Origin of the sequence: Gillisella vitis (genome assembly GCF_021559775.1) — a bacterium.
Lineage (GTDB): Bacteria > Pseudomonadota > Alphaproteobacteria > Rhizobiales > Rhizobiaceae > Allorhizobium > Allorhizobium ampelinum.
In genome coordinates this window covers 1-57,413 of record NZ_CP056047.1, presented here as the reverse complement: position 1 = coordinate 57,413, position 57,413 = coordinate 1, and the positions used below count along the sequence as shown (strand labels likewise).

Sequence of the window (57,413 nt, the reverse complement as noted above, 5' to 3'; positions counted from 1 at the left end):
CGCCGCGACAGGCCATAACGCCATGGGCTGGCTTGGCACCATCGCGCGTTACCATTGCATCGACCGCCTGCGCACGCGGACGCCAGTTTCTATAGAACTCGACGAGGCCTGGCATGTTGCCGACAGCGCACCAGACCCGGAACAGACCGCCAGCATACGCAGTGAAGGAAAGCGCATTGACAGCTGCATGGAAGCGTTGGAAGCTGATCGTGCCGCCGCCGTGCGGCAGGCCTATGTGGAGGGGCTTAGCTATCAGGAGTTGGCGGAGCAGTTCAATGTACCGTTGAACACGATGAGGACATGGCTGCGACGCAGCCTTTTGGCATTGAGAGAGTGCTTGGAAAGATGACGACACCGGATCAGAGCAAGGGGGACCGCTCCAGGGACGAGGTTCTGGCGGGGGAATATGTGCTCGGCGTGCTTTCGGCCCAAGGCCGCGTTGAGGTGGAGGCCCGGCTGAAGCGGGATAGACCCTTCGCCGCCATTGTCCAGCGCTGGGAGGAAAACCTTTCACAGTTCAATGACGACTATGGCGTGGAATTGCCGCGGCCGGAAAGTTTCCAGAAGCTGGAAGCGCGGTTGTTTATCGACCGGAGCAACGGCCCGGCTGGTCCCTGGGCGAAACTTTGGCATTCCGTGCCCTTCTGGCGCGGCCTGTCGTTGACCAGTCTGATCGCGGTCGCCAGTCTGGTCGGCGTTGAGCTTGGCATGTGGGAAAGCCGTTACGCGGTGCGTCCGCTGGTGGCAGATCTGCAAACTCAAAATGCAGATTTGTCGCTGGTTGCCAGCTATGACAGGCAAAGTGGACGGTTGCGCGTCACGCCGGTCGCGTCGCGTGCCGAAGGTCAGAAGTCGCTGGAATTATGGATGGTCGAGGCGAACAAGCCGCCGCGCTCGCTTGGCGTGCTCCCGCAAACGGGTGAGGGTGAATTCCTGGTTCCCGACAGCATGCGCACGCGTCTGAAGGATGGCGTCACGCTCGCCGTCAGCATAGAGCCTTTCGGCGGCTCGCCGACGGGGATTGCCACTGGACCGGTGATCGCTTCCGGCAAAACCCATATCCCTTAAGAGAAATAGTGCTTTAAAATCAAAATATTAAAAGTCATTTTCACTTTTCTGCTCAGACCCTGAAACTCTTTTTCCCAAACCTCCGTCTTTACCATTGTCCCCGCCTTTGCGCGGGGACGTTACAACGGCCTGCATCTGGCTACACCATCCAAGGCTGCTGTATCGGTTTTCAATCTGCTGCATGGTTTCTGGCCGATCCGGCCTGCGGCCATGCGAGCCAAAGACATAATCAACCGGGAAGAGGACCTAGACCCATGACCAAGACCACCCTTCGCCTGCTGGCCGCCGTTTCCATCATCGCGGCCGGAAGCGCCGTGGCCTTTGCCAAGAACCCGATGGTCGGTGGCGCCGCCATGTATGAAAACAAGAATATCGTTGAAAACGCCGTTAATTCCAAGGATCACACGACCCTTGTCGCCGCAGTCAAGGCGGCTGGCCTGGTCGAAACACTGGAAGGCAAAGGCCCGTTCACGGTCTTTGCACCCACCAACGAAGCCTTCGATAAATTGCCAAAAGGCACCGTGGAAACCCTGCTGAAGCCGGAAAACAAGGAAAAACTGACCAAGGTGCTGACCTGCCACGTGGTTGCCGCCGATGCCATGTCCACGGCCATCGAAAAGATGATCAAGGACGATGGTGGCGAGCATGACGTCAAGACGGTTGGCGGCTGCGTGCTGAAGGCCAAGGAATCCAAGGGCAAGATCACCCTGACGGATGAGACCGGCGGTGTTGCCCATGTGACCATCGCCGATGTGAAACAGTCGAATGGCGTTATCCACGTCATCGACAAGGTCTTGCTGCCGAAGATGTAACCCCCTCACAGTCTGATCTGGAAGAGCGGCTGGCGGGCCGCTAATCCGGTAAAGACTGGCAGTTTCGGCAGTGCCCGGCGGTAGAGTGCCACCTACCGCCGGGCTTTTTTTATAATCTCGTCAGGCACATCAAAATAAGTGCCTTAACCGACAGGCCCAGCGGTTACGCCAAGGCCGGGAGCCTCATGACATCAGCCGAAATGCCCGACGGTTTCGCAAATTGCCGCACGCAATTCTTTCAGTCCCTTGTCCTTTTCCGAGGACGTCGACAGGACAAAGGGATAGGCCGCCGGACGCTTGCGGATTTTCTCGAGGGTTTCCTCGATCAGACGCGGTACGCCCGCCTCCTTGATCTTGTCGGTCTTGGTCAGCACGATCTGGTAGGACATCGCCGCCTTGTCCAGCAGCGTCAGCACATCTTCATCATTGGCCTTGATACCATGGCGGCTGTCGATCAGCAGATAGACCCGCTTCAACGTCGCCCTTCCGCGCAGATAGTCGAAGACCAGCTTGGTCCACGCGTCCACATGGTCTTTGGGCGCCTTGGCATAACCATAGCCCGGCATATCGACCAGCGCCATCGGCGGCAGGTCATCGCCCTCGCCGCTATAGCCCTCGGGAACGAAATAATTCAGCTCCTGGGTCCGGCCCGGCGTGTTGGATGTGCGCGCCAGACCCTTCTGGCCGACGAGGGCGTTGATCAGCGATGATTTCCCCACATTGGAGCGCCCCGCGAAGGCAATCTCCAGAGGGCCTTCCGGCGGCAGAAATTTCATCGCTGGCACGCCGCGGATAAAAATCCATGGCCGGCCGAACAGCGGCTGGTCGCTCGTTGCCTTTGTTGCAGTCATCGTCTTCTCTCCTGCGGCAGATCCTGATCCACCGATCAAACAAAAACCCCGGCGCGAGGCCGGGGCTTTGCTGTCATCTGGCCTGATTATTTGGTCTTAGCGGATTTTCGCCGCAAAAGCCCCTTGAGATTGTCGAATAGCTCGATCTTTACCCCATGGCGCTTCATAATGATCGACTGCTGCAACACCGACAGCGTATTGTTCCAGGCCCAGTAAATCACCAGACCAGCCGGGAAAGACCCAAGCATGAAGGTGAAGACCAGTGGCATCCAGTTGAACAGCATGGCCTGGGTCGGGTCCGGCGGCGTCGGGTTCATACGCATCTGCACGAACATGGTGATGCCCATGATGATCGGCCAGATGCCGAGATGCAGCATGGCGGGCGACTCGAACGGCAGCAGGCCGAACAGGTTGACAAAGCTGGTTGGATCTGGAGCCGACAAGTCGTGAATCCAGCCAAAGAACGGCGCGTGACGCATTTCAATAGTGATATAAATCACTTTGTAGAGCGCAAAAAACACCGGGATCTGCAACAGCAACGGCCAGCAGCCAGCAACCGGATTGATCTTCTCGGTCTTGTAGAGCTCCATCATCGCCTGTTGCAGGGCCATGCGGTCATCGCCGTGCTTGGCCTTCAACTCTTCCATCTTCGGCTGCATGCGCTTCATATTGGCCATGGACGCATATTGCTTGCTGGCCAGCGGGAAGAACAACAGCTTGACGGCAATCGTCGTCAGCAGGATAGCCACGCCGAAATTGCCAACCTGACGGAAGAAGAAGTCCATCAGTTTGAACATCGGCTTGGTGAGGAAATAGAACCAGCCCCAATCGATCAGAAGATCGAAACGAGGAATGTCATATTGTTGTACCGTGTCTTTGGCACCGGCAAACAGATTGGTAAACGCCTGTCCGAACCAGGACTTGTCGAGCGCATAGCCATCAACAACAGGAACTTCCTTGGCGCCGGCAAACAGCAGCGTCTTCAGCGTGGTCGATTGGCCCGGTGCAATCGTCACAGGATCGTTCTTGTAATCCGCCTGGAAGCGAGCCTGACCATCGGTAAAATGCGAGAAGCGGGAATCATAAGCCAGCGATTGCGGTGGCACGAGGGTCGCTGCCCAATATTTATCGGTAATCCCGAGCCAGCCACCGGTTGCCTTGGCGTTGGTCTCGTTTTCTTTTTCGATAGCCGCATATTTTGCTTCGACCGAGGCAAACTTACCATCGCCCGAGCCCATCACGCCGATAAAGCCTTCATGCAGCACATAGGTGGAGGCAACGGCGGGCTTGTTGTAGCGGGTAACACGGCCATAGGGGGCAAGGCTGATGTCAGCACCCCCGGCATTGGCAACCGTGTCTTCGATCGTGAACATATAATGCTTGTCGACCGAGATCTTCCGGCTGAAGGTCAGGCCCGCGTCATTGGTATAGGTCAGCGTCACCGGTGTGCTTTCGGTCAGCGTCTGGCCATCCTTGACCGTCCAGACCGTCGATGGTCCTGGAACGCTGCCGGATTTCTCGCCGCCGATAAAGCCTATTTCGGCGAAATAACCGTCCTTGGTATCGGCCGGATTGAGCAGGGTAATGATCGGGCTCGTCTTGTCGACGGTCTCGTGATAGCCCTTCAGGCGAAGATCGTCGAGCCGTGCACCCGTGAGATTGATGGAGCCGGACAGCGCTTCGGTATTGATTTCAACCCGAGCCGACTTGGCGACAGCGTCTTCGCGGCTTGTCGTGGCGCTGGCCTGGGTCTGACCCGGCAGGGCGCCATTGACGGCAGCGCCCGGCGTTGCCTGAGTGGCCGGGGTCTTTGCCTGTTGGGCCTGCTCAGCCTGTCTTTGCGCCTCGATCCGCGGGTTCATGTAGAAGAACTGCCAGCCCAGGACGACCATCACCGACAGTGCAATCGCGATGAGATAATTGCGGTTGTTTTCCATCATACTTTCCTGGAACGGGCCGTATCTTGACGCCGAACATTGGATTTTTCTTGAATACGGCGCTGCAACACGTCCCGAAGCTCGCCAAAAGGAGCCGCAAGCACGTCGCGTCGCGCAACGATCACATAGTCATGTCCGGGCTGCATTGCAAAGCCCGCGCCAGTCCGCACAGCTTCTTTTAACCGGCGTCGCATACGATTGCGCTCAACAGCATTGCCATGCTTTTTCGTGACGGTGAAACCGACGCGAGGCGGCGTATCGGGTTCGGCCCGATCCAGCACTTCCAGGAGAATGTAGCGCCCCTTGCGCTTTTCGCCGACGCGAACAGCAAGAAACTGCGGGCGGCTTTTCAGCCGCCCGACAGTTATGGATGTCTTAAGTGACGTCATAAGCCCGGCGCTTTCATCGGGCCAACCCGGCCTTAAGCCGAAAGACGTGCGCGGCCGCGAGCGCGACGAGCACACAGAACCTTACGGCCACCCTTGGTTGCCATGCGAGCGCGAAAGCCGTGACGACGTGCGCGAACGAGCTTGGACGGTTGATAGGTACGCTTCATTTTTTTAAATACCGCGGTGTGCGGCCCTTCTTGGGTTTGCAACGAATTGCAAGAGCGTTAGGATTAAGGCAAGCATTACGGGCCCGCAGAACGGGAAACCTATGCAAGCCGCGCGGCTTATACGGAGGATAGAGGCGAGAGTCAATCTCGCCAGGGCTTTCCCGGGTTTAGAACCACGCCAAAATCCACCGGAACCGGGCGTTTTTTTCGCTTGTCGCCATTCAAGCATACGCCTGCCAGACCCATCAATTATCCCTCGCTTAAAATGCTAGACCGAGCCTGATTCACCATATTTGATGTATTGCGCCGGAACCGAAATCTTTGCTGCACCGCATTTTACCGGATGCATGAGGCATGGTATGCTGTGGTCGACATGATGCGGCACAGCTGGCAAACGGTACAGAAAACCAAAGTGCCACCCGGCAAAATGAGGCTAGTCGATGGGCAAGCGAAAGGCACAGGACGCAAAGCAGGCGCAGGCAGCGTCGATGCCCAGCCGGTTGCGCGGCCTTTCCGGCAAGCTGCTGGTGTTGACCGTCATTTTCGTCCTTGCGGCGCAGGTGCTGATTTTTGCGCCTTCGATTGCCACGATGCGCCTCAATTGGCTGAAAAACCACATCAACAAGGCCGCGGCCGCCGCAGTGGTGATTGATGGGCTACAGCCGCCTGAACTTCCCAAGGACGTCCAGGCCGACACCCTGCTTGCCACCGGAACCAAGGCGATTGCGCTCACCAAGGATGGCACGACGCGGCTGCTGGCCATGGCGGACATGCCACAAGAAGTGGATGGTCAATATGACATTTCCGATGTGGGGACATTGACCGCCATCAAGGACGCAGTCGACACCCTGCTATTCGGCGGCAACAGATTGATCAGCGTTTCCGGTCCGATCGGCGATACCTCGATGCGGGTGGAAGTGGTGATGTCCGATGCGCCTCTGCATCGCGGATTATTGGCTTATGCAACGCGCATTGCCGTCGTGTCGTTGATCATTTCGGTGATCACCGGCCTCCTGCTGTTCGTGACGCTGAACCGGATGCTCATCAATCCGATTCGGCGCCTGAGCCGCAATATACAGGCATTTGCCAGCGACCCGGAAAATCCTGATAGGGTCATGGAAGTGGTCAGTGGTCGCGACGAATTGACCTTTGTCGCCCGCCATCTGGCCACGATGCAGGAGGATCTGCAAAAGACCCTGAGGCAGCAGAAAAGCCTGGCCGATCTCGGCCTTGCCGTTTCCAAGATCAATCATGACATGCGCAATATCCTTGCCTCTGCCCAGTTGATGTCCGACCGGTTGGTGGATGTCGACGATCCCATGGTGAAGAGCTTTGCGCCTAAACTGGTCCGCACGATCGACCGGGCCGTGGGCTATACGAGTGAAGTGCTTGCCTATGGACAGGCTTCGGAAGCCGAGCCCCGCCGGCGCAGGTTTGTGCTCTCCACGCTCAGCCAGGAAGTGCAGGATATCCTTGCCCTGGACAAGGGCATCGACTTTGTCGATCAGATTTCACCCGAGATAGAAATCGACGCCGACAGCGAACAATTGTTCCGTGTCATTCATAATCTCTGCCGCAATGCTGCCCAGGCGCTTTCATCCGCCATGACGGAAATGACCACCGCAACACCCCGCATCTTGCTATCGGCCCACCGCATCGGCAGCGTTGTTGCAATCACCGTTGACGACAACGGCCCTGGCCTGCCGCGCAAGGCCCGCGAAAACCTGTTCACACCGTTTCGCGGCTCAGCCAGATCGGGCGGCACGGGCCTTGGCCTGGCCATCGCTCGCGAAATCGTGCTGGCGCATGGGGGAACGATCGCGCTTATGGAAAAACCCTCCTCCGGCACACAGTTCCGGATCGAAATTCCAGACAGGCCGGTGGCGCTCGATACCTTCCGGCTTCGAGCATAATGAAGCCGGCTTCAAGAATGACGGCGAAAAGACAAATTTCTTCAGGCCGTTAGAGACAAACTGGAAATCAAACCGGATTTTTTTACCGATTCTGCTTGCAATCAAACACGTCTCGCTTTAGAGGATCGGCACGCCAACGGAAACGACGGCGTCAGACGCACCCGTAGCTCAGCTGGATAGAGCACCAGACTACGAATCTGGGGGTCAGGAGTTCGAATCTCTTCGGGTGCGCCATTTTCCTCTTAAAATGATTAGTTGCTTTAACGCTCGTGTGTTTATGAGCCCTGTAAGCGCGTCTCTAGATGCTCGCTCATCTGGAGCAAAGGTGAACGGGCTCTCCGAAGCTTTTACTCAGTCTGGTAATGGGATCGATGAGGCTTTAAAATCAGCCCATCGAATTTTTGCTTTCAGTGACAATATGTCTCTCGCCGTGGCACAATCATAGGGCGTAAAATTTGCCTTCATATTCCTTATATTACCGATAACTTCATTTTTAATTTATCAATTTGGGTCAATCCTCAGGCAGCCAAATATTGGGATGCCAGCCTGGGGGGCATAGTGATGAGTTTGAGGATTTCAACGCGATTAATGGTCATGGCAGGGGCAGCACTGATGCTTGTCATCCTCCTCGGCCTGTTCAGCTACAAGCAGACGTCCGTGGTCTTTTCGGCAGCCTCCGATACACGGCAGGTGTGGATGCCACGGATGGCGAAACTGGATGGCATTCAGTTTACCATGTTGCGCTATCACACGACGACGATCCGCAAGACCATTGCCGTCGATCCCGCCGAGATCAAAGGGTTGGATGACGAATTCGTGGAAATGGATGCCTCCATTCCGAAATCCTATGCGGATTTCCGCGCAACCCTGCGCAACGATGCTGAGAAGAAATTGTGGGGCGATTTCGAAGCCAAGTGGACCCGCTATCTCGAATTTCAAAAGAAGATCATCAACGCCGTCGCCGCCAAGGATCAGGTTGCAGCAACCGCCGCAATCGCCCCAGCCCGTCAGCCGCTGGTCGACAGCTTCATTGCGCTTGGCGAAATCATCAAGCTCAACGATAGCGGTGCGGCAGCGTCAAGCACAGCTGCCGAGGCTGCCTATACGCAGTCCTCCTATGTCACCATTGGCGTCATTCTGTTCGGCGTGCTGTTGATGAGCGTCCTGACCGTCTGGATCATCCTGGGCGTGTCACGCCCTGTGACCCGCATGGCAAAGGTGATGCTGCATATTGCCGATGGCAAGCTGGATGTCACGGTACCCGACGCCGACCGCAAGGACGAAATCGGGGAAATGGCTGGCGCCGTCGAAGTCATGCGCCAGTCGGCCCTGGCCAAAGTCGCGCTGGAAGCACAGACCGAACAGAACCGGCTCAATGCGGAGCAGGAACGCAAGGATGTGCAGCGCCGCGCCGAGGAAGATGCGGAACGCCGCCTGAACGAAGCAACGGGGGCGCTGGCCGCTGGCCTGAAACGGCTGGCCTCCTGCGACCTTCTCTGCGAAATCGATCAGCAGTTTGCCGCCCAGTTCGAACCACTTCGCCACGACTTCAATGCCTCCGTCAACCAGTTGCGCTCCGCACTCGTGGCTGTGGGCCAGGTTGGCAAGGGTGTCACCAATGGCAGCGGTGAAATTTCGCAGGCTTCCGACACGCTGGCCAAGCGCACTGAACAGCAGGCCGCCTCGCTAGAGGAAACCGCCGCCGCGCTGGAGCAGATCACTTCCAACGTCCAAGCAACGTCCAAGCGGACTGGCGAAGCCCGCAATCTGGTGCGCAATGCCCGCCAGCATGCCGAACATTCGGCGACCGTGGTCAACAATGCCGTCTCCGCCATGGAGCGGATCGAGGATGCTTCGCGCAAGATCACCCAGATCATCAGCGTGATCGACGAGATCGCCTTCCAGACCAACCTTCTGGCCTTGAATGCGGGGGTCGAGGCCGCCCGCGCTGGTGAAGCAGGCAAGGGCTTTGCGGTCGTTGCCCAGGAAGTGCGCGAATTGGCGCAACGTTCCGCCAATGCCGCCAAGGAAATCAAGTCGCTGATCGGCAATTCGGAAGCGGCTGTCAGCGAAGGCGTCAAGCTGGTCAACGATACTGGCGAAGGCCTGACGACCATTTCCAAGGTGGTCGAGGACATGAACCAGCATATGGATGCCATTGCGACGGCCGCCCAGGAACAGGCCAGCGGTTTGGCGGAGGTCAATACCGCCGTCAACCATATGGATCAGGCGACTCAGCAGAATGCCGCCATGGTGGAAGAAATGAATGCCGCCGGGGCTGGTCTCAATCAGGAAAGCCGTCGCCTTTCGGATCTGCTCGCGCAATTTAGAACCGGAAACGATATCGCCCAGCCAGTGCGCTCGGCTCCGGCCTCGCCTGCGCCCAGAGCGCAGGCCCCGCGCAGAGCCCAGCAGTCTGTTCCGGTCAGCCATGGCAACGCCGCCGTCAGCCGCGACAATTGGGAGGAATTCTGATTTCCGGCAATGATGGCAGGCTGTCTTCTGCCTGGTCAATTAAACCAAAAAATCGCCGTGCGTCTCTGACGCACGGCGATTTTCATTGAGGCCTGGTTGCATACCCGCAATCGGTTACCCGATCGCAAGCAATCATGGCAGCAGCGACGGGCCCTTCGGGAAGTCATCGGCCGAAATGAACCCATCCTTATTGGTATCCAGACGGGTGAACAGCTTATCGAGCGCCGCATCGGCTTCGGCCTTACTGATCTGGCCGTTTTCATCGGTGTCGACCTTCTCCAGCAGGCGCATCGCACCCATTGGACCACCCATTGGCCCCATCGCCATCATCGGGCGATGGCCATGAGGACCACCCATTCGCTCGCCCTCAGGACCGCGTTCCTTCGCCCAACGTTCAGGCCCTGGACGATGCGGACCACAACCGGCCATGCCGTCATCAGGCGGCCCCATGGCGTCGTCTTCAGCACCCGGGCCACCTGGCGGCGGCGGTGGTGGCTGATCCGTCGCCTCGTCAGGCTTTGGCCCATTAGGATCGGCTGGCGCGGCACCCTCAGGCCCCGGAGGCTTCGGCATGTCGGCACGCATGGCCTCCATGCGTGCTTCATGGAACTTGCGCAGTTCACCTGGCGTCAGAACGCCGTCCTTGTCGGTATCGATGGCCGTAAACAGCTTGTCTTCAGCAGCCTTGGCCTCTTCCTTCGAAATCTTACCGTCCTTGTTGGTGTCGAATTGCTGGAGGGCAAAGATGAACATCGCTGCCGGTCCATGCATCATCATCGGACGGGGGCCGCAGGCGTCGCGCATTTCATCAGGCCGTGGTGGAGGTGGCGGTGGAGCCTTAACGTCTTTTGCAAATACGGCACCGGATGACGCGCTGACCAGCAGGGTAGCCGCCAGGGCAGCAATGGTCGTTTTCTTCGCACTCATGGAGTTTCCTTTCCTCGGTGCCACATCGTTTCAAGACCGGAAATCGGTTCTGTGATCGAACGATGCAGCCGTATAAACGTTGCAGAAGACCGTCGGCCTGAGGCAGGCTGTGTTCTGCAATATCGAGAGGATAGGCACTCGCCCCTGCGGCGGCCACTTAAGGTTCTGTAATGCTGGTTACTTTTTCGTAATGTTGTACTTAATAACGATCTAGCGCATCGGACCGATGCTCTAAGGCCTGTCTGGCTCACTCTGAACCTGAAACTCTCCAGCTGCCAAAATGGATGCGAGGAAGCCAGCCAGATCGTCGGTGGCATAATCGACATGCGCATGGCCTTCGTCACTATCCATCCGTTCCCAGCTTTCCAGCACCACGGCCTCCAGATTGCGCGGCACGAGCAGTACGGTTTTCATGCCCAGCGCCTTCGGCACGACGAGATTGCGCGGCAGATCCTCGAACATCGCTGCCTGCCCGGCATCGATCTGCTTCAGCCGGGTGAATATGTCATAGGTCTGGCTGGCCGGTTTCGGCAGATAGGCAGCAGCAACGATATCGAAAATGTCGTCGAAATGATCGAGAATGCCGAGCGCCCTCGCCGCTGCCTCGGCATGTTCCACCGTGCCATTGGTGAAAATAAACTTTCGCCCCGGCAGAGCCTTGATCGCCTCGCCCAGAGCCACATCCGGCAACAGGGCGGAATAATCGATGGCATGGGCCTTTTCCAGGAAATCGTTCGGATCGACGCCATGATGGGCCATCAGTCCTGCCAATGTCGTACCATGCTCATGATAGTAGCGCTTTTGCAGGATGCGCGCGTCATCCGGCTCCATCTGCAACAGATCCGCAACATAGGCGGTCATGTTGCGATCAATCTGGGCAAACAGATTGATGTGATGCGGATAAAGCGTGTTGTCGAGGTCGAAGACCCAATCACGGATATGGGTAAAATCGGCGGGCTCTGGTGACGTTTTCGGTGTGCTCATCTCTCAGATGTGCCACAGGCCCGGCCAAAAGAAAATGGCCGGGCCAAGACACCAAGAAGGATAAGGAGGATTTGCACCAGGTTTAAAGGCGCGCCAACCGTTCCGTCAGCAAGGCAAAGAAGCCGTCAGCATCGACATCGCGCATCACCTTGGCATTGGGCGTACGACCGGTCACGCGCCACCAGTCCACCACCGTCATGCCGACCGTCAGTTCAGATTCAGTTTCGATTTCCACGTTGCAATCACGCCCGGAAAACAGCTCCGGCTGGAGAAGATAGGCAATCACGCTGGGATCATGCAGCGGTCCACCATCCGAACCGTATTTCTCGATATCGAAACGCTCGAAAAACTCCAGCCAGTCCACCATGACCTTGGCCACCCGTGTACCGATGGCGCCAATGCGGGCAACCCGGGCCTTGGTGGTCAAAAGCTGGTGGGTGACGTCCAGCGGCATCATCACGATCGGGATGCCTGAACCAAACACAATCCGGGATGCCTGCGGATCGACATAGACATTGAACTCCGCCGCAGGAGTAATATTGCCGCCCTCAAAAAAGCCACCGCCCATCATCACCAGTTCACGAATACGCGGTGCAATATCCGGGGCCTTTTGCAATGCCAGGGCAATATTGGTCTGCGGTCCGAGCGTGCAGAGCGTAATGGTGCCCGCTGGTTCGCGGCGAATGGTGTCGATAATAAAATCGACCGCATGCTGGTCTTGAACCGGCATGACCGGCTCATCGACCTCGGCCCCGTCCAGCCCGGTCTTGCCATGCACATGTTCCGCCGTCACCTGGGGCCGCTCCAGAGGCTTCAGTGCGCCTTCATAGACCGGTAGGTCGGGCCGGCCCGACAGTTCGCAGACGATACGGGCATTGCGGCTGGTCATCGACAGGGGAACATTTCCTGCAACCACCGTCAGGCCGAGGACGTCCAACTGATCGGGACTGGCAAGCGCCAGCATGATGGCTGCGGCATCGTCCTGACCGGGATCGGTATCGATGATGATTTTTCTGGGCTTTTCCATGCGGGCCTATCCTTGGATTGATAGGGTTTGATGGACGGGCAGCCGGGCTATTGTCAAGATCTATCGTGCCGGTCAAACGCTTGTTTCCCGCCCTCGGGGCTCCCATATCTTAACCAAAGTACAGACATGCCGACCACCGGAAACACAATCCCGCAACGACTGGCCCGCAAGGACCGACTTGTCGTCTGGCGGGGGGCCAGACGAGGACAGAATGCGACGGACAAAATCCATCACCACACCCCTGCTGCTGGGTTTCGACATTACCGATGCCGTGTTGAGTCAGTTGGCCCGGACCAGCGACGGCTATCCGCCCTATAATATCGAGCTTGTTCGCCGCACGAGCGACCATGAAGGGGACCGGTTGAGGATTACCCTTGCCGTGGCGGGCTTTTCCGAGAGCGATCTGGAGGTTCTGGTCGAGGGAAACCAGCTCATCATTCGAGGCTCCCAGACGGAACGCCCGGATGCCGATTATTTGTTTCGCGGCATAGCTGCACGGAACTTTCAGCGCAGTTTCCTGTTAACGGACGGAATGGACGTTTCGCGCGCACGGATGCGAAACGGCCTACTGGTGGTCGAACTAATTCGTCCTGATACGCAGCAAATGGTAAGGAAAATTAATATTTCCGCCTCAGACTAGGATCATGGCGCTTTTGCACAAGTTCCTTGGACCGGGTTGGTTTGAGGACCACATCCTGCAAAAGATATAGGGTGTTACAGCAGATTTCGCGCGTCCTGGTGAAGGCTGTTGTGCCGCCCCTCCCTCAATGACGGAGATCCGGAATGTTGATTAAAGAAGCCACCTCCAAGCTCTCGAAAAATGAGCTGGCACATCTTGGCTCCGGCGAAGTGGGCTATATCCGCAAGATCCGTTACGACGAAGTGTCCCGCTGCTTTCCCGATGCTCCGGAAATTGACCCGCGCACGGATCTTTGGGCGCTATTTGCCGCTGACGGCACACCCATCCTGCTAACCGATAACCGCTCCTCCACCTTCTTCAAGGCCGCAGAAGACGAGTTGAAAACCGTCAGCCTGCACTGAGCTTTCATCGATAACGATTGACTAAAAACACCCTGCGCCATGCATTGCACAGGGTGTTTTGATTCGCACGTTGAGTGAAGATGAAAGCGTCTCCGCAGAGGCTTGAGCCTATAACAGGCCACGGCAAGACCTGCCTCAATCAAGCCTGAATATTTCAAAGCTTTTATGCAGTTGAGATACTCGAAATCTTTTCCAGTCAGGAAGACTCGCGGCTCTTCAAGAGCCTTGGATTATGTCCTGCGGAAGGTCAAATAAGCCGATGAGCGGCCTTCGCGGCGGGCTTTGGCCTCATAGCGCGTGCCTGGCCAGCCCTCGTAGGGCGTCAACCAATCGGCGGAGCTTTCGGCCAGCCAATCGAAACCGCCATGGTTGCGGCAATGCAGCAGCGTCCAGTTCACGTAGGTATCAATGTCTGAGGCAAAGCAGAAGATCGCGCCCGGCTTCAGCACACGATGAAACCGCTCCAGGTTGACCTCCGAGACGAAACGGCGCTTCCAATGTTTGCGCTTTGGCCAAGGGTCGGCGTAGAGAAGATCAATCTGGTCGATCGATGACGCTGGCAGCCAGTCCAGCAATTGCGTCGCGTCATCGTCATAGACCCGGATATTGGGAAGGCCCTCATCCTCAATCACGGCCAGCAACTTGGCCATGGAATTGACGAAGGGCTCGACGCCAATAAAGCCGGTCGTGGCATCATGTCTGGCACGGTGGGCCAGATGTTCGCCCCCACCAAAGCCGATTTCCAGGCGGATGCGCTGCACCGGCACAGGAAACAGTGTCTTCAAATCGCCAGGCACTGCCGACCCCAAGTCTAACTTGCGTTCGGGCAGGAGGTGGGTCATCCGCTCGACTTGCTGGTCGCGGAGCGGCTTTCCCTTGCGGCGACCGAAAAAGGCTTCGGTCGCCCGGCTACGGCGATCTGTGGTCATCGTGTTCAGCCCTTCAAGGCTTCCTTGAGCGGCTTGACCAGATCAAGCTTCTCCCATGCGAAGGAGCCGTCACGGCCAGCCTTGCGGCCAAAATGCCCATAGGCGGAGGTCTTCGCATAGATTGGCTTGTTGAGATCAAGATGACGGCGAATGCCGGTCGGCGACAGATCCATCACGCTGCGGATTGCCGCCTCGATCTGGTCCTCGGTGTGTTTGCCGGTGCCATGCAGATCGACATAGATCGACAATGGCTGAGCAATGCCGATCGCATAGGCGATCTGGATGGTGCAGCGCTCCGCTAAGCCGGCTGCAACCACGTTCTTGGCCAGATAACGCGCTGCATAAGCAGCCGAGCGGTCGACCTTGGTGGTATCCTTGCCGGAAAATGCGCCACCGCCATGCGGGGCCGCGCCACCATAGGTGTCGACTATGATCTTGCGACCCGTCAGGCCTGCATCACCATCGGGACCGCCGATCACGAACTTGCCGGTTGGATTGATATACCACTTGCAGTCATCGGCAACCTTCAGATCACCAAACGCCTCGAGAATATAGGGTTGAACGACCGAACGCACCTTGGCCGAATCCCAGCTTTCGTCGAGATGCTGCGTGGAAAGCACGATGGAAGCGACATCGGAAGGCTTGCCATCGACGTAACGGACAGTGACCTGGCTCTTGGCATCGGGGCCAAGCTTACCCACGTCGCCCTCGCCCTTTTTACGGGCCGCCGAGAGAAGTTGAAGGATCTTGTGGGAATAATAGATCGGAGCCGGCATCAGGTCCGGCGTTTCACCGCAGGCATAGCCGAACATAATGCCCTGGTCACCTGCGCCTTCGCCGCCTTCATGGTCGGCGGCCTTGTCGACGCCTTGGGCGATATGAGCCGACTGGGAATGCAGGAGAACGTCGATCTTGGCGGTCTTCCAATGGAAGCCGTCCTGTTCATAGCCGATGTCGCGGATTGCCTTGCGCGCCGCAGCCTTGAACTTGGCAGGGTTGATGACCTCATTGCCGTTCTTGTCGGTCTTCATCAGGCTCGGCGGCAGGCGAACCTCACCGGCGATGACAACACGATTGGTGGTCGCCAGCGTCTCGCAGGCGATGCGCACCGTCCAGGGATCCACCCCGGTCCGTGCCGCTTCACGATAGACCAGATCGACGATTTCGTCTGAAATTCGGTCGCAGACTTTGTCCGGATGACCTTCCGAAACGGACTCACTCGTAAACAGATAGTTTGAGCGCATGCGGGATTCCCCTCAATGAACCAGATGCTCCTGTGATAGAGGCTCCAAGCCTCAAAAACAAGGACACAACGACATAAATATATCTTTATGTCAGCAAGCCTTTCTCAAACGTGACCAAGACATAAAAAAAGCGGCTTAATCGCCGCTTTTTTTTCGAGCCCTGAAGGGTCCCGGTTATTCTGCGTCTGCGTCGGCGGCAAGCGCCTTGACCAGATCGACGACTTTACGGCGCACTTTCGGATCGTTGATCTTTACGAAAGCGCGGTTCAGCTGCAGGCCTTCGGAAGACGAGAGGAAGTCCACGACATAGTTGGAACTGGCCGCCTCGGAAAAGCCATTCGCGCCTGCTACAACCTGCTCACCCGGTGCATCCTCGAAAAAGAACGAGACGGGTACATTCAGAATGCTTGAAATATTCTGCAAGCGGCTGGCGCCGACACGATTTGTGCCTTTTTCGTACTTCTGAATTTGTTGAAACGTAATGCCGAGGCTTTCGCCCAGCTTTTCCTGGCTCATTCCGAGCATGGTGCGGCGAAGACGAATCCGGCTACCGACATGAATGTCGATGGGGTTAGGCTTCTTTTTGTTTTCGAGCATGTGACGATCCTGAAGACAGTTGAAATTGATCTTAACCCGTAGCGCTTGCAACTTCATATAACGTTACGTTGCACACGCCAGCGCTTCAAGCGCTGGATTACAAGCACTACCAAGCCACAGCACTATGCATTTTTAGGGGTTTTTCGTCAATTCACTCTCGATATTAAACCTAAACGAGAAATTACAGCCGCAGATAATAACAAAGCAGTTACCGCCCAAAAGTTGTATTTATTATGATTTACATTGGTTTCAGGCGCAGCTGATAGCGTAAAAGTTGCATTTTCCACGCCTTCAGCGTTCAATCGCAAACCCGAAAACACGCGTCCCCGTCCGTCAATTAAGGCAGAAATGCCATTATTGGCGGCGCGAATAATTGGCAGCCCAGTCTCGACGGCGCGTAATCTTGCCTGTTGAAAATGCTGAAATGGACCTGGCGTATCTCCAAACCAGGCATCGTTGGTGACATTGATTATGGCATTGGCCCCGGATAATCCCTTAACCATTTCGTCAGGAAAAATGACCTCGTAACAGATCAACGGATAGAGCTTCAGCCCCCCCGGAAGGGTCATAAGGGACCGTGATGCACCTGGAGAAAAGCCTCCCGGCAGGTCGATAATGTTGGTAATACCGAGCTTCGACAGGATGTCCTGCCATGGGACATATTCCCCAAATGGCACAAGATGGACCTTGTCGGCGGCGGCAAGGATCTGCCCCTGACTGTCGATTGCATAGATCGAATTATAATAGCGCGGGGCAATTCCGGCACCCTGATCTTCCGAACGGACTGTGCCGGTGATCAGCACTTGGCCCTCCTGCAACGTCCCGGCAATCTGCCGCAAGGCGTCTGGATTTTCGGTGAGGATGAAGGGAATGGTGGTTTCCGGCCAGACAATCACATCCGGGCGTGGCTGATCGACCGGTGTCGGCACCGCTGTCAGGCGAAGATGTTTCTCGAAAATCGCAACGCGGTCGGTATCGTCCATCTTCGCTGCCTGGTCTATATTCGGCTGGACCAGACGCACTGTCACCTTCCGTCCGTCCGGCTCCGGCAGAGACAGCCGGTAAGCGCCATAGCCGAGATGGCCGCAGATCAATATTCCGGCCAACGCCAGCCCGAGCTTTGCCCCACGGCGGGTTCCCAGAAGAGCCGGGGCGGCAAAGACGAAGACGGCAAGGGCCGAAACCCCGAAAAGACCCAGCACCGTAGCCGATTGCATCATCAATGGGATGGGCATGGCGCCATAGCCAATGGCATTCCAGGGAAAACCCGTGGCAACAAAGCTGCGCAGCCATTCGGTGATGCCAAACATCGCCGCCAGCGCGGCAATCCGGCCAAGGCCTTCGGACCAGAGCAGACGGGCGGCAAGGCAGGCCAAGCCATAAAACACCGCCAACACCGCCGGCAGGCCGAGCACCGCGAGCGGCAGTGCCCAGGCAAATTCATCGGCCTCCACCATCAGCGCATTGCCCAACCACCAGAGCCCGGCCACGAAATAACCGAAGCCGAACAGCCAGCCGATCCAGAAGGCGGACCGCAGTCCCCGCGACCAGCTCCTATCGGGATTGCCGCTCACACCATCGAGCAGCCAGACAAGCATGGAGAAGGAGAAAAACAGAGCCGCAAAGAACCCTACCGGCGGCAACGCCAGCGCCCCGACCGCGCCTGAGGCAATGGCAAGAAGGGCACGCCGCCATCCCGCCAGAAGCATGATCCTTGCCGCCAACCGTTCCATCTTCGCCCCCAAGACCTTGCTATTGCATAATTTCAAAGACCTCAAATGCTTGAGATACTTGAAAACGGAATACGGGCTGCCCTTTTCAAGGCCAGTTCGTATAGCACTTCAAATTTACGACAAAGGGCAAGACGCTGCCACAACCCTGCCTGCAAGAATCGAAGAGGCGGCAGTTCTTTTTACAAACTGCCGCCTCGTCTTTAACCATAGGTAATGGGCTACATGCCCGCTACTTACCCTGCCCGGATCCGACTGTCTGCAAATCGGCGCCTTCCTGCAGGCGCTTGGCAATGGGCGCCATGCGGGTGATGCGGACCTTTTTCACTCTTCGCGGATCGGCATCGAGAATATGCAGCTCGAAGCCCGCCACCGCCTGCACCACTTCACCACGCTGCGGCACCCGGCCAATCGCGGTGGAGAGCAATCCGCCCAGAGTATCGACTTCATCGATTTCCGCACTGATATCGAAATCGGGACCGATCACCTCGGCGATTTCCTCAAGTTCGATGCGGGCATCGGCCAGATAGACATCCTGTGAGACGCGGGTGACCAGCGCTTCTTCCTTGTCATGCTCATCTTCAATGTCGCCAACCACCATTTCGACGATGTCTTCATGCGAAACCAAGCCATCGGTGCCGCCATATTCGTCGATCACCAGCGCCATCTGGGTACGGGCAGCCTGCATACGCGCCAGAAGGTCAGAGGCCTGCATGGATGGTGGCACGAACAGGATGGAGCGGATGATGCCAGCCTCCTCCAGCGTCACGCCAAGATCGACGCAGGCGAGGTCGAGGCCGTTGCCGTTCAACGCCTTGAGGGTGATATAGGAGAGAAGATCGCGGATATGCACCATGCCGCGTGGATCATCCAGCGTGTCGCAATAGACCGGCATGCGCGAATGGCCGGTTTGCTGGAACAGGGTCATCAATTCGCCAATGCTGGTCTCGACATCGACAGCATGGATATCGGAGCGCGGCACCATGACATCTTCGACGCGCACTTCGCGAAAGCGCAGGATATTGTGCAACATCGCCCGCTCTTCGGCGGAAAAGGCCTCTTCAGCGGCCCTGTCGGACATCAGCGCGTCGGCGATATCCTCACGCAGGTTGCCGCCAGCGGGTTTCAAGATCCGGGCGGCACGCGCCCAGAAAGATGATTGCGGCTTGTGGGCCGCGGAACTTCGCTGCGGACTAGACCCCTCTTCGGAGGAGGAGCCGTCCTGCTCCTTCGTGGCCTCACTAGCCGATCGTGTCGAAAAATCGCTCATTTTACCGTTCTATCAAACCGGGACTTGACCCGCATAAGGATCAGATAAGCCAAGACCGGCCAAAATGCGAGTCTCCAGTCCCTCCATCTCCTCCGCCTCATCCTCGGTCATGTGATCATAACCGAAAAGGTGGAGGAATCCATGGACCATCAAATGTGTCAGATGGTCCGTAATCGTTTTCTCCAGCTCCGCCGCTTCCCGCTCCACGGTCTGGCGGGCAATGACGATATCACCCAGCATCGGTCCCGGCTTATCGCCGGGCTCTATCGGATAGGCCGGAAAGGACAGGACATTGGTCGGCTTGTCCTGTCCGCGCCATTCGCTGTTGATCGCCTGTATCTCGGTATCCCCGGTAAAGACCAGAGAGACCTCCGCCGGCATCGGTGCAAAAGGCTGGCCTTCAGCAGCAATGAAATCCGCCGCATGGTCCAAAATCCGTGTGCTCAACGCCTCGAGTTCCGCCTCATCCGGCCAGCCATCGGCCTCGATAGCGATCTGAACGTCAAGTTTCTTCATCAATCACACGTACTCAACCAAGGACACAGCAACAGGTTATTCCGGCCTCTCGCCTTCGAGAGGCTGCGTATAGTGAGGCTCAGGCTGCGCATATTGGGCATCATAGGCCCTGACGATCCGCCCGACAAGCGGGTGACGCACAACATCGACATCCTTGAAGCGCACGAAAGAGACGCCTTCCACGCCAGCCAGAATATCCAAGGCCTCAACCAGACCGGATTTGACGCCGCGCGGCAGGTCCACCTGGCTCGGGTCGCCGGTAATGATCATCCGGGAATTTTCGCCAAGCCGCGTCAGAAACATCTTCATCTGCATGGATGTGGTGTTCTGTGCTTCATCAAGAATGATAGCGGCATTGGCCAGCGTACGCCCGCGCATGAAAGCCAGCGGGGCAATTTCGATCACGCCCGCGGTAATCGCCCGCTCCACCTTGTCGCCCAGCATCATGTCATAGAGGGCATCGTAGAGCGGCCGCAGGTAAGGATCGACCTTTTCCTTCATATCGCCGGGCAGGAAGCCAAGCCGTTCACCCGCCTCGACAGCCGGGCGCGACAGGATGATCTTGTCGACGGCACCGCGTTCCAGCAATTGCGCGGCCTGCGCCACGGCCAGATAGGTCTTGCCGGTGCCAGCCGGGCCAGTACCGAACACCAGTTCGGACCGCTCCAGCGCCCGCATATAGGCATCCTGGGTCGGCGTGCGGGCAACAATGGTTTTCTTGCGGGTGGAAATCTGCGCCATGCTGAGCTTGGCCTTGCGCTCCAGCGTCGGCAAGGTCAGTTGGTCGTCAGCGGCCACCGCCATGCGGATCGCGCCTTCCACGTCGGAGGCTTCGACGCTGCCGCCGCTTTGCAGCCTGGCATAGAGGAAATCGAGCGCCCGGCGCGCCTGGTTGGTGGCCATGATGTCGCCGGAGATGGACACGGAATTGCCGCGTGCGCTTGCTTTGATATTCAGCCGCTGCTCCAGCAACTTCAGGTTTTGTTCGAACTGGCCGAAAAGCTCGCTGGCATGCCGGTTGTTCTCGAACGTCAAAATGAAGTGATTGGCGTCGGTCGCGGCGGTTTTGGTATTGCGCGAGGGTGAGGTTACCACTTCTGTTGCGTTCAAGCGATCAGGCTCCCTATCGGAATTTAGTCCCTGCCCTCACTCTAACTCTCTGCCACCTCGGCAAACAAGCTGTTTGGGCCGATATCCGTGATTCGTACCTGAATAATGTCGCCTATTTGCGAAGGTTTTGCATCAACATTCACAGACTGCAACCACGGGGACCGACCAATAATCTGCCCCGGCATCCGGCCCGGCTTTTCCAAAAGCAGATCCATGGTCTGGCCCACCAGCGAGCGGGCAAAGTCATGTTGTTGTTTTAACAACAATTCCTGCAACCGGGCCAGCCGTTCAGTCTTCACGTCCTCCGCCACATGATCGGGCATGTCGGCGCCGGGCGTGCCTGGACGTGGCGAATATTTGAACGAAAAGGCCTGTGCATAGCCGATCCGCTCGACCAGTTTGATCGTGTCTTCGAAATCCGCGTCGGTTTCGCCGGGAAAACCGACGATGAAATCGCCTGATATGGCGATGTCGGGACGCGCCTCGCGGATACGATCGACGAGGGCAATGTAATCGGCAGCTTTATGCCGACGGTTCATCGCTTTCAGGATCCGGTCGGAACCCGACTGTACCGGCAGATGCAGATAGGGCATCAACATCCGCAGATCGCGATGTGCCTCGATCAGCCGCTCGTCCATGTCACGCGGATGGCTGGTCGTATAGCGCAGACGGGCAAGGCCTGGAATTTCGGCAAGCTTGTAAAGAAGATCGCCAAGGCCCATCTCACGCCCGTCCGGCCCCTTGCCGTGCCAGGCATTGACATTCTGGCCCAGCAGAGTGATTTCGCGCACACCGCTTTCCACCAGTCTCTGCGCCTCACCCAGCAACTGCGCAAGTGGGCGGGAGACCTCGGACCCACGGGTGTATGGTACCACGCAGAAAGTGCAGAACTTGTCGCAGCCTTCCTGCACGGTCAGAAAAGCCGTGATCATCCGGCGCTTGCCAGCGATCTTCGTTGGATCGGGCAGGTGCTCGAACTTGTCTTCCACGGCATAGTCGGTATCGACGACCCGCTCCCCGCTTCGCGCTCGTCTTAGGGCCTGCGGCAGGCGGTGATAGGTCTGCGGACCGACAACGACATCGACGCCCGGCTCGCGGCGGACGATTTCCTCGCCCTCGGCCTGGGCGACGCAACCGGCCACGCCGATCATGAATTCCTCGCCTCTTGCGGCGCGAATCTTTTTCATTTCACGAAGCCGGCCCAGCGCCGAATAGACCTTGTCGGCGGCCTTTTCGCGGATATGACAGGTATTGAGCAGCACGAGGCTGGCTTCTTCCATATCCTCGGTCGATTGATAGCCTTCGGCCACCAGCGCATCGGCCATGCGGCTGCTGTCATAGACATTCATCTGACAGCCATAGGTCTTGATGAACACCTTCTTCTGCGGCGCAGGCTTTTGCTGGGCAGAGGTATTGTCAACCATGGCGGACACCGGCTCTACCGATGCTGAAAGGCTTGAAATTTCCTGGGTCATGGCGCGCTTTTATACCAATGATCGGCATTAGCAAAGAGTGCCGCCTCATCCCAATGAAAAGCGGCAGACAGTTCGTTGTTCTAGAGTCTGCTATTCGATAGTCCGGCCCAGCAGCTTTGACAGCAGCATACGGCGAATCTCCGCTTCCACCGTGGCGCTCACCCGCTTGCGATTGCTATCCTTGGTATAGGCAACCGGCGCACCGAAGCAGACATCGACATCCACCGCCGCCACCTTGAGCAGACCGGCCAGATGCGGTCCCAGCGTGACATCGCCCGGCCAACTGACCAGTGGCCGATGGAAGCGGCCCATCGGCATGCCATGGATTCCCGTATAGGCGATGGCAACCGGCTGCACATAGACGACGCCCTCAGGGGCAAGCGGCACCGCCATGGCGGCAGCCCCAAACAGCGAGGACTTGACCGGCAGCAACCGGTTGCCGTCCGACGTCGTGCCTTCGGGAAACAGCACAACGATTTCACCATCCGCCATGCGGGCCGCAATATCGTTGACCTGCTCACCGGAAGAACGCTTTTCCTCGCGGCGAATGAAAATGCTTTTTTGCAGCTTGGCCAGCGTCCCGAAAATCGGCCATTCCGACACTTCCATCTTGGCGATGAACACCACATCGGCAATGGAACTCAGCACCAGAATATCGGTCCAGGAACAGTGATTGACGGCCAGCATCAACGGCCTTTGCCGTTCCGGCAGGCCATGCACCCGCACCCGGATACCGAGAACCAGACAGGCAATCCTATGCCAGTAGCGCGGCAACAGCCGTCGTATTTTCAGATCGAACGCCAGGCCAAGCAATTGCAGCGGCAGCATAATCAGCGTGACGGCGACAAGCAGCGCCAGCATGAAGACAGTTCGGATGGTGATGATCATGGCTGCCACGAACAGCCAAAGCTTGCCCTGCTCACGGCTCGTCCTTCGCCAATGGCACGCCATAGAGTTCAAGCCGGTGATCCACCAGCCGGAAGCCATGTTCTCGAGCGATTCGCTCCTGGAGCGCCTCGATCTCGGGTGAGCGGAACTCGATGACCACGCCCGTCTTCAAATCGATCAGATGATCGTGGTGTTCTTCCGGCACGGTCTCGTAACGGGAGCGCCCATCGCGAAAATCGTGGCGCGCGATGATCCCGGCATCCTCAAACAGCTTGACGGTGCGATAGACGGTCGAGATCGAAATTTTGGCGTCTATCGCCGAGGAGCGGCGGTACAGCTCCTCGACGTCAGGATGGTCGTCGCAGCCTTCAAGAATGCGCGCGATGATCCGCCGCTGTTCGGTCATGCGCATTCCACGCTCCGCGCAGAGCTCTTCCAGCGTTTTCGGCGTCTCCGTCATGATGGTCCGGTTGCTCGTGAATTTCGATAGTCACGAGTTAGCGAAGATCGCGCCGCATGACAAGCGCTGCACTGCGACGACCGTTGGCATCGGCGTAATAAGCGGGCCGTTCGCCAGCTTTTTCAAAGCCAAGCTTGCGGTAAAGATTGATGGCGGGGTGATTGCCGTCATCCACTTCGAGGAACATGATTTCGCCGCCGCGCACCCTGGATTCGCGCATCGCGCCCTGCATCAGCCGCCAGCCAAGGCCGTTTCGTGCGCCCTTTTCATGCACGGCAATCGTCAGGATTTCCGCTTCGCCCGCTGCTTCGCGGGCCAGCACGAAACCGCTGAGCTGCGGCTTGAACATCAGCGTATTGGTCTGGCGAATCACGAAACCGAAAACATTGGGCTGCAACAGCAGGCTTTCGAATGCACCATCATTCCATGGCTGCGAAAACCGCTGGCCATGCAATTCCGACACGTCATGGCAATCGTCCAGCTCCATAGCGACGATTTCAAACTCGGCTTTACGGGCAAAAATTGTTTCAAGCATAAGACCCTCCCCAGAGTCAGGATAAAATATGTTTATTCCGACATGCTCACGGCACAGATTACCCGATAATTCCTAAGATCACCTGGGATTTATGGTGAAAATACGCAGCAGATTTAACTATATTGCGTTTATCATCTCCAAACCCACCAGCCCATTGTGCTCTAAAACAGGATCATGCCCGCGCCACGGCAAAACCTGCCTGCGGCTTGACATCCGGCCCCCGCAAGTAAAGCGGTTTTGGCTTACCCGAGGCCTGCGCAACCGCTCCAAGCCTGGCAATATCCTCCATCGGAAAGTGATCTGCCACCGCCTCCCCCTCCCCTGCCGCGTCGTTCTCTAGCAACCGGCACGCCGAACCGGTGACGCGCCCTGTGCCATGCCTGGCAAACTCAGCCGCCATATCCCGAAATGCATCCACAGGCACCACTCGAGCCTCACCCAGCGCTGCCGCGTCGGGGGCAAAACCCTGAACATAGACCTCATCGCGCTTGGCATCCATCGCAGCAAGCACCGCAACCGCGCCACCCCGTCTGCGCTCTGCCGCCGCCAGAACGCCAAGCGTTGAAATACCGACGATATCGACACTCAGCGCCAGAGCAAGGCCTCGCGCTGCCGAAAGGCCAACCCGTATGCCGGTAAAGGAACCGGGACCAATGGTGACCGCCAGCCGCTCAATGCTGGGCAACGCTATGGAGGCTTCATCGAGAACCGCGTCGATCATGCCCATCAGCTTTTCAGCATGACCACGGCCAATCGTTTCGCTTCTGGCCGCCAGCATCCGGTCAAGATCGCTGTCATACAGGCCAACAGCGCAATCAACGCCGGCGGTGTCGATTGCCAAAAGGATCATGCCTGCTCGCTTTTCATTGCCTGACGTTTCACATTTCTCGAAATCGCGACAACCTAAGGGACGCCGCGCCCAAACCGCATCAAACGGCTTCGACTTCCTGCACTTCGGGAATGAAATGGCGCAGCAGGTTCTGCACGCCATGCTTCAGCGTCGCGGTGGAGGATGGGCAACCCGCACAAGAGCCCTTCATGTTGAGAAACACCTTGCCATCGCGGAAACCACGGAAAGTGATATCGCCGCCATCCTGGGCGACGGCCGGACGCACCCGGGTTTCCAGCAGTTCCTTGATGGTGGCAACGATGGTCTCGTCACCCTCGTTGAAGAATTCTTCGTCCGACGCCTCATCTCCTGCGACAGCGCTGCCCATGATCGGCGCGCCGCTCATGAAATGCTCCATGATCGAACCGAGGATGGCCGGCTTCAGATGCGGCCATTCGGCGGTATCCTTGGTCACGGTCACAAAGTCATAGCCAAAGAACACGGAGGTGACGCCGGGTATGGCAAACAGCTTTTCAGCCAGTGGCGAGGCCATGGCCGCTTCCCGGTCGCGGAATTCAGCCGTGCCGCTTTCCATCACCACCTTGCCAGGCAGGAATTTCAACGTGGCCGGATTTGGGGTGGATTCCGTCTGAATGAACATCACAAACTCCTTGCGAACCGGTCAAGCCGGGTCCGATTTAGAATGCTTCAAAAATAAACCTTCGCAGGTCCTGCTTCAAGCACTGGCTGCAAATAAAGATCTTATACCACGGCTCGAAGATGCCGAGGCAGTCTTACCTTGAAGGCATGTCCAGCCTCACTTTTCAGCAAAGCGCGTCGATTTCTTCATTGCTCAGCGTATCCGGCAGCACGGTCACGGGAATGGGAAAGGCCTGTGCCCGCCCGGCGATCATCGAGACCAGCGGGCCAGGCCCATCCTTGGCAGAACCTGCGGCCAGAACGAGGATGGCGATATCACGATCCTCCTCGATCACCGCCTGGATCTGCTCGGCGGCGCTGCCTTCGCGGATGACGATTTCCGGCTCAAGCCCAATGGTTTCACGCACCGTCTGGGCGGATTTTGCCATAACCGCTTCGGCGGCTTCCCGGGCCTCGGCCCGCATGATTTCCTCGACACCCAGCCATTGCTGGAAATCGCCCTCGGGAATCACATAGAGCAGAACCAGCCCGCCATTGGAATTCTTGGCGCGCCTGCCGGCATAATGGACGGCGCGGGAGCATTCCGGCGTATCGTCGATGACCGTCAGAAATTTCCGTCGGTGCCCGTCAAGACGCGATAGACGTTTCGATACCATGGCCTGCCCTGTTCGTCGGGCCGGATCGACCGGCCCCGATAACCGTTACCTGATGACGCGTGACACCTGCCACGCATCATCATCAAAGCTTAGCGCACGAAACCAATAATGTCGCGGATTTCCGTCATGGTTTTTTCAGCACGGACCCGCGCCCGCTCCCCACCATCGCGCAACACGGCGTCGATATGAGCAGGATCTCCCATCAAACGGCGCATTTCGCCAGTGATCGGCGACAGAACCTCGACAGCAAGTTCGATAAGAGCAGGCTTGAATACTGAGAACTGCTGCCCGCCAAATTCCGCCAGCACCTCGGCTTTGGTCTTGTCGGCAAGGGCTGCATAAATACCAACCAGATTATCGGCCTCCGGCCGTCCGGCCAGTCCATCCGTTTCGCTTGGCAAGGCATCCGGATCGGTCTTGGCCTTGCGGATCTTCTTGGCAATCGCCTCGGCATCGTCCATCAGGTTGATGCGCGACAGGTCCGAAGGATCGGACTTCGACATTTTCTTGGTGCCATCCTTCAGGCTCATCACCCTGGGGGCCGGACCGTCGATCAGCGGTTCGACCATCGGGAAATAGGCATGCACCGGTTCGTTGCCGACAGTGATATCGATGCCAAGTCCGGTTGGGCGGATCTGCTGGGCAAAATCCAGGTTGAACTTCATGGCGATATCGCGGGTCAGTTCCAGATGCTGTTTCTGGTCATCGCCCACAGGCACATGGGTGGCGCGGTAGACCAGGATGTCGGCAGCCATCAGGCTCGGATAGGCAAACAGGCCAAGCGAAGCCTGCTCGCGGTCCTTGCCTGCCTTGTCCTTGAACTGGGTCATCCGGTTCATCCAGCCGATGCGGGCGACACAGTTGAAGATCCAGGCCAGTTCGGCATGTTGTGGCACCTGGCTCTGGTTGAAAACGATATGCTTGACGGGGTCGATACCCGCCGCGAGAAAAGCCGCCGTAATCGACCGGATCTGGCCGCGCATGTCCTCATGCACCAGCTGCGCCGTCAGCGCATGCAGGTCAACGACGCAATACATGCAATCGTTATTCTCCTGGAGCGCGACGAATTTGCGGATCGCGCCGAGGTAATTGCCAAGATGGAGATTGCCGGTGGGCTGAACGCCGGAAAAAACCAGCGGCTGAAATTCGCTCATGATTGACCTCAGCAGGCTTGTGGAGGGCCTGATACCTCGTGTGGATTTACAGCGCTTATGCACAGGCAGGCGTTCCCGATCAAGCGGGGATAAGGCTGAGGCGCGATTATAATTTTGGCTCGATCAGGTCCCAGAGATTGCCGTAGAGATCTTCGAACACGGCAACTGTGCCGTAGAGCTCGTAACGCGGCTCTTCCTGAAAGACGATGCCATCAGCGATAAACGCCGCATGATCGCGGGCAAAGTCATCCGTTTCCAGAAAAAAGGCAACCCGGCCACCGGCTTGATTGCCGATTGTCGCCAGCTGCTTTTCTCCATCTGCCTGCGCCAGAAGCAGCCCGGCACCGCCTTCAGCGGGAGAAACAACCACCCAGCGCTTGCCATCGCCCAGGTCGATATCTGCTTTGCAGGCAAAGCCCAGCTTGCCGCAATAAAAGGCCAGCGCCCGATCATAATCATCAACCACCAGCGTTACGGTGGCGATGCGTTTTACTGGCCTATTCTGCGTCATCGGCGACCTCGCTTGTCGTCGCGCGCGCCTTGCGCTTCAGATTGCGCCTGAGCATGCCGAGATCCGCACCGCCGATCAGGAAGGCCAGCGAGAAATAGATCAGCATCGCCAGACCGATCTGGATGAACAGCACCAGCACCTTGTGCAGGAAGGGTGAACCGGTGCCGATATATGGCGCGAAAAAGCCCGACAGCGCCATCAGCGCCGCGCCCATGGCCAGCGCCGCCAGCAAAAGCCGCAGCGCCCGTGACACCAACGCCCATTCCACCTGCAAATGTCCGCGCCGGACCAGCATGGTGAACAGCAGAACCGTGTTGATCGCCCCCGCCGTCGCTTCGGCAATGGCGATGCCCCGCTCCTGCAACAGCGGAAACAGCGAAATGGCCAGCGCCGAATTGACCACCACCGAAATGCCGGTGAACCGCATCGGGGTTTTTGTATCCTCGCGGGCGTAAAAACCGGGCTGCAGGGCCTTGATCATCACGAAACCGGGCAGGCCCAAGCCGTAATAGGCGAGGATTGCCCCGACAATGGCGGTGTTGTGCGCGGTAAACGCGCCGCGCTCATAAAGCACCCGGATGATATCATCCGACAGCACCCACAGCCCGACCGCCGCTGGCAGGGTCAGAAACAGCACGAATTCAATCGACCGGTTCTGAATGGTTGAAGCCTCGCGCTGATGATCAGATTTCAGCGCCCGCGCTAGCTCCGGCAAAAGCACCACGCCGACGGCAACGCCCACCACGCCCAAAGGCAATTGATAGATCCGGTCGGCATATTGCAGGGCGGCAATCGCCCCATCCTTGGAGGAGGCAATCGCCTGGCCGATCAACTGGTTGATCTGGGTAATGCCGCCAGTCACCGCCGCAGGGACGGCCAGCACCAGCAACCGTTTCACGTTGGGGGTGATCTTCGGCCATTTGAAACCGAGCCTGATCCCCGCATGGCGCACGCCGATATAGACCACCAGCAACTGTAAAATCCCCGCCACCAACACTGACCAGGAAAGATACCAGGCCGTCACGACAGGCTCGACACCATGGTAGAGCGCATAAAACAGTGCGCTGATCATCACCAGATTGAGAAAGATCGGCGCGACGGCGGCGGCGAAAAAGTGATGCAGCGAATTGAGCATGCCGCTCAGCATCGCCGTTAGCGACATGCACATCAGATAGGGAAACATCACCACGGCAAGCCGCACGGTCAGCGAAAATTTTTCCGCGTCATCGGCAAAACCCGGAGCGATGACAAACCGCACCAGCAGCGGCATGGAAAGCTCCATGGCGATGGTGATCAGCAACAGGACGGTAAAGAGGACGCCGAAGACTTCCTCGGAAAAACGCTTGGCGCCATCCAGTCCGTTCGCCTCGATTTCCTTGGAAAACAGCGGCACGAAAGCGGCGTTGAAGGCGCCTTCGGCAAACAACCGGCGAAACAGGTTGGGAAAGCGGAAAGCCGCATAAAACACATCGGCCATCGGCCCGGTGCCCAGCGCCGCCGCCATCAGGGTTTCGCGGGCAAAACCGAACAATCGGCTGCCAAGCGTGGCGCCGCCAACGGTCATGAACTTCTTGACGAGGGACATATCAGACGCGGGCTTTCTTTTCAGCAGCCGGGGATTTCGTCGCGGCGGGCGCGATAATGCCCGATGGCATCTGCTCGCGCAATTCGTCGGGTTGCTCGCTCATCACCGCTTTCAGCCGGACCGAAATGGACCCCTGCCGGTTTTCATTGGTGATCTTCTGGCCGACCAGATCGATGACGTAAAAGGTATCGATGACCTTTTCACCAAAGGTGGTGATACGGGCCGAGTGAATATCGAGCGACAGATCAGCCAGGACCGCCGTGACCTCGGCCAGCAGACCAATGCGGTCGAGGCATTCGATCTCGATCACCGTAAACTTATTGGAGAGGCTGTTGGAAATCGTCACATGCGGCTTGACGGTGAAGGTCTTGTTACGTTTGCGGCCCTTGGTGCGGGTGGCAATCACTTCCGGCAGGCGCTTCTTGCCCGCCAGCACGTCTTCGATCATCTTGCTAATCGTATTGGCCCGGCGCATCTCGTCCTCGTCAATGGGAAACTCCCTGTTGATGAGAATGGTATCGAGCGCCCGGCCGTCCGAGGTGGTAAAAATCTGCGCATCGGCAATATTGGCGCCCGCCGCCGCACAGGCACCGGCAATGATCGACAACAGACGCGGATGGTCAGGGGCAAGCACCGTGATCTCGGTGATCGCGTGGAAGGAATGGGTGCGGACCATGGTTGCCAACGCCTGATCGGCCTTGTCAGCCTGGCGGATAAAATGGGCATGGCGCACCTGATCTTCCAACGGCACCGTCAGCAGATAGGGTTGGTAATGCAGCTTGGTATAGGTTTTCTGGTCCTTCTGGCTCCAGTCCGACAGGGCCTCAGCCAATTGCTCGGCGGCCTGTTTGGCGCGCTCCTTGCGCGGGCTTTCGGAAAACCCGCCCGATAGCAGCAATTCGGTTTCATAATAGAGCGTGCGCAGCAATTGGCCTTTCCAGCCGTTCCAGACGCCCGGACCGACGGCGCGGATATCGCAGACCGTCAGCACCAGAAGCATGCGCAGCCTGTCAAGCGACTGCACCTTCTCGGCGAAATCGGTAATGGTCTTGCGGTCATGCAGATCGCGGGTCTGGGCGACCATCGACATCAGCAGATGCTGATCAATCAACCAGACCACCAATTCGGTCTGCTTGTCGTTCAAACCAAGACGCGGGCAGAGACGCCGGGCAACCTTGGCACCGGCAATCGAATGATCCTCCTGACGGCCCTTGGCGATGTCATGCAGCAGCACCGCGACAAACAGAACAGTGCGCTCCTCTATATTCGGCATCAGCTTGACGGCCAACGGATGGATGTCGGCATGCTGCCCCTGATCGACCTCGGCCAGAATGCCGACTGAGCGGATCAAATGCTCGTCCACGGTATAATGATGATACATGTTGAACTGCATCATCGAAACGATCCGCCCGAAATCCGGGATGAACTTGCCCAGAACGCCCGCTTCGTTCATCCGGGTCAGCATCAGAGCCGGGTCACGTTTGGATGTCAGGATGGAGAGGAACAGCCGGTTGGCCTCCTCGTTCTCGCGGAAATCATGATCGATCAGCGGCAGGCAGCGGGTAATCGCCTTAAGCGCATCGGGATGGAATTCCAGCCCATGCAGATCAGCGACATGAAAAAAGCGCATGATATTGATCGGATCACGCTTGAAAATATCCGGACCGGACAGAGCAATCCGGCCCCTGTCCTCGATGAACTCAGGCGTGCCGGGAATGCGCCGGGGCCGATGGGCAAAACGCCCAATGGCTGCGGTCAGTCCTGGAGCGGCCTTCGCCTGCTTGTCCTCCAGGCTGGCACAGACGATCCGGGTCAGGTCGCCGACATTCTTGGCGACATGGAAATAATGCTTCATGAAACGTTCGACCTCCGAAAGGCCGGGACGGGCATTATAGCCGAGATTGCGGGCAATTTCCGGCTGGAGATCGAAGGACAGCCGCTCTTCCGGCTTGCCGGTGGCGAAATGCATATGGCAACGCACCGCCCAGAGGAAATCGTCGGATTTCTGAAACATCCGCCATTCCTGGCGCGACAAAACACCCAGCTTGACCAGGTCGGCAGGATCGGAAATCCGGTAATAATATTTGGCGATCCAGAACAGCGTGTGCAGATCGCGCAATCCACCTTTGCCTTCCTTCACATTCGGCTCGACCAGATAACGGGTATCGCCCGCCTTGCGGTGCCGTTCATCACGTTCGGCCAGTTTGGCGGCAATGAATTCAGGCGCGGTCTTTTCAACCACCTCCGCGTCAAACCGTTTCTGCAACTCGCCGACCAGCAGCGCTTCCCCGCAGATGAAACGGGTTTCGAGAATGGCGGTCCTGATGGTCATATCGGTGCGCGACAGCCGGATGCATTCCTCAACGAGGCGGGTGGCATGACCGACCTTGAAACCCAGATCCCAGAGAATATAAAGCAGGAATTCCACCGCCTTGCGGGCATCCGCCCCGGCCTTGACTGACAGCAGGAACAGGAGATCGATGTCGGACCCGGGAGCCAGGGTGCTGCGGCCATAACCGCCGACCGCAGCCACCGCAAATTCCTGCTGGGTGGTGGGGTAGACCGCCTGAGTGACCATGCGATGCACCAGTGCTATCAGATTGTCCTGGAGATTGGAAATCATCCCGGCACATTCCAAGCCGCTGCCATTGGCGATCAGATGGCGCAGGGCCGCCTCCCGGCCATCAATGCTTGCTTTTTTCAGCAAGGGGAGAATGGCGGCCCGCGTTTCCGGCACCTTGCCATTCTGCAGCACGATGGACATGCATTCCGCCTCCAATGCCTTGAAATCGGGGAGCGTTGCGTCTGATAGGTCGTGCTTTGCCATGATCGTCCGGTTATCTGTTCCCTGCCGCTTGGAATGAGGCGGCTTTTGTCTGTCACGGGTTTAGCGTTTTTAAGGCGCTGCGGGCAACAGGATAGCCAACAATTCCTAAAATCCGTTGACTGAGCCAAAACCAGAAAGCCCAGAACCAAAAAGCAATGCGATCCTGGATCACGATTTGGCCGATCAGGATTTCGCCAGAGTGGTTTTCAGATCGTAGAGCGCATCCATCGCTTGCCTTGGCGTCAAATCATCCAGATTAAGGCTGCGCAATGCCTCTTCCACCGCCGACACCTGCGTCCCTGTCCCCGTCCGGCTCTCACGCCTCTGACTGACCTGGAACAGCGGCAGGTCGTCAATCAACTGGCTGGCCGGATTTTTGCGATCGGCATCTTCGAGCTGCGACAGCACGGCGCGGGCGCGCTCCACCACCATGCCCGGCAGCCCGGCCAGTCGCGCCACCTGGATGCCGTAGGAACGGTCAGCGGCACCGGCCCCAACCTCATGCAGGAAAATCACCTCGCCATGCCATTCCTTGACTTTCATAGTGACGTTCGACAGCCGGACAAGCTTTTCAGACAGCGCCGTCAGCTCGTGAAAATGCGTGGCAAACAACGACCGGCAGCGATTGACCTCATGCAGATGCTCGACAGTCGCCCAGGCAATCGACAGGCCGTCGAATGTCGCCGTACCACGGCCGATCTCATCGAGAATGACCAGAGACCGCTCGCCCGCCTGATTAAGAATGGCCGCCGTTTCCACCATCTCGACCATGAATGTCGATCGGCCCCGCGCCAGATCGTCGGAGGCGCCGACGCGGGAAAACAGCCGATCAACAATACCGATATGCGCCGATCCGGCGGGTACGAAAGACCCCATCTGGGCGAGAATGGCGATCAGCGCATTCTGGCGCAGAAAGGTGGATTTACCGCCCATGTTCGGACCGGTCAGCATCCAGATCGCGCCGTGCTTCTGGTCTCCTACCGGTGAAAGATCGCAATTATTGGCAATGAAAGGGCTGGCCGCCTGTTTGCGCAAGGCCTGCTCGACCACCGGATGACGCCCGGCGACAATGGAAAACATCCTGCTGTCATCAACCAGGGGTCTGCAATAGCCCTGCTCCTCGGCTAGGACGGCAAGACCGGCGGCCACATCGATCACTGCTAGCGCCCGCGCCGCCTTCTTGATGGCCTCGGCCTCGGTCACCACGGCCTGACGCATTCGCTCAAACGCCGCAAGCTCGATGTCCAGCGCCTGTCCCGCCGCATTGGCAATGCGGCTTTCGAGATCAGCCAGTTCGGTCGTGGTAAAGCGCATGGCATTGGCCATCGACTGACGATGGATAAAGCGGGCCTTGGCCTCACCCTCGATCAGCGGCCCGGCATTGCCGGCGGTGACTTCGATGAAATAGCCCAACACATTGTTATGCTTGATCTTCAGCGACTTGACGCCGGTTTCCTCGGCATATTGCAATTGCAGCCCGGCGATCACCCGGCGCGACTGGTCACGCAGCGCCCGCACCTCGTCCAGCCCCTCATCGGCGCCCTCTCTCAAAAACCCGCCATCGCGCTTCAACAATGGCAGATCTTCCGCCAGTTGCGAGGCCAGCAGATTTTCGAGCGACGGCGACAGCATTTCGAGATCAGTGAGCGCCGAGGCAAGCTCATCCGGCAGGACCGCCCCCCGCAACAACCCGGCCACATCGCCTGATGTGGACAACCCATGCCGGATCGCCGCCAGATCTCTTGGCCCGCCCCGGTCCAGCGCCAGCCGCGACAGGGCACGTGGCATATCAGAGGCGCGCTTCAAAAGGTCGCGCAACCGCTCACACAGAAAACCGTCCGTCAACAGATAGGCGACCGCATCCTGCCGCTGCGCAATCGCCACCACCTCCGTCAAGGGCGACATCAGCCGTTCGGCCATCAGCCGCGCACCGCCGCCGGTTACGGTTCGGTCGATGGTATTGAGCAGGGAGCCCTGTTTCTGGCCGGAGAGGGTCTTCACCAACTCCAGGTTGGCGCGGGTGGCCGCATCAATAAACAGGGTCGAGGACGAGGATTGCCGTTCAGGCAAGCCCAGCGGCGGACGCTCGGATATCTGGGTTTTTTCCACATAGGCAATCGCCGCCGAAGCCGCAGCCATTTCCGGTCGCGAAAACCCACCGAAACCATCGAGCGTCTTGACGTTGAAATAGCGCGTGATGCGCCCTTCCGCCGAAGCGCTATCGAACAGCACCGATGGCTGCGGCACGACCACGCGGCCAAGCACATCAAAGGCCGGCTTGAGATCCGGGTCCTGCATCAGGGTTTCTGCGACGATCACTTCACGCGGATCGATGCGGAAAATATCCGCCAGCAACCGGGTAGGATTGGTTTCGGCCAGACGGAAAACGCCAGTGGAAATATCGATCCAGGCCAGCGCCAGTTCATCGCCGCTGCCGCGCACCCGTGCCAGCGCCATCAGATAATTGGTCTCCGACGGCGACAGCAGCTTTTCCTCCGTCAACGTGCCGGGCGTGACCAGACGCACCACGTCACGCTTGACCACGGATTTGGAGCCGCGCTTCTTTGCCTCAGCCGGGTCTTCCACCTGTTCGCAAACGGCGACACGGAACCCGAGCGTGATCAGCTTTTGCAGATAATCGTCAGAGGCATGCACGGGAACGCCGCACATCGGAATGTCTTGGCCCAGATGCTGACCGCGCTTGGTCAGCGTGATGCCGAGCGCTCGCGACGCCTCGACGGCATCCTCGAAAAACAGCTCATAGAAATCCCCCATCCGGTAAAACAGCAGCGAACCGGGATTGTTCGCCTTGATTTCAATATACTGTTCCATCATCGGGGTTGCCGTTGCGCGGCTTTCTTGCGACGTCAGGGCGGCGGTGTTCAGCACATCCGGTTCGGCAGCTTTGTCGATGATCACAGGTTCACGCTTTGCAAAATTGAGGGTATCGGGACACGGGGGTCGTCCAGACAACATCTAACGATGTTCAAGCCACAATGACAACCGATGCAGCGGCAAGCCACCCGCCTGCCCACAAAAAGCTGCGGTCGCACAAAGATCAACCGCACTCGCCTTTCAGAAATGGGCCTTTCAGAAATGGGCCTTCCAAAAAAGGTTCGCCTAGAAAAGGAATTGCCTTGGCAAGGCGGGTCATATCCTCGTGAAGCTCACCGCGCAGCCACCGCTTGAAGGCATCGACCTTGTCATTGCGTGTGCGCTTTCGACAACGACGAAATTCGGCAAGCCCTGCCGCAACCGTTCGCTCAGAAGAGCGCTACCGATTGCCTTGCTGTCATCGTTTTTTTGGAAATCCAGCGTCCACTTTTCCCGCTATAATCTAGCTCGCAAACCGCCCGGCATCGGCACCGTAATAATTCACGTAGCGATCGGAAATGCTGGTGATCGGCAGGACGATCAGCACATCGGTGGTGTTGAAGGCATGGTCGACCACGGCACCGGTACCGATCATCGCGCCGAGACGCAGATAACCTTTGACCAAAGGCGGCATGGCGGACAGCGCCTTGCGGGCATTGACGATTTCAGATGGCATCAGGTCCATGGGGCAGAACAGTTCCGGGCGGGCGCGAACCGCCCATTCGCCGCGGGCTTCGGCATTCTGCGCCAGAAAGGACAGAGCCAGCGCATGCTGTTCCGGCTGCACGCCTGGAAAAGAGGCGCAGCCGATCATGGCGCTCATATTGTGGCGCAGCGCGTAGGCCCAGTTTCCTTGCCAGAGCAATTCTACCGTCCGCTTGGTGCGATAATTCGGCAGGACACAGGAGCGGCCAAGCTCCATGAAGCGCTTGTCGGGATGTCGGGCGATGAGATCGTCCAGCGCAAATTCCGAGGCGGAATAGAAGCCAAAATTGGCCAGCGCCACTTCATGACGCAGCAGCCGATAGGTGCCGACGATCTGATCTTCCGGATCACCCTCGATAGCGTGGTCCAGCACCAGAAGATGATCGCAGATCTCATCGAACGCATCGATATCGCGCTTCTGCCGCATGGCATCGGGCGGCAGCATGGCATTCATCTCTTCGACGAACACCCGGTAGCGCACCGCCTGGGCCGCATCGATCTCACGTGCATTGCGGGCGAGCCTGGTTTCCAGCGTACCGATCCGGCCCAGGACATCGCCAGCAGGGCCGGACACTGCACCGGAGGAACGCTCCGTTTCAGGTGTGACTGCACGATCAAGGAGTTCGACTGTCATGGCGGTTCATCCGGCTCTGTTCAAACAAGACCTGTTAAACACGGATATGCGACAAGATGTTGACACAGGATACGCTGATTGCGATTTTTACGGCGGTTTTTCCCGTAAAATCAATGGATACTCCAAGATAATAATAGGAAATTTTCTCGGAATCTAGCCGTACAGTCTTGTACGATGTGTTTTCATCAGCGAGGCAATTTCATTCAGCAGGCGCTCGGGATTGACAGGCTTTTGCAAGACCAGATCCGCGCCGCTGGTCAGCGCCTCCGCCCGGGCGGCATCCCTGAGATCGCCGGTTAAGACCAGGATGGGGCAGCGCGGGCGACGTTTCAATTGCTCGATCATCCGCACATACCGCAACACAGAGCTGCCATCGCCGCCGGGCATGCCGAGATCGGTAATGATCAGGTCCAGTTTTACCGCCTCTTCCAAAGCCACTTCACGGCGTAGAGCATCGAAATCATTGACCACGCCGACCATATGACCGGCTTTCTGCAAGACGGCCCGCAACAGGGTTGCATTGACGAAATCATCCTCTCCGACCAGAACATTCAGCACATCCGGGACCTGTTTGCCCGGCTCCATGCCTTCACCCGGCAGCAGGACATCTCCATGGGACACATCGGCATCCCGTGTATCGACATGAGCCGCATCCACGCCACTCATCAGCCCCCGCAGCACATCGCTCAAGGTTTGCTCACGCAGCGGACGGATCAGCCAGGCATCGAAACCGGTCAGCGGCCGTACCGGGCGTTCTTCCGGATTGACCAGATAGATGCGCCGAATTTTTCCCAGACAGGACAGCCGTCTAGCGAGATTGGCATCGTAATCGGAAATGCAGCGATGATCGACGATCAGATCCGTCAGCGTCGCATCCTGCCTCTCGACCTGATCCAAAAGGTCAAGCGCCTCTTCGGTTTTCTTTGCCCAATGGCAAAACCCGCCAAGCGTACGAATGGTCATGGACGCGCCTTCAGCCGCCGGACCGTCGGGCGCCAACAGCAGAACGCTGGACCCTGACAGCAGCGACTGCCGCTGGGCAACGGTTCGATCCTGCGCAATCGCCTTGGTTGGCAAGCGGATCTCGAAGGACGTTCCCCGTCCGCGCACGGTTTCAATAATCGACAGAGAACCACCGAGCGCCATCATCAACCGCTGGGAGATGAACAGGCCAAGGCCCGTGCCGCCACTGCGCTGCACCGGATCTCCGCCTTGCGAAAATTCGACGAACAGCCGGGTGCGTTCCTCTTCTGTCATGCCAGGACCAGTGTCGCGGACCCGCACCACCAATTCGTCGCCAATGCAGCTAGCCGACACCAGCACACCACCTTCAACGGTGAATTTCACCGCATTGCCGATGACATTGAACAACACCTGCCGCAGCCGAGCGACATCGATATCGACTTCCTCGGGAACCCCGGACTGTGTCGTCGCGGCGATCTCGATACCCTTGGCATGAGCGCGTGGCGACAACATTTCGACCACGCCTTCGATCAGACGTCTGGGGGAAACACGTTGATTATGAAGTTCGAAATGGCCAGTTTCAAGGGTCGTATAATCAAGAAGGTCGGCAATCAATTGTTGCAGGGATTCGCCCGCTTGCACGATGCCGGACAGATAATTGCGCTGCTCTGGCGACAGATCGGTCCGGCCCAGCAAATGACTCATGCCGAGAATGCCGTTCAGCGGCGTGCGCATTTCATGACTGACAGTGGCAAGCAGACGGGTGCGAACCAGTTCCGCACTCGCGATGGATGGGAGGACAGGGCTCTGCGTCTTCGATAGCATCTGCGCCTACTCCGGCAACTGTCCGGCAAAGCCTTTCGGAAGAGGAGGATGAAACCCACCTTAGTTCGGTGTTTTTTTCCATCGTCCGGTATCCGGCGCGCCCACCAAGATCACGACATTTATCTGGCCACACCACCAGGTCCCTGCAAGAAACGTCAGGTACGCTATGGTGCTTCAAATCCGCTGCATAACTCTCTCATTAAACCAAGGCCGATTTGATGAATTATGCAGTAGCAAAGCCCCGTCAACGTTTTGTTACGACCGGCACACCACGTTCAATCTCGGTAAACCGACCCTCAATGCTGCGTGAAAAAACCGCTTGGGGCGAGCGGCTCACGGCATGAAGCAATTCTGTTCCATGCCATGCTACACCTTTTGGGGAAAATTTCCATCACTAGTTCGACGTGGTCGAGCGGGAAATTTCGCCTCTACCCTTTCGAGCGGCGCAGAACCAGCAGTTCTTCCAGCAGGATGAAGCCCGCCCCTATTGTAATCAGGCTATCGGCCAGGTTGAAGACCGCAAACGACCATGTCTCGGTATGAAACAAGATATAGTCCACCACATAGCCATAGGTGAATCGGTCGATGATATTACCGAAAGCGCCGGCAATGATCAGGCAATAGCCCAGATGTGCAAACTGGTGATCGCGGCTGGTCTGGCGCCAGAGCCAGGCGACAAAAGCGACGATGGCAAGCCGCATGACGACGATGACCCAGGCATCGAGATGCGAAAGCATGGAAAAGGCCACGCCGAGATTGTGGGTGCGAAACAGGCCAAGCATCGGCACAACAGGCACGAGTTCATGCATGGGCAAGCTGACCTCGACCGCATATTTGATCGCCTGGTCCAAAATCAGCAGCGAAAGGATGAACAGGATGGCCGGAACCGGGCGACAAAACAAGGCAGCGGAACGGGTCATTTGGCCTCGTCGAGGGTGAGAAGATGGCGCCGGGCTTCAAACAGCATGACGCCGGTTGCCACAGCCAGATTAAGGGAGTCGGCCAATCCGGCCTGGGGGATGCGCGCCAGCATGTCAGCCCGGCTGGCCAATTCCTCCGGCAGGCCGGATTGCTCATTGCCCATCAGCACCACCACCGGGCGGCGCTTGTAATCCACGGTACGGTAATCCACCGCGCCAGCCAGATGGGTGGCGACGACGCTGACGCCCGCCTTGCTCTTCCAGCCGAGAAAATCGGCAACAGTGGTCTTGACCAGCGGCAGCGCGAAAATCGACCCCATCGTGGCACGCACCGTCTCCATGGCGAAGGGATCGGTGCTGTCACCAATCAGTATGACGCCAGAGGCGCCCGCCGCATCGGCGGTGCGGATAATCGTGCCGAGATTGCCGGGATCGCGCACCCGGTCGAGCGCCACCCAGGTTTCCCCCTCCGTCAGGCTGACATCCTTCAGCGCCTTCCAGCGCTGGTCGAACACGCCCGCCACCATTTGCGGATTGTCCTTGCGGGTAATGGAGGCCATGACCTTTTCGCTGACCTCCAGCACCATGCCGCCATGGGCAACGGTGCGCGCCGCGATCCGTTCCACCTGCGGCTTGCCCTTGGCAGCCTTGGAATAGATCAGGTAGCGCAGGCTCCAGCCGAGTTCCACCGCATCGATCACCAGCTTCAGGCCTTCGGCCAGAAACGTTCGCGTCTCGTCACGGGTCTTTTTCTGGGAAAGCGCCTTGATATCCTTGACGATCGGGTTGGCGAGGCTGGTGACTTCCTTCACCTGCCCGACCTTGCCCCCTGCCCCCTTATCGGCGAAGCTGGAGGCGCCGCCCTTGAAACCATTACTCATTTTGGAACCCATCTGCTGAACAGCGATGTGGACAAGGCCCGACCAGGTGTCTTGCCATCCAGACCTGCCTCGCGCAGGACCAGTTCGCCGGACTCGACCAGACCGCCCTTGCCGCGCATGGTCTCGCGCATCAATTCATGGATAGCGTAGAAACTGGCGCGGATCGAATAGGCCGTCAGCACCAGGCCTTCGGCCTTGGGCGACAGGATTTCCCGGCACAGCGACAGCATCAGCGGCAAATGCTCGAACAGATGCCAGACCTCGCCATTCGGACCTCGGCCAAATTTTGGCGGGTCGGTGAGAATAATGTCATACTGGCTGCCGCGCCGCTCTTCCCGCTGGATAAACTTCATTGCGTCATCGCAGATCCAGCGGATCGGAGCGCGGTCGAGGCGGCTGAGCGTCTGGTTTTCCCGCGCCCAACCGATTGCCTTCTTCGATGCATCCACATGGGTGACTTCGGCACCCGCCGCCGCCGCAACCAGTGAAGCCACGCCGGTATAGCCGAAAAGATTGAGCACTCTCAATGGCCGCTCTGCGTTCGCGATCTTTGCTTTCTCAACCCGGTCTTTCATCCAGGTCCAATGGGCGATCTGCTCGGGAAAGACGCCGACATGGCGAAAGGACGTGAAGCGCCCGAGAAAATCGACGCCCAGCAGCGATAATGGCCAGGTTTCGCCCAGCGCCTCGCGGGGAAAGCGCCAGCGGCCCATGCCATCCTCGTCGGTATCACCGGAAAACACCGCATCGGCTTTTTCCCAGACATGCGGAGCAAGGCCCGGCGGCCAGAGAGCCTGTGCTTCGGGACGCACGATCCGATAGGGGCCGTATTGTTCGAGTTTCAGACCATGACCACTGTCGATCAGGTGAAAATCGCCAGCCCCCATCGATTCCAGAATGAGCGGCAGGTTCTCGCGGGGCATCGGGCCTGGGCGAAGCGCCAATGGCGCATTGGCGGGTGTTGCCGAATCCTGCACAGGATCTTTTTCCATGCGGGGCGATGGTGCGGAAACCCTTGCCGTTTCCCTAGCATCTGCGCCTGTCTGGCTGCGCACCGGCTTTTGCCCGGTACCACGATAAGGGCTTCCCCCATTGCGATCGGGCTGAGACTTGGCTGGGAGAGATGCGGCGGGGCGAGAGGAGGAACGCCCCTTGCCGGCGGACGCCGTGCCGGGAGCGCTCTTGCTGGGTGGTCGGCGAGATTTGTCTTTCACAATCGGCTCGGCTTTCCGATGACAGCGCCCTGAACCCACGACGAGCTTACAATTGCACGCCCGGTTCTATGGTAACGCTTCATAACGACGGCATGGTCTCCTGGCCGTCTCCGGTTCAGGCGTGGTATTGGCTATAGTCATAATTCCTCACATCGGGTCCGATCTAAGGAATTATGCGGTAGGTTGCCCGCGCAAATTATGCTCGAAATCGAAAACATAAATCCTGCGTGGCCAAGGCAGCGGGCCTTTATCATTCAAAAGCCGCGGAGAAAAGGGTAGCGAGCAGCTTAAGTTCCGGCAACGGTCAAGGCGATGGCAACTGGCTCACGTGACCGGATGCCGCGATCTGCTCGGCTCGCTTCTTCTGTTGATCGGCCTCGCCACGCCATTTTACCGCAGCACGCGCCTCATGCCGGGCGCGCTTGCGGTGCTTGCCCTGGGTCAGCCAAGTGGCAAAACTGCCTGCCAAGGCGCCAAGCAAAAAAGTGATCAGCAGGAAGACGAAGAAGGGCGCGCCTGCCGACAGCATCTGATCATCAGGGCGGAATGGATTGAGCGCCAGCGTTACCCATTGCCGATTGGCGACACACAGCACGATCAGCACCACTGCCAGCGGCACCAGAATGACGATATTGAAAATCTTTTTGACCACCATCACGCATCTCCTGCCGGATCTTGCCGCAGCCGGGTTTTAAACGTTGCCGATTACTGTCATCACGACAAAAAACCGACAATCCTGCAACTCACAGTCCAACGGCCTCTTCACCACGAATTGCGTCATCATATGGAAAGGGGCCGGACTCATGCAAGGCCGACCCGGATAATTCACCCGATATCATTTGCAGGGTCACGACACGCCGGAATGCAACACCGAACGGCTGAAGATCCGATCAGTCGGCGTCGCCGTCATCCTCGTCATCCATGCCGGGATTGAGGCGCTCGCGCAACTCTTTGCCGGTCTTGAAAAACGGCACCCATTTTTCCTCGACGAAAACCGTATCCCCCGTGCGGGGATTGCGTCCGGTCCGCGACGGGCGGTTTTTCACCGAAAAAGCGCCGAAACCACGCAATTCGACACGATTGCCGGACGCGAGCGCATCGGTGATTTCATCCAGAACGGCGTTGACGATGTTTTCCACGTCGCGGTGATAAAGATGCGGATTGCGGGCCGCAACGATTTGCACCAGCTCGGATTTGATCACGTTAACCCCCTGTTCGGTCTAGACAGTTCACTGAAAATCAGTTCGCGGGCCCCAGCCCGCCGTAAAAGCGGCAGAGCAATGACCGCCAGCTTGTTCGGGGTGTAAAACACCATAAAAAATTGGATTAATCAATCGCTTAAGCCCACATGTCGCTGACGATTTCATATCCCCGGCTCAATGGGGGCCAATTCGGACTGCAAAATCGGCAAACACAACCGAAAAATGACGACCCTCCTATCATCCGGCATGCACGATACAGATCTTCGCAAACAGACTGCTGCGGGTCGCAGCGTTGGCAAAGACGATGGATAGCGCCACTCTCCAACAAAAGCCGCCAGCAGAAAGCTTGTAACAGACTTGAAAAAATCCATATTTCCAGCCAGTAACTGTCTTGAATGGTAGCTGGAAGCGGTTCACCCGGCAAACGGGTAACAAAATAACCGATCGGCTCTACGGATTATCGAGCATGCTCAAGCGTTTAGATAAAGGTGCCCTAGAGCCGCGCCCCCCTTCCCCCGATACCTCCTATCGCAAGGCGGTCGGCCACTCGCATCGCGTCAGGCGGCTGCGCATCGCCTTGCCGGCTTTGGCCGTCGTGCTCTCGCTCGGCTTTATTGCCGTCTCCGTCGTCAGGGCCTATCTGCCTGACAATATCAAGATCGAGGGCGCCAAGATCGAGGATGGCAAGGTGGTCATGGCCAAGCCGGCCATCTCCGGACGCAATTCCAATGGTGCGCCCTATTCGATGAATGCCGTGCGGGCGCTGCAAGATATCAAGAACCCCAACCTCATCACGCTGGAAACGATTACAGCGACCATGCCGGTCAATGATGACACCTCCGCCGATATCAAGGCACAAAGGGGCACCTATGACCGCTCTTCCGACAAGATGGTGCTGGACAGACCCTTCACGATCCATCTCTCCAGCGGTGTGGACGCAGAGTTTCAATCCGCCGATCTTGACGTGAAAGCGGGAAAGCTTAAGACAAATCAACCGGTCTCCATCAAGACGAAAGAGTCATCAATCGTTGCACAGTCGATGGATATGACCGATAAGGGACAGACAATCACGCTGACGGGCGCGGTCCGATTGAATATCGCACCGACCGCCCTTCAGAAACCGGGCAACTGAGAACAGATCATGACGCACAGCCACCGTCGCCTTTCCTTCCGCGTTGCTTGCGCCACGCTGACCGCAGGCCTTGTCGCGACCGCAGCCGCAACCGGCGCGTTTGCCCAGTCCGCTACCAGCAACATGAACAGTCTGAAACTGTCCGGCGACAAGCCGATCCAGATCGAAAGCGATGCATTGGAAGTGCATCAGCAAGAGAACAAAGCCAACTTCAACGGCAATGTGAAGGTGGTTCAGGGCACCACCACGATGCGTTCCGGCACGATGGTGGTGAAATACAAGGGCCAGGGCGCGGCTGTGACCAGCGGCGACGCCAAGATCGACACGATCGATGTGGCCGATAACGTCGTTCTCAATACCGAAACCCAGCAGGCCACGGCCGACAAGGGCCATTTCGACATGAACACCCAGATCTTTACGCTGGATGGCGACAAGGTCGTGCTGTCGGAAGGCGGCAATGTGTTCGTCGGCTGCAAGCTCACCGTCCATATGACGACGGGCGAAGCCAAGCTCGACAGTTGTGGTAAGCGCGTGCAAATCCAGCTGGATCCCAAGTCCAAGCAGAAACCCTGATTGCGAACGCAGACGTGAAAGTTCCCGGTTTGACATCCAAGCAACAGGACGCGAATGCCGCCGCGCCATCAGACGCAGCACGCGAGAAGAACAGGTACGAAGGTACGCTGATCGCCCATGGGCTGACGAAAACCTATAATACCCGCCGCGTGGTCAATGGGGCTTCGCTCGTCGTGCGCAGGGGTGAGGCTGTCGGCCTTCTCGGGCCAAATGGCGCAGGCAAGACCACCTGTTTCTACATGATCACCGGCCTCGTGCCGGTGGATATGGGCACGATCGCCATTAACGGCAATGACGTGACCTCGATGCCGATGTACCGCCGCTCCAGGCTGGGCGTCGGCTATCTACCGCAGGAAGCCTCGATTTTCCGGGGCCTGTCGGTCGAGGACAATATCCGCGCCGTTCTGGAACTGCACGAGAGCGACAAGACCAAGCGCGAGCAGAAGCTGAACGAACTGCTTGCCGAATTCAACATCGAGAAACTGCGCAAGGCGGCAGCCGTCTCCTTGTCGGGCGGCGAACGGCGGCGCCTGGAAATCGCCCGGGCGCTGGCAACCGATCCGACCTTCATGCTTCTGGATGAGCCTTTCGCCGGTGTCGACCCGATTTCCGTGTCTGATATCCAGAACCTCGTGCGGCATCTGACGGCACGCGGGATCGGTGTGCTGATCACCGATCATAACGTTCGAGAAACGCTCGGACTGATCGACCGTGCCTATATCATCCACGCCGGTGAAGTGCTGACGCACGGGCGGGCCGACGACATCGTCAACAATCCCGATGTACGACGCCTCTATCTTGGCGAGAAATTCAGCCTCTAATACGCGCAATTCGATGGGATGCCGTATTGAAAACGGCATCTGTGCCGCAAAGAGCCTCGCGTTTTCAGGTTATTTGCGTCGGAAGCCCCTCTGCGGCTTGACCAAACCTTATAAAAAAGCAATTTTTGGGCCACTTGGAACTTCGGAAAATCCAAAACAGGAACAAAAGGGGTCCGAGAGGGAATAGTAGGGGAGTTTTTCGTCCGCCATGGCCCTATCAGCCAATCTTTTCCTTCGCCAAAACCAGTCTCTGGTGATGACGCCGCAGCTGATGCAATCGATTCAGCTGCTCCAAATGACCCATTTCGAGCTTGTGCAATTCATTGCGCAAGAGGTCGAGAAGAATCCACTGCTTGAATTTGCGCCAAATGACGAAGGAACAGGCAGCAGCGACCCAGGCACGGATAGCGAAGCCCCACCAGCACCAGCCCCCTCCGATACATTGCAGAGTGACTGGTATGAACATGGTGGCGATGGCGATCTGAACGAGCGGCTGGACGCCAATTTCGGCACGGCCTTTTCCGATGATGGCGCCAACCCGAAGACCGATGCACCCGAAATGCTTGGCCAGTGGAAATCGATGCCCGGCGCCCAGGGAGATGGCGAGGGCTATGACCTGGATGATTTCGTGGCTGGCAAGGTTTCGTTGCGCGACCATCTCGGCCAGCAATTGCCTTTCGTACTCTCGTCCGCATCGGATCGGATGATTGCGCTGGCCCTGATCGACCAGCTGGACGAGGCCGGATATCTGCGTGCCGACCTGGATGAGGTCGCCATCCAGATGGGGGCTTCACGAGACGATATGGAACGGATTCTGGCAGCTCTTCAGACCATGGAGCCCGCCGGCCTGTTTGCGCGCAATCTTGGCGAATGCCTGGCCATTCAACTGCGCCAGCGCGACCGGCTGGACCCGGCCATGGCAGCCCTGATCGGCAATCTGGATTATCTGGCAAAGCGTGACTTTGCGAGCCTGAAGCGGTTATGCGGCGTGGATGAGGAAGACCTGCTCGACATGCTGGCCGAAATCCGCAAGCTTAATCCCAAGCCCGGCGCCGGTTTCGAAACCGATGCACTGGAAACAGTTGTGCCCGATATTCTGGTGGCGCCCTCGCTCGAAGGTGGCTGGCTGGTGGAATTGAATGCGGAAACCCTGCCGCGTGTGCTGGTCAACAATGCCTATTTCACCGAGATCCGCCGCAGCAGCTTGCGAGAAGGCGCCATGAAGACTGCCAATGGCCAAAACGGCAATGGCAAGACCGGGCAGAGCAAGGCCGAGGGTGAGCAGGCCTTTTTGACGGATTGCCTGCAAACCGCCAATTGGCTGACCCGCAGCCTCGATCAGCGCGCCAAAACCATCATGAAGGTGGCAACCGAAATCATTCGCCAGCAGGACGCCTTCCTGCGCCATGGGGTCGATCATCTGCGTCCGCTGAACCTGAAGACGGTGGCCGACGCCATCAAAATGCACGAGTCCACCGTCAGCCGCGTCACATCCAACAAATATATGCTGACACCACGTGGGCTGTTCGAGCTGAAATATTTCTTCAGCGTCTCCATCGGCTCGGCAGAAGGCGGTGACAGCCATTCAGCTGAGGCGGTTCGTCATCGTATCCGCATGTTGATTGCTCAAGAAAGCCCTGAGAATATCCTCTCAGACGACGATATTGTCGAAAGCCTGAAAAACGGCGGCGTCGAGCTTGCCCGCCGCACGGTTGCCAAATATCGCGAAGCAATGAACATCGCCTCCTCCGTCCAAAGGCGTCGGGAAAAGCGCGCCCTGGCGCGGAACCCGGGCTGAGATCAGCTCTTTGCAATAATCCTTAACAAAACATTGACATTGGCGCCCGCGCCAATTAGAGGATACCGCCAAAACACGGGAACGATTTTGGGATAGTGACATGTACAAAATCAGAGACTTAGTCTTATCCTGCGCATTTTTTTCACCCCAGTCCGCCCTTGACATGCGGGTTGTTCCAGGCCTGAACGGACAGACGCTCCGATTTGGCCCGGCCCGATAGGATAAATTGCCCCGGCATATGGCCGAGCTTTTATCTTGGACTATGGAAACGCTTGGATGCGCCCCGCGCTTGGCGTAAACTCCCCCTGCAAATCACGATAAGAAGGGAAACTCCATGAGTGTACGCGTAACCGGCAAACATATGGAAATCGGCGAATCTTTCCGGCAACGGATAGAAGTCCAGATCACTGACGCCGTAAGCAAATACTTTGACGGAGGGTATTCCAGTCAGGTCACGGTGACAAAATCAGCCTCGCGGTTTTCCGCAGACTGCGCCCTGCACCTCGATACCGGTATAAACCTGCATGCAACCGGCACTGCCGTCGATCCGCAAGTCGCCTTCGACACCGCCGCAGAGCGGATCGAAAAGCGCCTGCGGCGCTACAAGCGCAAGCTGAAGGATCACCATATCCCAACCAACAACTTCGAAATCAACTACACGGTCATGGACCCGGTTTCAGAAGAAGACGAGGATGTGCCGGAGGATTTTGCCCCGACCATCGTGGCCGAAAGCACCAAGAAGGTCAAAACCATGTCTGTCGCCACCGCCGTCATGGCGCTGGATATGACGGATGAGCCCATTGTACTGTTCCGTAGCCCTGGCAAGGACGAGCTGAACATTGTCTATCGCCGCAATGACGGTAATATTGGCTGGATCGATTCCGCCGCAATCAAGGGCTGACACGCCCTCGGAAAGCGGTGGCCGACCACCGCTTTCCCCTTCATGTGTCGGCGGGTATAAGGATTTTTCGAAATGGCCTTGGCAGATTTGCTACAGCAAGATGCGATATTGCCCGTCCTCAGGGTCAATTCCAAAAAACAACTTCTCCAGGAACTGGCTGCCAAAGCCTCGAAACTGATCGGTATTCCCGAACGGGAAATCTTCGACGTCATCCTGCAACGGGAAAAGCTCGGCTCCACCGGCGTCGGCAATGGCATTGCCATTCCCCATGGCAAGCTGACGAGCATTTCCACCATTCAAGGCGTTTTCGCCCGCCTGGAAACGCCAATCGATTTTGAAGCGCTGGACGAACAGCCCGTGGATCTGGTCTTCCTGCTTCTGGCACCCGAAGGGGCCGGTGCCGATCATTTGAAAGCCTTATCGCGCATCGCCCGCGTGCTTCGCGATCAGGACCTGGTTGCCAAGCTGCGCGCCAGCGACAGCGCCACTGCCATCTATACCTTCCTGAACCAGGACCAGGCCTCGAACGCCGCCTGACCGCTTTCCATTTAACGTATGGTATTACGCAAAAAGCGCCGCGCATCACTGCGCAGCGCTTTTTCTTTTTCCAGTAAAAAAGGTCAGGCTTTGCTCGAAAACCTGCCTACAGCGCTTCTCACCATATATGGCGCACAAAGGTTCGCTGTAGCGCTTTATATCTGCTGCATAATTTTCTCTTTAAACCGATCCCGGTTTAAAGAATTATGCAGTAGTTCAATTTGAACCAGACAGGCTATCTATTCTTTTGTTTTCGTTTGTCTTTTCAGGAAAACCGGCCACCAGTTTTCCCTGAAAAACTCTAGGCATCGGCAGACTGAGCGGCCTCTGCCTTCGGGCCACCCTTGGCAACGCCAACCATAGCCGGACGCAGCACCCGATCGCCAATGGTATAGCCGGGCTGCACGACCTGCACGACCGTATTGTTGGGAACTTGCGGATTGGGAATTTCGAACATCGCCTGATGGAAGTTCGGATCGAATTTCTGGCCTTCCGGCTCGATCTTGCGGACACCATGGCGCTCGAGCGTTGACAGCATCGCCCGTTCGGTCATCTCGACGCCTTCGATCAACGCCGTCAGGCCGGCTTGCGCCTCCTCCTTGGCTTCATCAGGGACAGCGTCGATGGCGCGGCGCAGATTGTCGGACACGGCCAGCATGTCACGGGCAAAAGCGGTTACCGCATAGGACTTGGCATCCTTGACATCGCGCTCGGTGCGGCGGCGCAGATTGTCCATTTCAGCCGCCAGACGCAGGAAGCGATCACGCAACTCCGCATTTTCAGCCTGCAGGGCTGCTGTCGGGTCATTATCCTGCCCGGCATCCTCACCGGTCGAATTGGTCTCTTCCTGTACCTGGGGTTCAATCTGCGCGTCTGCGGCAGCGTCAGGTCCGTTTTTAGCTGTTTCGTCGGTCATGACGTTCTCCGAAATACTGTTTCTCGTCCGGCCCCGATATCAGGGTTCGGCGGCAAAAAATCAAGGGTCGAGTGATGATCTCATGTGGTGTTGTAAAGGTCAGTGGCCGTTGCGGGTCATCTTGGCCATCACCTGGGCGGTATAATCCACCATCGGCACGATACGGGAATAGTTGAGCCGGGTCGGACCGATCACGCCGACGGCCCCGACAATCCGATCGTCGCCGTCGCGGTAGGGCGCAACGATCAGCGACGACCCTGACAGCGAGAACAGCTTGTTCTCCGAACCGATGAAAATTCTGACACCCGGCCCGCTTTCGGCCAGATTGAGGATCTCGATCAGACTTTCCTTACGCTCCAGATCATCAAACAGCAGCCGCAGCCGGTCCACATCCTCGACGCCGGCCAGACCTTCCAGCAGATTGGCGCGACCACGCACGATCAGCCGGGTCGGCTTGTCGCCCTCGCCGCCGGACCAGACCGCCAGCCCACGCTGCACGAGATCCTGGGAGAGAACATCCAGCTCGCTGGCCACCTGATCCTTCAACTGGACCAGCTGGCCGCGCACTTCATGCAGCGTCTGGCCGGACAGATGCGCATTGAGGAAATTGGCCGCCTCGGTCAATTGCGAGGCTGTGATGCCCGCCGGGAGTTCGATGATCCGGTTTTCGACCTGGTTAAACTCACCGACCAGCACTGCCAGCGCCTTGGTCGGCTCCAGTCGGATGAATTCGACGTGTTTCAGCACCGGATCGGATTTCGCCGCCACCACCAGGCCCGCACCACGCGACAGGCCAGACAGCATACGGCTGGCCTCGTTATAGAGCGTTTCCATCGGCTGGTCTTCCGAGGATCGCATCTGGCGCTCGATCGAGCCGCGATCTTGCTCCGACAAGCGACCGACCTGCATGAAAGCATCGACAAAAAAACGCAATCCCGTCTGGGTTGGCAAACGCCCAGCACTGATATGGGGGGAATAGATCAGGCCCAGCTCTTCCAGGTCGCTCATCACATTGCGCACTGAGGCGGGCGACAGCGACATCGGCAGAATACGCGACAGATTGCGCGATCCAAGCGGTTCACCGGATTCCAGATAGGTCTCGACGATTCGACGAAAGATCTCCCTGGATCGCTCATCCAGTGCCATTGACACATCGCCTGCGGTAATTGGGTTTTTCCCCATTTCGCTCATGTTTGCTGCTGCACCTATCCTTAATATAGCTGCTGATTGACCAATCACAACGGCTTTTGGTGAGGAAGCGCCGGTTTGAGCGGACCATACCGGCTTTTCCTTTGCAAAACCGTCAAACCACTCGTAGAAGGCAGCCAGTACGCCAAGCAGGACTGGAAATGCCCCGGACAGATTTCCGGGCCAGATCTGCCCAGAACGGCCCAGACGGGCATTGAAACGAAAATAAGCGGACAGAGGTTGGTGTGCCAGCCAGTGACTGCTCGACCGAGGAGACGGAAATGCGACCTTCAGGCAGAAAAACCGACCAGATGCGCAAGATATCGTTCGAGCGCAATTTTTCCAAACACGCCGAAGGCTCTTGTCTCGTCAAGTTTGGCGATACCCATGTCCTGTGCACGGCAAGCCTTGAAGACCGCACCCCGCCCTGGCTGCGCAACACAGGCAAGGGCTGGGTGACGGCGGAATACGGCATGTTGCCGCGCGCCACCGGCGAGCGGATGAAACGTGAAGCGTCCTCCGGCAAGCAGAGCGGCCGCACCCAGGAAATCCAGCGCCTGATTGGTCGTTCACTGCGCGCCGTGGTCGATCTGGAAGCCCTGGGCGAACGGCAGATCTCGCTTGATTGCGACGTGATCCAGGCCGATGGCGGCACCCGCACAGCCTCGATTACCGGCGCATGGATTGCCTTGCACGATTGCCTGAAATGGATGGAATCGCGCAACATCATCAAGGTGGACCGGGTGCTGAAGGATCATGTCGCGGCGATTTCCTGCGGTATTTTCGCCGCCCAGCCAGTGATCGACCTGGACTATCTGGAGGACTCTGCCGCCGAAACCGATGCCAATTTCGTCATGACCGGCACCGGCGGTATTGTCGAAATCCAGGGCACCGCCGAAGGCAAGCCTTTCAGCCAGGAAGAATTCCTGACCCTTCTCGGCCTTGCCCAGACAGGCATTGCCGAATTGGTGGACCTGCAAAAACAGGCGATTGCCGGATAAAGAGAGCATCATCATGGCCACAAGCATTGAAGGCATTCTGGAAACCTCACTGTATGTCGATGATCTCGACGCGGCAGAGCGTTTCTATGCCGGGCTGCTCGGCCTTGAGGTGATCATCAGCCAGCCGGGGCGTCATGTATTCCTGCGCTGCGGACCGGGCGTTCTGCTGCTGTTTAATGCAGCCGAAACCGTCAAGCCCGCAGAGCCCGACGCCCTGCCGGTACCAGCCCATGGTGCCGTCGGGCCAGGTCATGCCTGCTTTCGGATGGACGGTGCGGCAATGGATGGCATGGCGTCACGGCTGTTGAGCCATGGCGTCGCCATTGAGGCGGATTTTCTCTGGCCGAATGGTGCGCGTTCGATTTATTTCCGCGATCCAGCGGGCAATAGTCTGGAATGCGCCGAAGCCAGGCTTTGGCAGATTGAATAGGATCGGATGATGCGCAAACTCGAAACCAGAACCATTGTCGTCGCCAGCCACAATGCCGGCAAGATCGCTGAAATTGCCGACCTGATCGGCCCGTTTGGTTTTACGGCCAAATCGGCCAAGGAGCTTGGCTTCATCGAGCCGGACGAAACCGGCACGACATTCGAGGAAAACGCCGCCATCAAGGCGCTGGCTTCGGCGAAAGCCTCTGGCCTGCCAGCGCTGTCGGACGATTCCGGCCTGGTTGTCGATGCGCTGGATGGTGCGCCGGGCGTCTATACCGCCAATTGGGCCGAGCGCGAGGATGGCAGCCGCGATTTTGCCATGGCGATGGAAAAGGTCGAGCATGCCTTGCAGGAAAAAGGCGCGGTGACGCAGGAGAGCCGGACGGCGCGTTTTGTCAGCGTGCTGTGTCTGGGCTGGCCCGATGGCCATACCGAGTTTTTCCGGGGTGAAGTTGAAGGCGTGGTCGCCTGGCCGCCCCGCGGCACCTCCGGCTTCGGATACGATCCGATCTTCCAGCCAGAGGGGTTTTCGACCACGTTCGGCGAAATGACCTCGGAAGAAAAACACGGATGGAAGCCGGGCGACGCGCAAGCGCTGTCGCACCGGGCACGCGCTTTCAAGCTTTTCGTCGAAACCTGCCTGAACGCCTGAGGATTTATGGCCGAGCCAACGTCGCTTCTCCTTCCAGACACCGGCGAACCGGGCTTTGGCATCTATATTCACTGGCCGTTCTGCGCGGCCAAATGCCCCTATTGTGACTTCAACAGCCATGTTCGTCACCAGAAGATCGACCAGCCGCGCTTCACGCAAGCCTTCCTGAAGGAAATGGAGACGATGCGGGCCATGAGCGGCCCCAAAACCGTCACCAGCATTTTCCTTGGCGGCGGTACGCCTTCGCTGATGGACCCGGCCACGGTTGGCGCCATCCTGGATGGAGTAGCCCGTTACTGGACCATGCCACGCGGCATCGAGATCACCATGGAAGCCAATCCGACCAGTGTGGAAGCGGAACGGTTTCGCGGCTATCGGTCGGCGGGCGTCAACCGTGTGTCGCTTGGCGTGCAAGCACTCAATGATGCCGATCTGAAATTTCTCGGCCGGATGCATTCGGTCGAGGATGCGCTGAAAGCCGTCCGGCTGGCACGCGAGATTTTTCCGCGCATGTCCTTCGACCTGATCTATGCCCGTCCCAATCAGACGATTGCTGATTGGGATGCCGAGCTGAAGCTGGCAATCTCCTATGCGGTTGACCATCTGTCGCTCTATCAGCTGACCATTGAGGAAGGCACGCCATTCTTCGGCCTGCACAAGGCGGGCAAGATCATTACCCCGGATGAGGAACATGCGGCCCAACTCTACGAGGCAACGCAAGAGATTACCGAGCGCGAAGGCCTGCCCGCCTATGAGGTCTCCAATCATGCGCGGCCCGGTGCCGAGAGCCGTCACAACCTGACCTATTGGCGCTATGGCGATTATGCTGGCATTGGCCCTGGCGCCCACGGACGGCTGACCCGGGGCCATGATAAACTGGCCACAGCCACGGAAAAACACCCGGAAACCTGGCTTTCGGCGGTCGAACAGAACGGCCACGGCATGGTCATCCAGGACGCACTGGGTTCCGAAGAGCAGGCCGACGAATTGCTGCTGATGGGTCTCAGGCTACGCGAAGGCGTCGATCTCGCTCGCTGGCAGCAATTGTCCGGCCGCGATCCGGACCCGGTCCGCGAACAGTTTTTACTGGAACACGGATTTATCGAACGTCTCGGCAATTCCCGGCTGCGCTGCACCCCCAAAGGCATGCTGGTTCTGGATGCTGTCGTTGCGGATCTCGCCTGCTGAGGAACCATAAACAGACGCAAGGATAGAGGGAGAAGCGTCAATGCCCGTAGATGATGCCTTTGCACTGCATGACATGGCCATTTTCTATGACAGCTTCAACATTCATGGAGAAGACGGGGATTTTTACGAGACGTATCCAAAAACGCCCTGCCGAATTCTCGATATCGGCTGCGGCACAGGCTCGGTGACGCTCCGGCTGGCAAAACGCGGCCATCAGGTGACAGGGATCGATCCCGCACCAGGCATGTTGGCTCTAGCAAAAGCCAAAGACCAAGAGGGGTTGGTGCGCTGGATTGCCACTAATGCCTTCGATCTCAATCTCGATCGAGAGCAATTCGACCTGATCATCATGACCGGTCATGTCTTTCAGGTCTTTCTCGATGATGAAGAAACCCTCCTGGCGCTCACCAATGCCTGCCGCCATCTCGCGCCGGGTGGACGGATGATCATCGAGAGCCGCAATCCATTGTTGCGCGCCTGGGAAGGATGGACCGAAGCCAAAACCCGGAATGTGGCCCAGGTGCCTGGTATCGGTCCGGTCGAGGTTTTCTATCAGGTCGACAGGATTGAAGGGGAGCATGTCATCTTTGACGCGACCTTCACGCTGCTGGAGACAGGTGAACAGCGGATCAGTCGCAGTTGCCTGCGTTTCCCCGGTCGCGGCAAGGTCGAACAGCTGTTCAAGGCAGCCGGGTTCAAGAGCATCGAGACGCTTGGCTGGTGGGATGGCCGCAGCTTTGACCCGATCAGCCCGGAAATCATTGCCATCGCCAGCGCCTGAGGCGAGACGGGCCAAATGGTCAGGCAACTGCCCGCCGCCGCAGCCGACGCCATAGCCTGCCATCAATGGCGGCAAGTCCGAGCGCAATCAAGACCATGCCGACCAGATGGCGTGGGGCGACCTGATCTCCCAGCACCAAGGCGCCAAGCAGGATGGCACTGGGCGGAATAAGGATGGTAACCAGCATCAGGTTGGTGGCGCCAGCCGTCGACAATATCCGGAAAAACAGCACATAGCCGACAGCGGTGGACAGCAATGCCAGTCCCAGCAGAGCCGCAATGCTGTCGAGACCGGGAACGGGCAAGGTCCAAGGCGCGTCAACCATCAACATGATCGGCAGGAGCACCACCGTAGCCGCCGTCACCTGGCCCGCAGCGGGCAAAAGAGGGGCCAAGCCCATTGCCTTGAAGCGCCGCCCGAACAGGCCGGCAAAGGCATAGGAAACTGCCGCCAGCATCACGGCCAACTCGCCCCAGAGATCCGCACCGAGATGCCCGAGCACGGCGGGACCGATCATAACGGCCACACCGGCAACGCCGATCAGCACACCGGCCAGCCGGTTGGCAGTCAGCTTCTCATCGACGGTCAGAAAATGCGCTATGATCACGCCGAACAGTGGCGTCGTCGCGTTGAAAATCGCTGCCAGCCCGACCGGAATATGGGTCTGGCCCCAGACGATCAGAGTGAAGGGGATAACATTGTTGAGAAGGCCCATGCCGAGGAAGGCAAGCCAGACCTCGGCCCTGCGCGGAACCGGCTGGCCCGACAGACGGACGATGATCCACAGCGCCACAGCGGCAAGCGCCACACGGGCGGTGACGATGGTCAGCGGCGGCCAGACCTTCACCAGAATGCCTATGAACAGAAAGGAGCCACCCCATAGCACCGAAAGCACCAGCAGCATCGCCCATTCCTGGGCACCCATCTGTTTTTGCATAACCAGCCTCTCACCATGTCTGTTTATCGAAGATGGTTATTGCTCGTTTGGAGCGGGCCCGCCACCCGTTTCTTGCAGATTGACCACCCCGTCTCCTCTGTAAATCACAAGAAAACAGCGCCATTCGTCAGTGATGACGAACGGCGCTGCGATCTACAAGAAAGCATGGAGGAGGCCAAGCGAGGCGAGTATCTGATTACTCGTTGATCAAGCGACGCAGCAGCTCGATTTCCTGCGACAATTTCTGGTCGCCGGAAATCAGTTCCTCGATTTTGCGCACGGCATGCAGCACTGTGGTGTGATCGCGGCCACCGAAACGACGGCCGATTTCCGGGAAGGACCGCGGCGTCAGCGTCTTGGACAGATACATGGCGATCTGGCGCGGCTTGACGATGACCCGGGTACGGCGGTTGGACACCAATTCCTGACGCGAGACATTGTAATGGCGTGCAACAACACGCTGAATGTCTTCGATGCGAACCCGCTTCTGCTCGGCAGCACCGACCAGATGGGCCAGCAGCTCATCGACGCGCTCAATGGTCATATTGGCTTCGAACGAGCGGCGGAACAGCAGCTGGTTGAACGCACCTTCCAGATCACGGCCTGAACTGGCAACATTGCGGGCGACATGGGCGATGATCTCGGCTGGAATTTCCAGGCTCGGATCTTCTTTCTTAGCGAGCGACAGCCTTGTCTTCAGCATGTCGAGGCGCATGTCGTAATCAGGCGCCTCCATCTCGATGGCAACGCCGCCTTGCAGGCGCGAGCGAACGCGCTGATCAAGCGATTCCAGCTCCCAGGGCGCGCGGTCGGCGGCCACGACCACCTGCTTGGCGCTGTCGAGCAGCATGTTCAGCAAATGGCAGAATTCATGCTGGATGGTCTTGCCCTGCAGGAACTGCATGTCGTCGATGATCAGCAGATCAATGTTGCGCAGCGAGTCCTTCAAGGTCAGGGCATCGTTGTCGCGGATGGCGGTCGCAAAACGCCACATGAAATATTCCGCCGTCAGATAGACGACGCGCGGCGCCCGAGGGCTATGGATGGCGGCATTGGCGATCGCCTGGAGCAAATGCGTCTTGCCCAGACCGACCGACGAATGAATGAACAGCGGATTGAAGCGCACCGCGCCTGCACCAGCTTCCGCAATCGTCTTGGCGGCAGCAACGGCAACCCGGTTGGACGCGCCTTCGACGAAACCGTCGAACGTATAGCGGCTGTCGAGCGGCGAACCGAACAACGGTCCCTGTACGGGAGCGCGCTGCGGTGCTGCGGCATTGGCGATGGCAGGTGCCATCTGGCCAATGCTTTGCGGCGCGTGACGCTTCTGGGAAGACGACAGGGAAGGTTCAACGGCCCGGTCTTCGACAACCGGCGCCCGGCTATTGCGGCTGGCGCTGCGCACCAGGATTTCGATCTTCAGGATGCTGGCGTCTTCCGCCTGGAAAATCGAGGTAATCAGGTCGAGATAACGATTGTTGATCCAGGACTTCAGGAAGGTCGTCGGTACGCTGAGCCGGATAACGCTCTTCGAAGAGGAATGCAGTTTCAACCGACCAAACCAGCTGGCAAACACATCCGGGCCGACCTGAGCCCTCAGCCGGGCACTGAACCGCTCGAATAGCGCATCGTATCGAACTTCATCGCCTGCCACCGTATCGTCTACCACCGCATTTGGGCCGCCTGTCGCGTCAGGGCTAACGGCCTGATCGATCGTGCGCGCCTCGTCCCCACTGGCTGCCGCACTTGCCGTTACCATCTTCATCTGCAT

55 protein-coding genes and 1 tRNA gene (1 of these 56 running past the window's edge) are annotated in these 57,413 nt (G+C 58.0%); 19 read left to right on the top strand and 37 right to left on the bottom strand.

The features are described 5' to 3' along the window. The 3 genes from AVCG78_RS00280 to AVCG78_RS00270 all read left to right on the top strand — a co-directional run. Positions 1–349, top strand: the 3' portion of a protein-coding gene (locus tag AVCG78_RS00280) for a sigma-70 family RNA polymerase sigma factor (protein WP_015914752.1). 233 nt of this gene lie to the left of the window's left edge; the window shows 349 of its 582 coding nt (coding positions 234–582); the start codon falls outside the window, past its left edge; it ends in the stop codon at positions 347–349. Next, positions 346–1,068, top strand: coding sequence for an anti-sigma factor (locus tag AVCG78_RS00275; RefSeq protein WP_071202593.1), 723 nt, complete (start codon positions 346–348; stop codon positions 1,066–1,068). Before AVCG78_RS00280 ends, AVCG78_RS00275 begins: the two co-directional genes overlap by 4 nt. Before the next feature lie 254 nt (positions 1,069–1,322). Then, positions 1,323–1,880 (top strand): fasciclin domain-containing protein, encoded by a 558-nt coding sequence (locus tag AVCG78_RS00270; RefSeq protein WP_015914750.1) that lies wholly within the window; start codon positions 1,323–1,325, stop codon positions 1,878–1,880. Between the two features lie 191 nt (positions 1,881–2,071). Here AVCG78_RS00270 and yihA read toward each other — a convergent pair whose 3' ends face one another. The 4 genes from yihA to rpmH all read right to left on the bottom strand — a co-directional run bounded on the left by yihA (position 2,072) and on the right by rpmH (position 5,224). Continuing rightward, a complete protein-coding gene (gene yihA, locus AVCG78_RS00265; protein ID WP_071202592.1) occupies positions 2,072–2,731 on the bottom strand; it encodes a ribosome biogenesis GTP-binding protein YihA/YsxC in 660 nt (219 codons plus the stop codon). 86 nt (positions 2,732–2,817) lie between these two features. Then, positions 2,818–4,668 carry a membrane protein insertase YidC gene (gene yidC, locus AVCG78_RS00260; protein WP_071202590.1) on the bottom strand — a complete coding sequence of 617 codons (1,851 nt, stop codon included), beginning with the start codon at positions 4,666–4,668 and terminating at the stop codon, positions 2,818–2,820. After that, a complete protein-coding gene (rnpA, locus tag AVCG78_RS00255; protein WP_071202587.1) occupies positions 4,668–5,057 on the bottom strand; it encodes a ribonuclease P protein component in 390 nt (129 codons plus the stop codon). Before rnpA ends, yidC begins: the two co-directional genes overlap by 1 nt. 32 nt (positions 5,058–5,089) lie before the next feature. Beyond that, a complete protein-coding gene (gene rpmH, locus AVCG78_RS00250) occupies positions 5,090–5,224 on the bottom strand; it encodes a 50S ribosomal protein L34 (RefSeq protein WP_080516945.1) in 135 nt (44 codons plus the stop codon). A gap of 440 nt (positions 5,225–5,664) precedes the next feature. Here rpmH and AVCG78_RS00245 point away from each other — a divergent pair, with 440 nt between their 5' ends. From AVCG78_RS00245 to AVCG78_RS00235, 3 genes are all read left to right on the top strand, one after another. Beyond that, on the top strand, positions 5,665–7,137 hold the full coding sequence (locus AVCG78_RS00245; RefSeq protein WP_071202586.1) for a sensor histidine kinase: 1,473 nt from the start codon (positions 5,665–5,667) through the stop codon (positions 7,135–7,137). 157 nt (positions 7,138–7,294) lie between these two features. Continuing rightward, positions 7,295–7,371, top strand: a tRNA-Arg gene (locus AVCG78_RS00240). A 378-nt stretch (positions 7,372–7,749) separates the two neighbouring features. Then, positions 7,750–9,612, top strand: a complete 1,863-nt coding sequence (locus AVCG78_RS00235) for a methyl-accepting chemotaxis protein (protein ID WP_234665124.1) — start codon at positions 7,750–7,752, stop codon at positions 9,610–9,612. A gap of 132 nt (positions 9,613–9,744) precedes the next feature. Here the strand turns inward: AVCG78_RS00235 and AVCG78_RS00230 are convergent, their stop codons facing one another. From AVCG78_RS00230 to AVCG78_RS00220, 3 genes are all read right to left on the bottom strand, one after another. Then, positions 9,745–10,539, bottom strand: a complete 795-nt coding sequence (locus AVCG78_RS00230; protein WP_071202582.1) for an EF-hand domain-containing protein — start codon at positions 10,537–10,539, stop codon at positions 9,745–9,747. Positions 10,540–10,770: 231 nt separating this feature from the next. Further along, positions 10,771–11,523 (bottom strand): pyrimidine 5'-nucleotidase, encoded by a 753-nt coding sequence (locus tag AVCG78_RS00225; protein ID WP_071202580.1) that lies wholly within the window; start codon positions 11,521–11,523, stop codon positions 10,771–10,773. An 82-nt stretch (positions 11,524–11,605) separates the two neighbouring features. Continuing rightward, positions 11,606–12,550 (bottom strand): nucleoside hydrolase, encoded by a 945-nt coding sequence (locus AVCG78_RS00220; protein ID WP_012654844.1) that lies wholly within the window; start codon positions 12,548–12,550, stop codon positions 11,606–11,608. Positions 12,551–12,761: 211 nt separating this feature from the next. Here AVCG78_RS00220 and AVCG78_RS00215 point away from each other — a divergent pair, with 211 nt between their 5' ends. Continuing rightward, a complete protein-coding gene (locus tag AVCG78_RS00215) occupies positions 12,762–13,190 on the top strand; it encodes an Hsp20 family protein (RefSeq protein WP_012654843.1) in 429 nt (142 codons plus the stop codon). 143 nt (positions 13,191–13,333) lie between these two features. Continuing rightward, complete coding sequence (locus AVCG78_RS00210; RefSeq protein ID WP_012654842.1) at positions 13,334–13,591, top strand: BQ00720 family protein; 258 nt, start codon at positions 13,334–13,336, stop codon at positions 13,589–13,591. Between the two features lie 230 nt (positions 13,592–13,821). Here the strand turns inward: AVCG78_RS00210 and trmB are convergent, their stop codons facing one another. From trmB to AVCG78_RS00080, 26 genes are all read right to left on the bottom strand, one after another. Next, entirely contained in the window at positions 13,822–14,520 is a 699-nt protein-coding gene (gene trmB / locus AVCG78_RS00205; protein WP_071202577.1) for a tRNA (guanine(46)-N(7))-methyltransferase TrmB, read from the bottom strand. A gap of 5 nt (positions 14,521–14,525) precedes the next feature. Beyond that, positions 14,526–15,764: a methionine adenosyltransferase gene (gene metK, locus AVCG78_RS00200; protein WP_071202575.1), complete on the bottom strand. Its 1,239-nt coding sequence runs from the start codon at positions 15,762–15,764 to the stop codon at positions 14,526–14,528. A 174-nt stretch (positions 15,765–15,938) separates the two neighbouring features. Further along, positions 15,939–16,361, bottom strand: a complete 423-nt coding sequence (locus tag AVCG78_RS00195; RefSeq protein WP_012654839.1) for a helix-turn-helix domain-containing protein — start codon at positions 16,359–16,361, stop codon at positions 15,939–15,941. Positions 16,362–16,507: 146 nt separating this feature from the next. Then, positions 16,508–18,094, bottom strand: coding sequence for an apolipoprotein N-acyltransferase (gene lnt / locus AVCG78_RS00190; protein ID WP_071202573.1), 1,587 nt, complete (start codon positions 18,092–18,094; stop codon positions 16,508–16,510). A gap of 229 nt (positions 18,095–18,323) precedes the next feature. Then, positions 18,324–19,361: a hemolysin family protein gene (locus AVCG78_RS00185; RefSeq protein WP_012654837.1), complete on the bottom strand. Its 1,038-nt coding sequence runs from the start codon at positions 19,359–19,361 to the stop codon at positions 18,324–18,326. Between the two features lie 12 nt (positions 19,362–19,373). Then, on the bottom strand, positions 19,374–19,877 hold the full coding sequence (ybeY, locus tag AVCG78_RS00180; protein ID WP_012654836.1) for an rRNA maturation RNase YbeY: 504 nt from the start codon (positions 19,875–19,877) through the stop codon (positions 19,374–19,376). Between the two features lie 36 nt (positions 19,878–19,913). Beyond that, positions 19,914–20,987 carry a PhoH family protein gene (locus AVCG78_RS00175; RefSeq protein ID WP_071202571.1) on the bottom strand — a complete coding sequence of 358 codons (1,074 nt, stop codon included), beginning with the start codon at positions 20,985–20,987 and terminating at the stop codon, positions 19,914–19,916. Positions 20,988–21,028: 41 nt separating this feature from the next. Further along, entirely contained in the window at positions 21,029–22,462 is a 1,434-nt protein-coding gene (miaB, locus tag AVCG78_RS00170; RefSeq protein ID WP_071202570.1) for a tRNA (N6-isopentenyl adenosine(37)-C2)-methylthiotransferase MiaB, read from the bottom strand. A 90-nt stretch (positions 22,463–22,552) separates the two neighbouring features. Then, positions 22,553–23,350 carry a lyso-ornithine lipid O-acyltransferase gene (gene olsA / locus AVCG78_RS00165; RefSeq protein ID WP_071202568.1) on the bottom strand — a complete coding sequence of 266 codons (798 nt, stop codon included), beginning with the start codon at positions 23,348–23,350 and terminating at the stop codon, positions 22,553–22,555. Between the two features lie 31 nt (positions 23,351–23,381). After that, positions 23,382–23,810 carry a Fur family transcriptional regulator gene (locus AVCG78_RS00160; RefSeq protein ID WP_041696121.1) on the bottom strand — a complete coding sequence of 143 codons (429 nt, stop codon included), beginning with the start codon at positions 23,808–23,810 and terminating at the stop codon, positions 23,382–23,384. 37 nt (positions 23,811–23,847) lie between these two features. Continuing rightward, positions 23,848–24,345, bottom strand: coding sequence for a GNAT family N-acetyltransferase (locus tag AVCG78_RS00155; protein ID WP_012654831.1), 498 nt, complete (start codon positions 24,343–24,345; stop codon positions 23,848–23,850). A gap of 172 nt (positions 24,346–24,517) precedes the next feature. Continuing rightward, positions 24,518–25,195: a tRNA (adenosine(37)-N6)-threonylcarbamoyltransferase complex dimerization subunit type 1 TsaB gene (gene tsaB, locus AVCG78_RS00150; protein WP_071202566.1), complete on the bottom strand. Its 678-nt coding sequence runs from the start codon at positions 25,193–25,195 to the stop codon at positions 24,518–24,520. Positions 25,196–25,274: 79 nt separating this feature from the next. Further along, complete coding sequence (locus AVCG78_RS00145) at positions 25,275–25,835, bottom strand: NifU family protein (RefSeq protein ID WP_071202564.1); 561 nt, start codon at positions 25,833–25,835, stop codon at positions 25,275–25,277. 163 nt (positions 25,836–25,998) lie between these two features. Continuing rightward, entirely contained in the window at positions 25,999–26,490 is a 492-nt protein-coding gene (locus AVCG78_RS00140) for a universal stress protein (protein ID WP_070151452.1), read from the bottom strand. Positions 26,491–26,579: 89 nt separating this feature from the next. Further along, positions 26,580–27,644 carry a tryptophan--tRNA ligase gene (gene trpS / locus AVCG78_RS00135; protein ID WP_012654827.1) on the bottom strand — a complete coding sequence of 355 codons (1,065 nt, stop codon included), beginning with the start codon at positions 27,642–27,644 and terminating at the stop codon, positions 26,580–26,582. Positions 27,645–27,750: 106 nt separating this feature from the next. Then, the gene (locus AVCG78_RS00130; protein ID WP_071202562.1) at positions 27,751–28,155 is read right to left on the bottom strand and encodes a VOC family protein; all 405 of its coding nucleotides are present in this window, start codon (positions 28,153–28,155) and stop codon (positions 27,751–27,753) included. Further along, positions 28,142–29,740: a murein biosynthesis integral membrane protein MurJ gene (murJ, locus tag AVCG78_RS00125; protein ID WP_156582662.1), complete on the bottom strand. Its 1,599-nt coding sequence runs from the start codon at positions 29,738–29,740 to the stop codon at positions 28,142–28,144. Before murJ ends, AVCG78_RS00130 begins: the two co-directional genes overlap by 14 nt. Position 29,741: 1 nt before the next feature. Further along, entirely contained in the window at positions 29,742–32,567 is a 2,826-nt protein-coding gene (locus tag AVCG78_RS00120; RefSeq protein WP_071202558.1) for a [protein-PII] uridylyltransferase, read from the bottom strand. A gap of 183 nt (positions 32,568–32,750) precedes the next feature. Beyond that, positions 32,751–35,402: a DNA mismatch repair protein MutS gene (gene mutS / locus AVCG78_RS00115; protein ID WP_234665135.1), complete on the bottom strand. Its 2,652-nt coding sequence runs from the start codon at positions 35,400–35,402 to the stop codon at positions 32,751–32,753. A gap of 502 nt (positions 35,403–35,904) precedes the next feature. Next, positions 35,905–36,780 carry a l-ornithine N(alpha)-acyltransferase gene (gene olsB, locus AVCG78_RS00110; RefSeq protein WP_012654820.1) on the bottom strand — a complete coding sequence of 292 codons (876 nt, stop codon included), beginning with the start codon at positions 36,778–36,780 and terminating at the stop codon, positions 35,905–35,907. Between the two features lie 153 nt (positions 36,781–36,933). Next, positions 36,934–38,568: a hybrid sensor histidine kinase/response regulator gene (locus AVCG78_RS00105; protein WP_071202556.1), complete on the bottom strand. Its 1,635-nt coding sequence runs from the start codon at positions 38,566–38,568 to the stop codon at positions 36,934–36,936. A 428-nt stretch (positions 38,569–38,996) separates the two neighbouring features. Continuing rightward, entirely contained in the window at positions 38,997–39,488 is a 492-nt protein-coding gene (gene lspA / locus AVCG78_RS00100; protein ID WP_012654818.1) for a signal peptidase II, read from the bottom strand. After that, a complete protein-coding gene (locus AVCG78_RS00095) occupies positions 39,485–40,369 on the bottom strand; it encodes a TrmH family RNA methyltransferase (protein WP_071203075.1) in 885 nt (294 codons plus the stop codon). Before AVCG78_RS00095 ends, lspA begins: the two co-directional genes overlap by 4 nt. Then, a complete protein-coding gene (locus AVCG78_RS00090) occupies positions 40,366–41,424 on the bottom strand; it encodes a class I SAM-dependent methyltransferase (RefSeq protein ID WP_081355222.1) in 1,059 nt (352 codons plus the stop codon). Before AVCG78_RS00090 ends, AVCG78_RS00095 begins: the two co-directional genes overlap by 4 nt. Before the next feature lie 463 nt (positions 41,425–41,887). After that, on the bottom strand, positions 41,888–42,235 hold the full coding sequence (locus tag AVCG78_RS00085; RefSeq protein ID WP_041697404.1) for a LapA family protein: 348 nt from the start codon (positions 42,233–42,235) through the stop codon (positions 41,888–41,890). A 238-nt stretch (positions 42,236–42,473) separates the two neighbouring features. Further along, positions 42,474–42,785 (bottom strand): integration host factor subunit beta, encoded by a 312-nt coding sequence (locus tag AVCG78_RS00080; RefSeq protein WP_012654814.1) that lies wholly within the window; start codon positions 42,783–42,785, stop codon positions 42,474–42,476. 466 nt (positions 42,786–43,251) lie between these two features. On the opposite strand from AVCG78_RS00080, the gene lptC reads away from it, so the two are divergent. The 6 genes from lptC (at position 43,252) to ptsN (ending at position 48,547) form a co-directional block, all read left to right on the top strand. Next, on the top strand, positions 43,252–43,917 hold the full coding sequence (lptC, locus tag AVCG78_RS00075; RefSeq protein ID WP_071202550.1) for an LPS export ABC transporter periplasmic protein LptC: 666 nt from the start codon (positions 43,252–43,254) through the stop codon (positions 43,915–43,917). 9 nt (positions 43,918–43,926) lie between these two features. Then, the gene (locus AVCG78_RS00070; RefSeq protein WP_071202548.1) at positions 43,927–44,490 is read left to right on the top strand and encodes an LptA/OstA family protein; all 564 of its coding nucleotides are present in this window, start codon (positions 43,927–43,929) and stop codon (positions 44,488–44,490) included. A 29-nt stretch (positions 44,491–44,519) separates the two neighbouring features. Further along, a complete protein-coding gene (lptB, locus tag AVCG78_RS00065; protein WP_087727208.1) occupies positions 44,520–45,311 on the top strand; it encodes an LPS export ABC transporter ATP-binding protein in 792 nt (263 codons plus the stop codon). A gap of 208 nt (positions 45,312–45,519) precedes the next feature. Beyond that, on the top strand, positions 45,520–47,109 hold the full coding sequence (gene rpoN / locus AVCG78_RS00060; protein WP_071202544.1) for an RNA polymerase factor sigma-54: 1,590 nt from the start codon (positions 45,520–45,522) through the stop codon (positions 47,107–47,109). Between the two features lie 334 nt (positions 47,110–47,443). After that, on the top strand, positions 47,444–48,010 hold the full coding sequence (gene hpf / locus AVCG78_RS00055; RefSeq protein WP_071202542.1) for a ribosome hibernation-promoting factor, HPF/YfiA family: 567 nt from the start codon (positions 47,444–47,446) through the stop codon (positions 48,008–48,010). A 72-nt stretch (positions 48,011–48,082) separates the two neighbouring features. Beyond that, on the top strand, positions 48,083–48,547 hold the full coding sequence (ptsN, locus tag AVCG78_RS00050) for a PTS IIA-like nitrogen regulatory protein PtsN (protein ID WP_012654808.1): 465 nt from the start codon (positions 48,083–48,085) through the stop codon (positions 48,545–48,547). A gap of 301 nt (positions 48,548–48,848) precedes the next feature. On the opposite strand, the gene grpE is transcribed toward ptsN, so the two are convergent. Together grpE and hrcA are read right to left on the bottom strand one after the other, a co-directional pair. Then, positions 48,849–49,463, bottom strand: coding sequence for a nucleotide exchange factor GrpE (gene grpE, locus AVCG78_RS00045; RefSeq protein ID WP_071202540.1), 615 nt, complete (start codon positions 49,461–49,463; stop codon positions 48,849–48,851). 99 nt (positions 49,464–49,562) lie between these two features. After that, a complete protein-coding gene (gene hrcA, locus AVCG78_RS00040) occupies positions 49,563–50,645 on the bottom strand; it encodes a heat-inducible transcriptional repressor HrcA (RefSeq protein WP_071202808.1) in 1,083 nt (360 codons plus the stop codon). 287 nt (positions 50,646–50,932) lie between these two features. Between hrcA and rph the strand changes: the two genes are divergently transcribed. Genes rph through AVCG78_RS00015 form a run of 5 tightly spaced genes read left to right on the top strand, consistent with a single transcriptional unit; the run spans position 50,933 to position 54,705 of the window. Next, entirely contained in the window at positions 50,933–51,652 is a 720-nt protein-coding gene (gene rph / locus AVCG78_RS00035) for a ribonuclease PH (RefSeq protein ID WP_060719646.1), read from the top strand. A gap of 13 nt (positions 51,653–51,665) precedes the next feature. Then, positions 51,666–52,082 (top strand): VOC family protein, encoded by a 417-nt coding sequence (locus AVCG78_RS00030; RefSeq protein ID WP_012654804.1) that lies wholly within the window; start codon positions 51,666–51,668, stop codon positions 52,080–52,082. 9 nt (positions 52,083–52,091) lie between these two features. Beyond that, on the top strand, positions 52,092–52,736 hold the full coding sequence (gene rdgB / locus AVCG78_RS00025; RefSeq protein WP_071202806.1) for an RdgB/HAM1 family non-canonical purine NTP pyrophosphatase: 645 nt from the start codon (positions 52,092–52,094) through the stop codon (positions 52,734–52,736). 6 nt (positions 52,737–52,742) lie between these two features. Continuing rightward, entirely contained in the window at positions 52,743–53,924 is a 1,182-nt protein-coding gene (hemW, locus tag AVCG78_RS00020) for a radical SAM family heme chaperone HemW (RefSeq protein WP_071202538.1), read from the top strand. A 40-nt stretch (positions 53,925–53,964) separates the two neighbouring features. Beyond that, entirely contained in the window at positions 53,965–54,705 is a 741-nt protein-coding gene (locus AVCG78_RS00015) for a class I SAM-dependent methyltransferase (protein ID WP_071202536.1), read from the top strand. A gap of 19 nt (positions 54,706–54,724) precedes the next feature. Here the strand turns inward: AVCG78_RS00015 and AVCG78_RS00010 are convergent, their stop codons facing one another. Together AVCG78_RS00010 and dnaA are read right to left on the bottom strand one after the other, a co-directional pair. Further along, on the bottom strand, positions 54,725–55,642 hold the full coding sequence (locus AVCG78_RS00010) for a DMT family transporter (RefSeq protein ID WP_234665125.1): 918 nt from the start codon (positions 55,640–55,642) through the stop codon (positions 54,725–54,727). Between the two features lie 196 nt (positions 55,643–55,838). Next, on the bottom strand, positions 55,839–57,413 hold the full coding sequence (dnaA, locus tag AVCG78_RS00005; protein WP_071202534.1) for a chromosomal replication initiator protein DnaA: 1,575 nt from the start codon (positions 57,411–57,413) through the stop codon (positions 55,839–55,841).

Excerpts from the sequence above, each read along its gene's own strand:
- AVCG78_RS00275 (WP_071202593.1), top strand. The coding sequence starts at position 346 with ATGACGACACCGGATCAGAGCAAGGGGGACCGCTCCAGGGACGAGGTT.
- AVCG78_RS00270 (WP_015914750.1), top strand. The coding sequence starts at position 1,323 with ATGACCAAGACCACCCTTCGCCTGCTGGCCGCCGTTTCCATCATCGCG.
- yihA (WP_071202592.1), bottom strand. The coding sequence starts at position 2,731 with ATGACTGCAACAAAGGCAACGAGCGACCAGCCGCTGTTCGGCCGGCCA.
- yidC (WP_071202590.1), bottom strand. The coding sequence starts at position 4,668 with ATGGAAAACAACCGCAATTATCTCATCGCGATTGCACTGTCGGTGATG.
- rnpA (WP_071202587.1), bottom strand. The coding sequence starts at position 5,057 with ATGACGTCACTTAAGACATCCATAACTGTCGGGCGGCTGAAAAGCCGC.
- rpmH (WP_080516945.1), bottom strand. The coding sequence starts at position 5,224 with ATGAAGCGTACCTATCAACCGTCCAAGCTCGTTCGCGCACGTCGTCAC.
- AVCG78_RS00245 (WP_071202586.1), top strand. The coding sequence starts at position 5,665 with ATGGGCAAGCGAAAGGCACAGGACGCAAAGCAGGCGCAGGCAGCGTCG.
- AVCG78_RS00235 (WP_234665124.1), top strand. The coding sequence starts at position 7,750 with ATGCTTGTCATCCTCCTCGGCCTGTTCAGCTACAAGCAGACGTCCGTG.
- AVCG78_RS00230 (WP_071202582.1), bottom strand. The coding sequence starts at position 10,539 with ATGAGTGCGAAGAAAACGACCATTGCTGCCCTGGCGGCTACCCTGCTG.
- AVCG78_RS00225 (WP_071202580.1), bottom strand. The coding sequence starts at position 11,523 with ATGAGCACACCGAAAACGTCACCAGAGCCCGCCGATTTTACCCATATC.
- AVCG78_RS00220 (WP_012654844.1), bottom strand. The coding sequence starts at position 12,550 with ATGGAAAAGCCCAGAAAAATCATCATCGATACCGATCCCGGTCAGGAC.
- AVCG78_RS00215 (WP_012654843.1), top strand. The coding sequence starts at position 12,762 with ATGCGACGGACAAAATCCATCACCACACCCCTGCTGCTGGGTTTCGAC.
- AVCG78_RS00210 (WP_012654842.1), top strand. The coding sequence starts at position 13,334 with ATGTTGATTAAAGAAGCCACCTCCAAGCTCTCGAAAAATGAGCTGGCA.
- trmB (WP_071202577.1), bottom strand. The coding sequence starts at position 14,520 with ATGACCACAGATCGCCGTAGCCGGGCGACCGAAGCCTTTTTCGGTCGC.
- metK (WP_071202575.1), bottom strand. The coding sequence starts at position 15,764 with ATGCGCTCAAACTATCTGTTTACGAGTGAGTCCGTTTCGGAAGGTCAT.
- AVCG78_RS00195 (WP_012654839.1), bottom strand. The coding sequence starts at position 16,361 with ATGCTCGAAAACAAAAAGAAGCCTAACCCCATCGACATTCATGTCGGT.
- lnt (WP_071202573.1), bottom strand. The coding sequence starts at position 18,094 with ATGGAACGGTTGGCGGCAAGGATCATGCTTCTGGCGGGATGGCGGCGT.
- AVCG78_RS00185 (WP_012654837.1), bottom strand. The coding sequence starts at position 19,361 with ATGAGCGATTTTTCGACACGATCGGCTAGTGAGGCCACGAAGGAGCAG.
- ybeY (WP_012654836.1), bottom strand. The coding sequence starts at position 19,877 with ATGAAGAAACTTGACGTTCAGATCGCTATCGAGGCCGATGGCTGGCCG.
- miaB (WP_071202570.1), bottom strand. The coding sequence starts at position 22,462 with ATGACCCAGGAAATTTCAAGCCTTTCAGCATCGGTAGAGCCGGTGTCC.
- olsA (WP_071202568.1), bottom strand. The coding sequence starts at position 23,350 with ATGATCATCACCATCCGAACTGTCTTCATGCTGGCGCTGCTTGTCGCC.
- AVCG78_RS00160 (WP_041696121.1), bottom strand. The coding sequence starts at position 23,810 with ATGACGGAGACGCCGAAAACGCTGGAAGAGCTCTGCGCGGAGCGTGGA.
- AVCG78_RS00155 (WP_012654831.1), bottom strand. The coding sequence starts at position 24,345 with ATGCTTGAAACAATTTTTGCCCGTAAAGCCGAGTTTGAAATCGTCGCT.
- tsaB (WP_071202566.1), bottom strand. The coding sequence starts at position 25,195 with ATGATCCTTTTGGCAATCGACACCGCCGGCGTTGATTGCGCTGTTGGC.
- AVCG78_RS00145 (WP_071202564.1), bottom strand. The coding sequence starts at position 25,835 with ATGTTCATTCAGACGGAATCCACCCCAAATCCGGCCACGTTGAAATTC.
- AVCG78_RS00140 (WP_070151452.1), bottom strand. The coding sequence starts at position 26,490 with ATGGTATCGAAACGTCTATCGCGTCTTGACGGGCACCGACGGAAATTT.
- trpS (WP_012654827.1), bottom strand. The coding sequence starts at position 27,644 with ATGAGCGAATTTCAGCCGCTGGTTTTTTCCGGCGTTCAGCCCACCGGC.
- AVCG78_RS00130 (WP_071202562.1), bottom strand. The coding sequence starts at position 28,155 with ATGACGCAGAATAGGCCAGTAAAACGCATCGCCACCGTAACGCTGGTG.
- murJ (WP_156582662.1), bottom strand. The coding sequence starts at position 29,740 with ATGTCCCTCGTCAAGAAGTTCATGACCGTTGGCGGCGCCACGCTTGGC.
- AVCG78_RS00120 (WP_071202558.1), bottom strand. The coding sequence starts at position 32,567 with ATGGCAAAGCACGACCTATCAGACGCAACGCTCCCCGATTTCAAGGCA.
- mutS (WP_234665135.1), bottom strand. The coding sequence starts at position 35,402 with ATGATGGAACAGTATATTGAAATCAAGGCGAACAATCCCGGTTCGCTG.
- olsB (WP_012654820.1), bottom strand. The coding sequence starts at position 36,780 with ATGACAGTCGAACTCCTTGATCGTGCAGTCACACCTGAAACGGAGCGT.
- AVCG78_RS00105 (WP_071202556.1), bottom strand. The coding sequence starts at position 38,568 with ATGCTATCGAAGACGCAGAGCCCTGTCCTCCCATCCATCGCGAGTGCG.
- lspA (WP_012654818.1), bottom strand. The coding sequence starts at position 39,488 with ATGACCCGTTCCGCTGCCTTGTTTTGTCGCCCGGTTCCGGCCATCCTG.
- AVCG78_RS00095 (WP_071203075.1), bottom strand. The coding sequence starts at position 40,369 with ATGAGTAATGGTTTCAAGGGCGGCGCCTCCAGCTTCGCCGATAAGGGG.
- lptC (WP_071202550.1), top strand. The coding sequence starts at position 43,252 with ATGCTCAAGCGTTTAGATAAAGGTGCCCTAGAGCCGCGCCCCCCTTCC.
- AVCG78_RS00070 (WP_071202548.1), top strand. The coding sequence starts at position 43,927 with ATGACGCACAGCCACCGTCGCCTTTCCTTCCGCGTTGCTTGCGCCACG.
- rpoN (WP_071202544.1), top strand. The coding sequence starts at position 45,520 with ATGGCCCTATCAGCCAATCTTTTCCTTCGCCAAAACCAGTCTCTGGTG.
- hpf (WP_071202542.1), top strand. The coding sequence starts at position 47,444 with ATGAGTGTACGCGTAACCGGCAAACATATGGAAATCGGCGAATCTTTC.
- ptsN (WP_012654808.1), top strand. The coding sequence starts at position 48,083 with ATGGCCTTGGCAGATTTGCTACAGCAAGATGCGATATTGCCCGTCCTC.
- grpE (WP_071202540.1), bottom strand. The coding sequence starts at position 49,463 with ATGACCGACGAAACAGCTAAAAACGGACCTGACGCTGCCGCAGACGCG.
- hrcA (WP_071202808.1), bottom strand. The coding sequence starts at position 50,645 with ATGGGGAAAAACCCAATTACCGCAGGCGATGTGTCAATGGCACTGGAT.
- rph (WP_060719646.1), top strand. The coding sequence starts at position 50,933 with ATGCGACCTTCAGGCAGAAAAACCGACCAGATGCGCAAGATATCGTTC.
- AVCG78_RS00030 (WP_012654804.1), top strand. The coding sequence starts at position 51,666 with ATGGCCACAAGCATTGAAGGCATTCTGGAAACCTCACTGTATGTCGAT.
- rdgB (WP_071202806.1), top strand. The coding sequence starts at position 52,092 with ATGCGCAAACTCGAAACCAGAACCATTGTCGTCGCCAGCCACAATGCC.
- hemW (WP_071202538.1), top strand. The coding sequence starts at position 52,743 with ATGGCCGAGCCAACGTCGCTTCTCCTTCCAGACACCGGCGAACCGGGC.
- AVCG78_RS00015 (WP_071202536.1), top strand. The coding sequence starts at position 53,965 with ATGCCCGTAGATGATGCCTTTGCACTGCATGACATGGCCATTTTCTAT.
- AVCG78_RS00010 (WP_234665125.1), bottom strand. The coding sequence starts at position 55,642 with ATGCAAAAACAGATGGGTGCCCAGGAATGGGCGATGCTGCTGGTGCTT.
- dnaA (WP_071202534.1), bottom strand. The coding sequence starts at position 57,413 with ATGCAGATGAAGATGGTAACGGCAAGTGCGGCAGCCAGTGGGGACGAG.